At 60.7% G+C, this 55,837-nt stretch carries 52 protein-coding genes and 5 tRNA genes (2 of these 57 cut by a window edge); 33 read left to right on the forward strand and 24 right to left on the reverse strand.

Going from position 1 to position 55,837, the window contains the following annotated elements; all coding sequences use genetic code 11:
- A protein-coding gene (locus JFU57_RS17880) for a heavy metal sensor histidine kinase (protein ID WP_274609825.1) crosses the window boundary here: on the reverse strand, positions 1 to 765 show its 5' portion. The gene continues 597 nt to the left of window position 1, outside the view; the window shows 765 of its 1,362 coding nt (coding positions 1–765); the start codon lies at positions 763 to 765; the stop codon falls past the left edge of the window.
- Positions 765 to 1,445: a heavy metal response regulator transcription factor gene (locus tag JFU57_RS17885; RefSeq protein ID WP_078471229.1), complete on the reverse strand. Its 681-nt coding sequence runs from the start codon at positions 1,443 to 1,445 to the stop codon at positions 765 to 767. Before JFU57_RS17885 ends, JFU57_RS17880 begins: the two co-directional genes overlap by 1 nt.
- Positions 1,446 to 1,600: 155 nt before the next feature.
- Here JFU57_RS17885 and copI point away from each other — a divergent pair, with 155 nt between their 5' ends.
- Positions 1,601 to 2,173 (forward strand): copper-resistant cuproprotein CopI, encoded by a 573-nt coding sequence (gene copI, locus JFU57_RS17890; RefSeq protein ID WP_201130243.1) that lies wholly within the window; start codon positions 1,601 to 1,603, stop codon positions 2,171 to 2,173.
- A 67-nt stretch (positions 2,174 to 2,240) separates the two neighbouring features.
- Positions 2,241 to 3,071: an NADPH-dependent 7-cyano-7-deazaguanine reductase QueF gene (gene queF, locus JFU57_RS17895; protein ID WP_201130245.1), complete on the forward strand. Its 831-nt coding sequence runs from the start codon at positions 2,241 to 2,243 to the stop codon at positions 3,069 to 3,071.
- Between the two features lie 45 nt (positions 3,072 to 3,116).
- Here the strand turns inward: queF and JFU57_RS17900 are convergent, their stop codons facing one another.
- Both JFU57_RS17900 and JFU57_RS17905 read right to left on the reverse strand, forming a co-directional pair.
- Positions 3,117 to 3,380 (reverse strand): DUF4404 family protein, encoded by a 264-nt coding sequence (locus tag JFU57_RS17900; RefSeq protein ID WP_078471232.1) that lies wholly within the window; start codon positions 3,378 to 3,380, stop codon positions 3,117 to 3,119.
- Between the two features lie 123 nt (positions 3,381 to 3,503).
- Complete coding sequence (locus JFU57_RS17905) at positions 3,504 to 4,112, reverse strand: HAD family phosphatase (RefSeq protein WP_201130246.1); 609 nt, start codon at positions 4,110 to 4,112, stop codon at positions 3,504 to 3,506.
- Between the two features lie 244 nt (positions 4,113 to 4,356).
- On the opposite strand from JFU57_RS17905, the gene JFU57_RS17910 reads away from it, so the two are divergent.
- Entirely contained in the window at positions 4,357 to 4,995 is a 639-nt protein-coding gene (locus tag JFU57_RS17910; protein ID WP_446739674.1) for an MlaA family lipoprotein, read from the forward strand.
- A gap of 58 nt (positions 4,996 to 5,053) precedes the next feature.
- On the opposite strand, the gene JFU57_RS17915 is transcribed toward JFU57_RS17910, so the two are convergent.
- The gene (locus JFU57_RS17915) at positions 5,054 to 5,353 is read right to left on the reverse strand and encodes a PilZ domain-containing protein (RefSeq protein ID WP_078471235.1); all 300 of its coding nucleotides are present in this window, start codon (positions 5,351 to 5,353) and stop codon (positions 5,054 to 5,056) included.
- 275 nt (positions 5,354 to 5,628) lie between these two features.
- On the opposite strand from JFU57_RS17915, the gene rssB reads away from it, so the two are divergent.
- On the forward strand, positions 5,629 to 6,810 hold the full coding sequence (gene rssB / locus JFU57_RS17920; RefSeq protein ID WP_078471236.1) for a two-component system response regulator RssB: 1,182 nt from the start codon (positions 5,629 to 5,631) through the stop codon (positions 6,808 to 6,810).
- On the forward strand, positions 6,810 to 7,292 hold the full coding sequence (gene rssC / locus JFU57_RS17925) for an anti-sigma factor antagonist RssC (protein ID WP_068587814.1): 483 nt from the start codon (positions 6,810 to 6,812) through the stop codon (positions 7,290 to 7,292). The genes rssB and rssC overlap by 1 nt, the downstream gene beginning before the upstream one ends.
- 76 nt (positions 7,293 to 7,368) lie before the next feature.
- Here rssC and tal read toward each other — a convergent pair whose 3' ends face one another.
- The 6 genes from tal to JFU57_RS17955 form a co-directional block, all read right to left on the reverse strand.
- Positions 7,369 to 8,295, reverse strand: a complete 927-nt coding sequence (gene tal / locus JFU57_RS17930; RefSeq protein ID WP_201130250.1) for a transaldolase — start codon at positions 8,293 to 8,295, stop codon at positions 7,369 to 7,371.
- 226 nt (positions 8,296 to 8,521) lie between these two features.
- Positions 8,522 to 9,022 (reverse strand): RES family NAD+ phosphorylase, encoded by a 501-nt coding sequence (locus JFU57_RS17935; protein WP_201130252.1) that lies wholly within the window; start codon positions 9,020 to 9,022, stop codon positions 8,522 to 8,524.
- Positions 9,019 to 9,489: a type II RES/Xre toxin-antitoxin system antitoxin gene (gene parS / locus JFU57_RS17940; RefSeq protein WP_078471239.1), complete on the reverse strand. Its 471-nt coding sequence runs from the start codon at positions 9,487 to 9,489 to the stop codon at positions 9,019 to 9,021. Before parS ends, JFU57_RS17935 begins: the two co-directional genes overlap by 4 nt.
- Positions 9,490 to 9,617: 128 nt before the next feature.
- The gene (dusA, locus tag JFU57_RS17945; RefSeq protein ID WP_201130254.1) at positions 9,618 to 10,628 is read right to left on the reverse strand and encodes a tRNA dihydrouridine(20/20a) synthase DusA; all 1,011 of its coding nucleotides are present in this window, start codon (positions 10,626 to 10,628) and stop codon (positions 9,618 to 9,620) included.
- 489 nt (positions 10,629 to 11,117) lie between these two features.
- Positions 11,118 to 11,945: a 2OG-Fe(II) oxygenase gene (locus tag JFU57_RS17950; RefSeq protein WP_201130256.1), complete on the reverse strand. Its 828-nt coding sequence runs from the start codon at positions 11,943 to 11,945 to the stop codon at positions 11,118 to 11,120.
- A 264-nt stretch (positions 11,946 to 12,209) separates the two neighbouring features.
- Positions 12,210 to 12,698, reverse strand: a complete 489-nt coding sequence (locus tag JFU57_RS17955; protein WP_201130258.1) for a hypothetical protein — start codon at positions 12,696 to 12,698, stop codon at positions 12,210 to 12,212.
- Positions 12,699 to 12,889: 191 nt separating this feature from the next.
- Between JFU57_RS17955 and JFU57_RS17960 the strand changes: the two genes are divergently transcribed.
- Positions 12,890 to 14,461 (forward strand): sensor domain-containing diguanylate cyclase, encoded by a 1,572-nt coding sequence (locus JFU57_RS17960; RefSeq protein WP_201130260.1) that lies wholly within the window; start codon positions 12,890 to 12,892, stop codon positions 14,459 to 14,461.
- On the opposite strand, the gene JFU57_RS17965 is transcribed toward JFU57_RS17960, so the two are convergent.
- Entirely contained in the window at positions 14,458 to 15,048 is a 591-nt protein-coding gene (locus JFU57_RS17965) for a GNAT family N-acetyltransferase (RefSeq protein ID WP_201130262.1), read from the reverse strand. The genes JFU57_RS17960 and JFU57_RS17965 overlap by 4 nt on opposite strands.
- 204 nt (positions 15,049 to 15,252) lie before the next feature.
- On the opposite strand from JFU57_RS17965, the gene JFU57_RS17970 reads away from it, so the two are divergent.
- Entirely contained in the window at positions 15,253 to 16,089 is an 837-nt protein-coding gene (locus tag JFU57_RS17970; protein ID WP_078471244.1) for an arylamine N-acetyltransferase family protein, read from the forward strand.
- 40 nt (positions 16,090 to 16,129) lie between these two features.
- Here JFU57_RS17970 and JFU57_RS17975 read toward each other — a convergent pair whose 3' ends face one another.
- Both JFU57_RS17975 and JFU57_RS17980 read right to left on the reverse strand, forming a co-directional pair.
- Entirely contained in the window at positions 16,130 to 16,555 is a 426-nt protein-coding gene (locus tag JFU57_RS17975) for a DUF4952 domain-containing protein (protein ID WP_201130264.1), read from the reverse strand.
- Positions 16,556 to 16,580: 25 nt separating this feature from the next.
- The gene (locus JFU57_RS17980) at positions 16,581 to 17,033 is read right to left on the reverse strand and encodes a hypothetical protein (RefSeq protein ID WP_201130265.1); all 453 of its coding nucleotides are present in this window, start codon (positions 17,031 to 17,033) and stop codon (positions 16,581 to 16,583) included.
- 239 nt (positions 17,034 to 17,272) lie between these two features.
- Between JFU57_RS17980 and JFU57_RS17985 the strand changes: the two genes are divergently transcribed.
- Positions 17,273 to 18,817 (forward strand): nucleobase:cation symporter-2 family protein, encoded by a 1,545-nt coding sequence (locus JFU57_RS17985; protein WP_242487476.1) that lies wholly within the window; start codon positions 17,273 to 17,275, stop codon positions 18,815 to 18,817.
- 61 nt (positions 18,818 to 18,878) lie between these two features.
- Here the strand turns inward: JFU57_RS17985 and JFU57_RS17990 are convergent, their stop codons facing one another.
- Both JFU57_RS17990 and JFU57_RS17995 read right to left on the reverse strand, forming a co-directional pair.
- Positions 18,879 to 19,295, reverse strand: a complete 417-nt coding sequence (locus JFU57_RS17990; RefSeq protein ID WP_201130266.1) for an SH3 domain-containing protein — start codon at positions 19,293 to 19,295, stop codon at positions 18,879 to 18,881.
- 95 nt (positions 19,296 to 19,390) lie between these two features.
- Entirely contained in the window at positions 19,391 to 20,548 is a 1,158-nt protein-coding gene (locus JFU57_RS17995; protein WP_201130267.1) for an MFS transporter, read from the reverse strand.
- 535 nt (positions 20,549 to 21,083) lie between these two features.
- Between JFU57_RS17995 and JFU57_RS18000 the strand changes: the two genes are divergently transcribed.
- The 3 genes from JFU57_RS18000 (at position 21,084) to JFU57_RS18010 (ending at position 25,187) form a co-directional block, all read left to right on the forward strand.
- Positions 21,084 to 21,620, forward strand: coding sequence for a sigma-70 family RNA polymerase sigma factor (locus JFU57_RS18000; protein WP_201130268.1), 537 nt, complete (start codon positions 21,084 to 21,086; stop codon positions 21,618 to 21,620).
- Positions 21,617 to 22,564, forward strand: coding sequence for a FecR domain-containing protein (locus JFU57_RS18005; protein ID WP_201130269.1), 948 nt, complete (start codon positions 21,617 to 21,619; stop codon positions 22,562 to 22,564). The genes JFU57_RS18000 and JFU57_RS18005 overlap by 4 nt, the downstream gene beginning before the upstream one ends.
- Positions 22,565 to 22,661: 97 nt before the next feature.
- Complete coding sequence (locus JFU57_RS18010) at positions 22,662 to 25,187, forward strand: TonB-dependent siderophore receptor (protein WP_201130270.1); 2,526 nt, start codon at positions 22,662 to 22,664, stop codon at positions 25,185 to 25,187.
- A 191-nt stretch (positions 25,188 to 25,378) separates the two neighbouring features.
- Here JFU57_RS18010 and JFU57_RS18015 read toward each other — a convergent pair.
- A tRNA-Asn gene (locus tag JFU57_RS18015) sits at positions 25,379 to 25,454 on the reverse strand.
- 267 nt (positions 25,455 to 25,721) lie between these two features.
- Between JFU57_RS18015 and JFU57_RS18020 the strand changes: the two genes are divergently transcribed.
- Complete coding sequence (locus JFU57_RS18020; protein WP_078471253.1) at positions 25,722 to 25,955, forward strand: hypothetical protein; 234 nt, start codon at positions 25,722 to 25,724, stop codon at positions 25,953 to 25,955.
- Between the two features lie 5 nt (positions 25,956 to 25,960).
- On the opposite strand, the gene JFU57_RS18025 is transcribed toward JFU57_RS18020, so the two are convergent.
- On the reverse strand, positions 25,961 to 26,158 hold the full coding sequence (locus tag JFU57_RS18025; RefSeq protein ID WP_078471254.1) for a hypothetical protein: 198 nt from the start codon (positions 26,156 to 26,158) through the stop codon (positions 25,961 to 25,963).
- A gap of 122 nt (positions 26,159 to 26,280) precedes the next feature.
- Positions 26,281 to 27,477, reverse strand: a complete 1,197-nt coding sequence (locus tag JFU57_RS18030; RefSeq protein ID WP_078471255.1) for an amino acid aminotransferase — start codon at positions 27,475 to 27,477, stop codon at positions 26,281 to 26,283.
- A 337-nt stretch (positions 27,478 to 27,814) separates the two neighbouring features.
- Here JFU57_RS18030 and uvrB point away from each other — a divergent pair, with 337 nt between their 5' ends.
- Positions 27,815 to 29,830 carry an excinuclease ABC subunit UvrB gene (gene uvrB / locus JFU57_RS18035; protein ID WP_078471256.1) on the forward strand — a complete coding sequence of 672 codons (2,016 nt, stop codon included), beginning with the start codon at positions 27,815 to 27,817 and terminating at the stop codon, positions 29,828 to 29,830.
- A gap of 66 nt (positions 29,831 to 29,896) precedes the next feature.
- Here the strand turns inward: uvrB and JFU57_RS18040 are convergent, their stop codons facing one another.
- Positions 29,897 to 31,447 carry an MDR family MFS transporter gene (locus JFU57_RS18040; protein WP_078471257.1) on the reverse strand — a complete coding sequence of 517 codons (1,551 nt, stop codon included), beginning with the start codon at positions 31,445 to 31,447 and terminating at the stop codon, positions 29,897 to 29,899.
- On the reverse strand, positions 31,437 to 32,483 hold the full coding sequence (locus JFU57_RS18045; protein ID WP_078471258.1) for an HlyD family secretion protein: 1,047 nt from the start codon (positions 32,481 to 32,483) through the stop codon (positions 31,437 to 31,439). The genes JFU57_RS18040 and JFU57_RS18045 overlap by 11 nt, the downstream gene beginning before the upstream one ends.
- 230 nt (positions 32,484 to 32,713) lie before the next feature.
- On the opposite strand from JFU57_RS18045, the gene gltX reads away from it, so the two are divergent.
- From gltX to JFU57_RS18095, 10 genes are all read left to right on the forward strand, one after another.
- Complete coding sequence (gene gltX / locus JFU57_RS18050; protein ID WP_167662435.1) at positions 32,714 to 34,195, forward strand: glutamate--tRNA ligase; 1,482 nt, start codon at positions 32,714 to 32,716, stop codon at positions 34,193 to 34,195.
- A gap of 147 nt (positions 34,196 to 34,342) precedes the next feature.
- A tRNA-Ala gene (locus JFU57_RS18055) sits at positions 34,343 to 34,418 on the forward strand.
- Positions 34,419 to 34,497: 79 nt separating this feature from the next.
- A tRNA-Glu gene (locus JFU57_RS18060) sits at positions 34,498 to 34,573 on the forward strand.
- 53 nt (positions 34,574 to 34,626) lie between these two features.
- Positions 34,627 to 34,702 (forward strand) — tRNA-Ala (locus tag JFU57_RS18065).
- An 80-nt stretch (positions 34,703 to 34,782) separates the two neighbouring features.
- A tRNA-Glu gene (locus tag JFU57_RS18070) sits at positions 34,783 to 34,858 on the forward strand.
- A 182-nt stretch (positions 34,859 to 35,040) separates the two neighbouring features.
- Positions 35,041 to 35,580 (forward strand): TetR/AcrR family transcriptional regulator, encoded by a 540-nt coding sequence (locus JFU57_RS18075; protein ID WP_078471260.1) that lies wholly within the window; start codon positions 35,041 to 35,043, stop codon positions 35,578 to 35,580.
- A 31-nt stretch (positions 35,581 to 35,611) separates the two neighbouring features.
- On the forward strand, positions 35,612 to 36,445 hold the full coding sequence (locus tag JFU57_RS18080) for an alpha/beta fold hydrolase (RefSeq protein WP_201130272.1): 834 nt from the start codon (positions 35,612 to 35,614) through the stop codon (positions 36,443 to 36,445).
- Positions 36,446 to 36,492: 47 nt separating this feature from the next.
- A complete protein-coding gene (locus JFU57_RS18085; protein ID WP_020297820.1) occupies positions 36,493 to 36,927 on the forward strand; it encodes an acyl-CoA thioesterase in 435 nt (144 codons plus the stop codon).
- 97 nt (positions 36,928 to 37,024) lie between these two features.
- Positions 37,025 to 37,984: a tRNA dihydrouridine synthase gene (locus JFU57_RS18090; RefSeq protein WP_201130273.1), complete on the forward strand. Its 960-nt coding sequence runs from the start codon at positions 37,025 to 37,027 to the stop codon at positions 37,982 to 37,984.
- Positions 37,985 to 38,100: 116 nt separating this feature from the next.
- A complete protein-coding gene (locus JFU57_RS18095) occupies positions 38,101 to 38,547 on the forward strand; it encodes an Hsp20 family protein (RefSeq protein WP_020297822.1) in 447 nt (148 codons plus the stop codon).
- 220 nt (positions 38,548 to 38,767) lie between these two features.
- On the opposite strand, the gene JFU57_RS18100 is transcribed toward JFU57_RS18095, so the two are convergent.
- Together JFU57_RS18100 and JFU57_RS18105 are read right to left on the reverse strand one after the other, a co-directional pair.
- Complete coding sequence (locus tag JFU57_RS18100) at positions 38,768 to 42,046, reverse strand: sensor domain-containing protein (protein WP_078471263.1); 3,279 nt, start codon at positions 42,044 to 42,046, stop codon at positions 38,768 to 38,770.
- 70 nt (positions 42,047 to 42,116) lie between these two features.
- Positions 42,117 to 43,022 (reverse strand): LysR family transcriptional regulator, encoded by a 906-nt coding sequence (locus tag JFU57_RS18105; protein ID WP_078471264.1) that lies wholly within the window; start codon positions 43,020 to 43,022, stop codon positions 42,117 to 42,119.
- A gap of 153 nt (positions 43,023 to 43,175) precedes the next feature.
- On the opposite strand from JFU57_RS18105, the gene leuC reads away from it, so the two are divergent.
- The 7 genes from leuC to JFU57_RS18140 all read left to right on the forward strand — a co-directional run bounded on the left by leuC (position 43,176) and on the right by JFU57_RS18140 (position 52,454).
- Positions 43,176 to 44,606, forward strand: coding sequence for a 3-isopropylmalate dehydratase large subunit (leuC, locus tag JFU57_RS18110; protein ID WP_020297825.1), 1,431 nt, complete (start codon positions 43,176 to 43,178; stop codon positions 44,604 to 44,606).
- 2 nt (positions 44,607 to 44,608) lie between these two features.
- The gene (gene leuD / locus JFU57_RS18115; protein WP_020297826.1) at positions 44,609 to 45,253 is read left to right on the forward strand and encodes a 3-isopropylmalate dehydratase small subunit; all 645 of its coding nucleotides are present in this window, start codon (positions 44,609 to 44,611) and stop codon (positions 45,251 to 45,253) included.
- Between the two features lie 132 nt (positions 45,254 to 45,385).
- Positions 45,386 to 46,150: a class I SAM-dependent methyltransferase gene (locus JFU57_RS18120; RefSeq protein ID WP_078471265.1), complete on the forward strand. Its 765-nt coding sequence runs from the start codon at positions 45,386 to 45,388 to the stop codon at positions 46,148 to 46,150.
- Positions 46,151 to 46,201: 51 nt separating this feature from the next.
- Positions 46,202 to 47,284, forward strand: a complete 1,083-nt coding sequence (gene leuB, locus JFU57_RS18125; RefSeq protein WP_078471266.1) for a 3-isopropylmalate dehydrogenase — start codon at positions 46,202 to 46,204, stop codon at positions 47,282 to 47,284.
- Between the two features lie 54 nt (positions 47,285 to 47,338).
- Positions 47,339 to 48,451: an aspartate-semialdehyde dehydrogenase gene (gene asd / locus JFU57_RS18130; protein WP_020297829.1), complete on the forward strand. Its 1,113-nt coding sequence runs from the start codon at positions 47,339 to 47,341 to the stop codon at positions 48,449 to 48,451.
- Positions 48,452 to 48,630: 179 nt separating this feature from the next.
- Entirely contained in the window at positions 48,631 to 49,641 is a 1,011-nt protein-coding gene (locus tag JFU57_RS18135; RefSeq protein WP_078471267.1) for an aspartate-semialdehyde dehydrogenase, read from the forward strand.
- A gap of 206 nt (positions 49,642 to 49,847) precedes the next feature.
- Positions 49,848 to 52,454 carry a FimV family protein gene (locus JFU57_RS18140; RefSeq protein WP_201130274.1) on the forward strand — a complete coding sequence of 869 codons (2,607 nt, stop codon included), beginning with the start codon at positions 49,848 to 49,850 and terminating at the stop codon, positions 52,452 to 52,454.
- Positions 52,455 to 52,574: 120 nt separating this feature from the next.
- On the opposite strand, the gene JFU57_RS18145 is transcribed toward JFU57_RS18140, so the two are convergent.
- A complete protein-coding gene (locus tag JFU57_RS18145; protein ID WP_201130275.1) occupies positions 52,575 to 53,234 on the reverse strand; it encodes a M24 family metallopeptidase in 660 nt (219 codons plus the stop codon).
- Between the two features lie 230 nt (positions 53,235 to 53,464).
- On the opposite strand from JFU57_RS18145, the gene truA reads away from it, so the two are divergent.
- The 3 genes from truA to accD all read left to right on the forward strand — a co-directional run.
- Positions 53,465 to 54,289, forward strand: a complete 825-nt coding sequence (gene truA / locus JFU57_RS18150; protein WP_201132144.1) for a tRNA pseudouridine(38-40) synthase TruA — start codon at positions 53,465 to 53,467, stop codon at positions 54,287 to 54,289.
- Positions 54,290 to 54,352: 63 nt separating this feature from the next.
- Entirely contained in the window at positions 54,353 to 54,985 is a 633-nt protein-coding gene (locus JFU57_RS18155) for a phosphoribosylanthranilate isomerase (RefSeq protein WP_201130276.1), read from the forward strand.
- 259 nt (positions 54,986 to 55,244) lie between these two features.
- Positions 55,245 to 55,837, forward strand: the 5' portion of a protein-coding gene (gene accD / locus JFU57_RS18160; protein ID WP_078474017.1) for an acetyl-CoA carboxylase, carboxyltransferase subunit beta. The gene runs 328 nt beyond the window's last position; the window shows 593 of its 921 coding nt (coding positions 1–593); it begins with the start codon at positions 55,245 to 55,247; its stop codon lies beyond the right edge, outside the window.

Below are 55,837 nucleotides of genomic sequence, written 5' to 3' on the forward strand. Positions count from 1 at the left end.
GGTGTGGGTCAGCAGGTTGGACAGCGGCGTGCGCAGCTCATGGGCAATGTCGGCAGAAAAGGCCGATAGTCGCTGAAATGAATCATCCAGGCGCCCGAGCATGTCATTGAAGGTGCGCGCCAGATTGGCCAGTTCGGCGGGCATCTGGTCCTGGGGCAGGCGTTGGGTCAGCGAGCTGGCAGACACCCCGGCGGCGACTTCACTCATACGCCGCAATGGGCGCAGGCCGCTGCGGGCAGCCCAGGCGCCGAGCACCGCAGTGGCCAGCGCCGAGAGGCCCACGGTCAGCCAGATCAGGTGTTGCATGCGCTGCAGGAAATGCTGGTGATGGGTGATGTCGAGCATCAGGGTCAATGTGGCCGAGTGCGGATTGTCCGGTTCTAGCGCGACGCTGTACACGCGGTAGGCGTTGTCTGCGTCATGCAGGCTGTGCAAGTTGCCGTCCATCGGCGCGGGCATGCTCAGGTTCGCGGCGCTGTCGAACCAGGTTTGCCCGTCCGGACCCTGGACGCGCAGCGCCAGGTCTGGCTGATGGTTGAGCTCAGCCTGCAACTGATGCTTGCGCTCGGCAAACCGCTGGATGTCGCTGGCGCCTTGCAGTGCGCTGCGCAAGGTCATCAGCTTGCTGTCCAGTAATTGCTGGTCGAGTTCGATGAAGTGGGCTTCACTGGCGCGGCTGAACAGCACCCCGGCGAGCAGCGAAACCACGGCGGTGCACGCTGCAAACAGCAGCGCCAGGCGGCCACTCAACGACAGCCGGCGCATCAGGCCTGGCGCTCTTCAAGCACATAGCCCATGCCTCGCACGGTGTGGATCAGCTTGTTGGGGTAGTCGTCATCGATCTTCAGGCGCAGGCGCCGAATCGCGACTTCGATGACGTTGGTGTCGCTGTCGAAATTCATGTCCCAGACCTGGGAGGCGATCAGCGATTTGGGCAACACCTCGCCCTGGCGTCGCAGGAGCATTTCCAGCAGGGAGAATTCTTTGGCGGTCAGGTCGATGCGCTGGCCGTCGCGTTCGACCCTGCGGCGGATCAGGTCCAGGCGCAGGTCGGCCAGTTGCAGGCTGGTTTCCTGCGGGGCGGCGCTGCCACGGCGCAGCAGGCTGCGGACCCGGGCCAGCAGTTCAGAGAAGGCAAAGGGTTTGACCAGGTAGTCGTCGGCCCCCAGTTCCAGGCCGTGGACCCGGTCTTGCACGGCATCGCGGGCGGTGAGGAACAGCACCGGGGTGTCGAGCCCGGCGGCGCGCACGGCCTGGAGAATCTGCCAGCCGTCGCGCCCCGGCAGCATCACGTCAAGGATCAACAGTGCGTAATCGCCGGTCAGCGCCAGATGTTGGCCGCTGGTGCCGTCGGCCACCAGCTCGGTACAGAAGCCGGCCTCGCTCAGGCCCTGGCGCAGGTAATGGCCGGTTTTCGGTTGGTCTTCGACGATCAGCAGTTTCATGGGCGACTCGTGGCAAACGTAACGGCTGCTTTATACCTTGGGTGGTTGCAAGGTGGCGCAAGCTGACAAAGTTGTAATCTAGCAGTCAGCTGGCTGGCAGCGGCGCGGCGTTAGAGTTTCCCACAAGCTGAATGTAATCGTGTTGGAGTGTGACTATGGCGTTGGCAAGAAAGCACCTTTTAACCCCGCTGCTAGTGGCCGGCTGTTTGCTGGTCTTGAGTGGCCCGGCACCGGCTTCGCCGGCCCAGGGCTATGATTTCGGCCAGCCGGCCGCTGCATCCAAGGCTACACGCACGGTGGAAGTGGTGATGGGGGATATGTCGTTCGATCCCAAGGCGCTGCAGATCAAGGCCGGTGAGACCGTGCGTTTTGTGCTGATCAACAAGGGGCAGTTGCTGCACGAGTTCAACCTGGGCAATGCGGCGATGCACGCCGAACACCAGCAGGAAATGCTCAAGATGCAGCAGAGCGGAATGCTCACCCCTACGGCCATGAACAGCATGCCCGCCGGGGCCATGGACCATTCAGCCATGGGCCATGGTTCGATGCCGGGCATGGATCATCAGGCCGTGATGAAACACGACGACCCCAACAGCGTGCTGGTGGAGCCGGGCAAGACGGCGGAATTGACCTGGATCTTCAGCAAGGCCGGCAGCCTGGAGTTCGCCTGCAATATCCCGGGGCATTATCAGGCCGGCATGGTCGGCAAGCTGACCGTCAGCCAGTAAGCGCCGGGGGCTCAAGGCGCGAGCAAAGGCTGGTAGAATCGCCTGATTCTTCAGTCAGGTTTCCGCCATGCATCCCGCAGCCGAACATTCGCCGCTGGGCAAGTCCAGTGAATACGTCTCTACCTACACCCCGTCCTTGCTGTTCCCGATTCCACGGGCGGCCAAGTGGGCCGAGCTGGGCCTGAGCGCCGAAACCCTGCCTTATAAGGGCGTGGACTTCTGGAATTGCTTCGAGTTGTCCTGGTTGCTGCCTTCTGGCAAGCCCGTGGTGGCGATCGGCGAGTTCAGCATTCCCGCGGACTCGCCGAATATCATCGAATCCAAGTCGTTCAAGCTCTACCTCAATTCGCTGAACCAGACGTCGTTCGCCGATCGCCAGAGCCTTGAGGAAACCCTGCGCCGCGATTTATCGGACGCTGCCGGCAAGCCGGTGGGGGTGCGTGTTCGCAGCTTGGGCGAGGTCGAGGCCGAAGGCGTGGTGGCGTTACCCGGGACCTGCATCGACGAGTTGGATATCAGTGTCAGCAGTTATGAGCATCCGCGTCCGGAGCTGCTGCGCTGCGATCCGTCGCGTGTCATTGAAGAGAGCGTGCACAGCCATCTGCTGAAATCCAACTGCCCGGTCACCAGCCAACCGGACTGGGGCAGTGTGGTGGTGGAGTACCGCGGTGCGGCGCTGGATCACGCGAGTTTGCTGGCGTACCTGGTGAGCTTCCGCCAGCACTCGGATTTCCACGAGCAGTGCGTGGAGCGGATCTTCCTTGACCTGCAGCGCCTGTTGCAACCGGAGAAGCTGACGGTCTATGCGCGCTACGTGCGCCGTGGCGGGCTGGATATCAACCCGTACCGCAGCACCGAAACGGCGCAATTCCCCAACTTCAGGCTGGTGCGTCAGTAATAAAAAGCCCCGCTTATTGAGCGGGGCTTTTTTGTTTGATGCCGTTCAGATTCCGATGTTGCCGAGGGTCTGCACAATGTTGCGCAAGGTTCCGGCAATGGCGGGGTGTTCAAGCTCGAAGCGTTCGACGGCAAGGTTGACGCCGTCGGCGAGGCTGGAGTCCTGGGTGGCATTCTCGAGTTTGATTTCCAGTTCGATCTGTTGCATCAGATCTTGCAGATTGTCGCGCTCGGCTTGCGAAAGCGGAGGGTTCTGCTCCAATTGCTCGCGCAGGGTATCGAGTTGTTCTTGCAGTTCGCGGGCAGGCATGGCGTTCTCCCTTTATTGATAGGCACAGGCATGGACCGCGGCACTGAGCTAAAGGTCCATGGCCAGGCTGTTAGAGTAATCCACTCCCACGTGTGCTGCATGATCTCGATCAACGAGGGTATGTCAGGGTTTTTCGCCCTTTTTCCGGCGCAAGCCGATGTCTGCCAGGCAGGTGGAAAGCTCCCCCAGATGGTCGATCACCGAATGCACGCCGAGGCCGAACAACTGCATGGTTGCCCTGCCGCGCTTGAGTTCGCGTTCCTGCTGGCTCAAGGCCTGCCACTCGGCCGGAGCCAGGCCGCATAGCGAGCCGCAGGATGCCAGACCGATGGTCCAGAGACCGGCGTTCAAACCGGATTGCAGGAGTCGCGGTTCGCCGCTGACCAGCACGCAGCCGTCCAGCCGAGTGACATTCAGCGCCATCAGCGCCTGCCAGCAGGCATCCGGGGCGGGCCATTGGGTGGGGTTGGCGATAGTCGGTTGGATCCATGGCGGCAGCGCCGCCGCCAATTGCTGACTGACATCGCCAGGCAGTTCATCGAGCCAGGCGCAGGGGATCCCTTGATGCTTGAGGTTGCCCAGGGCCTCCAGTGCGCCGGGCGTGGCGTGGCTGTGGGCGCGTTCGGGCGCGCGATGGGTCTGGGCGCCAAAGTCCACCAGGCAACCGCTAAGGCCGAACAACACGGCGGTCAAAGTGGGAGAGGGCAGGGGTAAGGCGTCAGCGTTCGGCATATCAACGTCCTTGAAATAGCCGCAAGGCTAGCGGGCCCTGATGACGGTTGGGTGACAGCCCGGTGAATGGCAAGTCATGCTTGAGGCATCAACTTGGCGTGCGCAATGCTGCCTAAACGTCGCCATCCGTTTTATACTGAGCCGCTTAACGCCAGGGCATAGCCCCCGCGACAGAACAATCCAAGGAGTTTCTGCTATGCGCTGGAGCAGTCATCTAGTTCAGCTATGCGTGTGTGCCGGTGTGATGTTGGTGCCGTTTGCGGCCCAGGCCGCTGAAGATGATCCATGGGAAAGCATCAACCGCCCGATCTTCACCTTCAACGATAAACTCGACACCTATGCCCTCAAGCCACTGGCTCAAGGCTACCAGGCGATTACCCCGCAGTTTCTGGAAGATGGTATTCACAACTTCTTCCGCAATATCGGTGACGTAGGCAACCTGGCCAACGACCTCCTTCAGGTCAAGCCGCGCGCGGCCGGCGTCGACACCGCACGCCTGCTGATGAACACCACCTTGGGTCTGGCCGGGTTTTTCGATGTCGGCACCAAGATGGGCCTGCAGCGCAACGACGAAGACTTCGGCCAGACCCTTGGTTACTGGGGCATGCCTAGCGGCCCATACGTGATGCTGCCGTTCTTCGGGCCCAGCACTGTGCGTGATGCGCCGGCCAAGTATGTGGACAGCTACACCGAACCCTACCGCTACATGAATGACATCCCGGCGCGCAATATGACGATCGGCCTGGATATCATCGATACGCGCGCCAGCCTGCTGTCGGCCGAGAAGCTGATCAACGGCGACAAGTACACCTTTATTCGCAATGCCTACCTGCAGAACCGCGAATTCAAGGTCAAGGATGGCCAGGTTGAAGACGACTTCTAATCTTTGGCGTTAAATGAAAAAAGGCGGCCATTGGGCCGCCTTTTTCGTGGGCGAGGGTTCAGTTCATCTTAAGGATTGTAAGGCCAAGTTTCTGAGTGTGGTCCTGAAGCTCGGTGACCCAGACCACTTCGGTCTCTGCTTCCAGCCCTCTGAGCGCCGTATGCTCGGAGTCGATACGCACGCTGAGCCGATCACCGACCTTGAACGATCGTGTCGCCTGGACCTGCATCCCACTGCTGGAAAGGTCGATACAGACGGCTGGAATCACTTGCCCCTGATGAATCAGCGTGACCTCTGCATCCACGCGCATGCGAATGTAATCGCGCTTTTCACTGTAGTCCCGTTCGTTTTGGCTCATGGGTTCCGTCCTGCGATTACGTTGCGGTTTTGCCTGTTCTTATAACTCCCGGTGATTTGCGGTGTAAAGACGCCAGGCGACCATCGGCGTGAGCTTGAAACGCCCCGCGGATGGGAGTACCGTCTGCGCCTTAGAAGGGCACCTCTGTTGGACGAGCGTGCAGGGCTCCGGGCCTTGGCTCCAACTCCAGAGTGGCTAGAAAGCGAATCCAGTAGTGTGCGCCGGGTCTCAGCCTCGCCGCCTACGCCAACCTAATTCTGGCGCCGTTTGCCCACATGCAAAAAACCAGTGCCACGCTGCTGATAATCGATGACGACGAAGTAGTGCGCGCGAGCCTCGCGGCCTATTTGGAAGACAGTGGCTTCAGCGTCCTTCAGGCCGGCAACGGCCAGCAGGGTCTTCAGGTATTCGAGCAAGAGAAGCCCGACTTGGTGATCTGCGATCTGCGCATGCCGCAGATGGGCGGCCTCGAACTTATCCGTCAGGTAACCGACATCGCACCGCAAACCCCGGTGATCGTGGTATCGGGTGCGGGCGTAATGAATGACGCGGTCGAAGCATTGCGTCTTGGTGCGGCGGATTACCTGATCAAACCGTTGGAAGATCTGGCGGTGCTCGAGCACTCGGTGCGTCGGGCCCTGGATCGTGCGCGGTTGCTGCTTGAAAACCAGCGTTACCGCGAGAAGCTTGAAGCCGCCAACCGCGAGCTTGAAGCCAGCCTGAATCTGTTGCAGGAAGACCAGAATGCCGGGCGCCAGGTGCAGATGAATATGCTGCCGGTCAGCCCCTGGTCGATTGATGAGTTCAACTTCGCCCATCAGATCATCCCGTCGTTGTACCTGTCGGGGGATTTTGTCGACTACTTCAGGGTCGACGAGCGCCGGGTTGCTTTCTATCTGGCGGACGTTTCCGGTCATGGCGCCTCGTCAGCATTCGTTACTGTCCTGTTGAAGTTCATGACCACGCGCTTGTTGTTCGAGTCCAAGCGCAATGGCACATTGCCAGAATTCAAGCCTTCGGAAGTCCTTGGCCATATCAACCGTGGCCTGATCAGCTGTAAGCTGGGTAAACACGTCACTATGGTCGGTGGAGTCATCGACGAGGAGACCGGTTTGTTGACCTATAGCATTGGCGGACACCTGCCATTGCCTGTGTTGTACACGCCAAGCAGTGTGCGTTACCTGGAAGGGCGCGGTCTGCCGGTGGGCTTGTTCACTGAAGCCACCTATGAAGACCACATCCTGGAATTGCCGCCGACCTTCAGCCTGACGCTGATGTCTGATGGCATTCTGGACCTTTTGCCAGAACCCACACTCAAAGAGAAAGAAGCCGCCTTGCCTGAAAGGGTAAGAACGGCAGGCGGCAGCCTGGATGGTCTGCGGCAGGTTTTTGGATTGGCCACGCTAGGGGAGATGCCGGATGATATCGCCCTGTTGGTGTTGAGCAGGAATCTTTAATGAGTACCGGTAGAATCCAGTTCGCCGAGCAGGACGGCACCTTTGTCCTGAAGTTCGTCGGTGAAGTACGCCTGACCCTGTGTTCGGCGTTGGATGCGACTATTGAGCGGATTTTCACGGCGCTGAACTTCTCGGCCATCGTGATCGATCTGACCGAAACCCGCAGCATCGACAGCACCACCCTTGGCCTGCTGGCCAAATTGTCGATCCTGTCGCGGCAGAAGGTCGGTCTGTTGCCCACGGTCGTCACCACCCACGAAGACATCACCCGTCTGTTGCAGTCGATGGGCTTCGATCAGGTGTTCAACATCGTTGATCGTCCGATTCCCTGCCCGGAATGCCTGACTGACCTGCCGTCTCAGGATCAGTCGGAAGAAGTGGTGCGGATCAAGGTGCTGGAAGCGCACAAGATCCTCATGGGGCTCAACGACTCCAACCGAGAAGCCTTTCACGACCTGGTGAATGCGTTGGAGCGTCACTGATCGATTAAGGCGCCAGGCGCATAAAAAAGGGCGAACCCTCACGGGTTCGCCCTTTTTTGCTTGGGCGTGGATCAGTTCACAGCTTGGCGGCCAGCAGGGCTTCCAGTTTCTCCTGGTCGCGGGCGAACTGGCGAATGCCTTCGGCGAGTTTCTCGGTAGCCATGGCATCCTCGTTCGAGGCCCAGCGGAACTGCGACTCAGTCAAGCTCTGGCGGGCTTCGCCTGCTGCGCCCGGGGCCAGCTTGCGTTCCAGCTTGCCGTTGTCGGCAGCCAGTTTCTCGATCAGGTCCGGGCTGATGGTCAGGCGATCACAGCCGGCCAGTTGCTCGATCTGGTTCAGGTTGCGGAAGCTGGCGCCCATGACCACGGTCTTGTAATCGTTGGCTTTGTAGTAGTTGTAGATACGGGTTACCGACTGCACACCCGGATCGTCGGAACCGCTGTAGTCGGTGCCGTTGGCTTTCTTGTACCAGTCGTAGATGCGGCCTACGAAGGGGGAAATCAGGAACACCCCGGCTTCGGCGCAGGCGACGGCCTGGGCGAAGGAGAACAGCAGGGTCAAGTTGGTCTGGATACCTTCGCGCTCCAGCTTCTCGGCGGCGCGGATACCTTCCCAGGTGGAGGCGATCTTGATCAGCACCCGATCGCGGCCAATCCCGGCTTTTTCATACAGCCCGATCAGGCGATGGGCGCGTTCCAGCATGGCATCAGTGTCGAACGACAGGCGTGCGTCCACTTCGGTAGAAATCCGCCCCGGAATCACTTTCAGGATTTCCTGGCCGACAGCAACGGCAAAGCGGTCGCTGGCCAGGCCCACATCGCCCTTGCAGTCGCTGACGCAGGCGTTGAGCAGTTCGGCATAACCTGGGATGGCCGCAGCCTTGAGCAGCAGCGAAGGGTTGGTGGTGGCATCCACCGGCTTGACCCGGGCAATGGCTTCGAAGTCGCCGGTATCGGCAACGACGGTAGTGATCTGTTTGAGTTGTTCCAGCTTGGAAGTCATGGGCGTGCTCTGTCCTGTGGGTCTGGTGACATTACCCGAGCGCTGACAGCGGCTCAAGGGCGCATAGGCGTATCGTCGGCTGCAGGGGCAACTCCCTGAGAACAGGCGTTTGAATGCGCAGGCGCTATGCGCTAACTACGATGCCAAAATAGCCGACAGGTTCCGGGTAATTGATCGAAGGCGGTCGCGTGGAGTGACGGCGGCCGTTCTGCTCGGGCGCAAATGGTCAGTGGGGCGGTGGATTGAGGCGGGTATCCAGGGCAAAGCGTTCTTGCTGGACCACTTCGTACAGCCCCTGGGCCAGTTGCGGGTTCATGACGATGTTCCAGCTGTGTCGGGACACCGTCGAAGGAATCAGGATAAAAGCATGGCGCTCCAGCAGTTCGTCACCAAACTTCTGTTGTCCCAGGCTGGGAGTTCCGGGTATCAGCCAATTGGGGTTGGCAATCTGGCTTGGCACAATCCGTGGGACTCGGGAAGGATCGAGGATACGCGCTGCGGTCAGCACATGGGGGACACAATCAAGGGCGCGAAAGCCTTTATGCACGGCCACTTCGAGGATGGCGGTGGAAGGATCGGCAGAGCCATACACCGCTTTGACCCCTTTGGAGTTCCAGCGACCGCCGCCCAGCTCCGCACCGATACCGCTGAACCAGGTGGCGGCGTGTTCCGAGCGGTCGAGTCGCCAGAAGTACAGTTCGGTCGGCGCGAGTGAGGTAGGACTCAAGAATAAACCCCGTAGTCCATGCGGGTCAGGAAATCATCGACCAGCTCGAAGCCGACTTGGGTGGTCAGCAAATCGATGGGCGCACGGTTTTCCAGGCCAAGTGCGGGTGTGACCATCCAGTTCGCCGCCTCCTGAAGGTCGCCCAGCACACCCTCGGCCTTGCTCAACACCTTGGCCAGGCGCCAGGCACTGCTGCTTTGTTCCGAAGTGAGAGGCTCTGGATTCTTGATCCGCCGCTGCACGGTTCGCTCTGACAGGCCGATGATTTTGCCGAACACCTGCTTGTCCTTGAAGCGCGTGACCGACTGCACAAAGTTGATCACCGCGTCCGACGGAAAGCCTTTTTCAATCAGCTCATGCACCTCAAAGGCGTCATGGGCGCGAGGAGGTCGGTTGCCGAACAGCAGTTGCAGGGGCTTGGTCGGGTCTTGGGACTGGTAGTGATGGGTTTCGCTTTGAGCGGCCATGGAATCACCTCGTTTTGCCATCTGGCGAAAGTATACTGCCAAGTGGCGAAGCTGGCGAATGCTCGCCCAGGCTTTACGCCGAACGGAAAAAGCACCAGGCGCCTGGCCTGGCGGTATTAGCGTCTGGCTCAACGCCCTTCCAGCAACAACCCTGCCTGATCCAGCAACGCCAAAGGGTCTTTGGCCTTGTGGATATCCACCGACAACAACTGGCGGAATTTACGCGCCCCCGGAAACCCGGTACCCAAGCCCAGCACATGCCGGGTGATATGGTGCATCGCGCCGCCCGCAGCCAGGTGTTCGGCTATGTAGGGGCGAAGTTGGGCCAGCGCCTCGGCGCGGGAAATCACCGGCTCTGTGCTGGCAAACAACTGCTGGTCCACTTCGGCCAGCAGGTAGGGGTTGTGATAGGCCTCACGCCCCAGCATCACCCCATCGAAGGTCTGCAAATGCTCGTGACAGGCCTCGAGGGTCTTGATTCCGCCATTGAGGATAATCTCCAGCTCCGGGAAATCCTCCTTCAACCGTGCGGCAACGTCATAGCGCAGCGGCGGAATATCGCGATTCTCTTTGGGCGACAGCCCTTCCAGAATCGCAATCCGGGCATGCACGGTAAAACTGGTGCAACCCGCATCCCGCACCTGGCCAACGAAATCACACAGCTCTTCATAACTGTCACGACCATTGATCCCGATGCGGTGCTTCACCGTCACCGGAATCGTCACCGCATCGCGCATTGCCTTCACGCAGTCAGCCACCAGTCTCGGATGCGCCATCAGGCACGCACCGATCATATTGTTCTGCACCCGATCACTGGGGCAGCCCACATTCAAATTCACCTCGTCGTAACCATGCTCCTGCGCCATCCGCGCGCAAGCCGCCAAATCCGCCGGTGTACTGCCACCCAGCTGCAAGGCCAAGGGATGCTCGGACGGGTTATGCCGCAAAAACCGCTCGTGATCGCCATTGAGCAGCGCACCGGTGGTGACCATCTCGGTGTAGAGCAGGGCATGTTTGGACAGAATGCGCAGGAAGTAGCGGCAGTGGCGGTCGGTCCAATCCATCATCGGCGCCACAGAAAAGCGGCGGAATAGTGTTTGGCTTGGACTCTCTTGAGTTGACACTTGATCTTGTTCCATTTCGCTCGGCGAGTATTAGGCTGTTTTTAGGTGCTTTCTGAACCTGTCGTTCAATACATCATCCAAAGCCTATCTGGCTGATTTTAGCTGAGGTGAATATCAACATTAGGGCTTACGTCAAAGGTATACAGGTGTACGGTTTGTATCGGATTTTTATGTTGTTTTGCTTAAGTATACCAAAAAAAGACATTGTTTTACATTGGAATAACCAGTGTGGAATTTATTGGTGGGTAGGCGGTGCGGAGTTCGTTTGTCGCGATTCAGGGCTCAAACCATGAGCGTCCGAAGAGGATTGATGCTTAAAAAATGATTTAAATATAAGTGTTGTTTTTAGTTTTGCGGTAAGTTTTTTGGATTGGTAGGGCTTGATTTTGATTGTTGGAGGGCGTGTTAAGGTGTATTTGCCATCACTCGAAAAACAAGCCGTATTCAGTTTTTTGAAATTAACTGGCCTGGTTGAGTTTCGAGTGGTGACAAGCTCGATGAATTTTATTTTTCGGGTTTTTTTGAAGTGTTGGCCAGCTTTTTTCCGCGACCCAGTCGAAGAAGCTTTGAAGCTATATTTCTTGCGGTGTTGTCGAAAGTGCTAATAATTCTACGGCCGACTTCTTCTGGCCTACCGTTAAAGGAGGTGACGTGAAAATAGTCGTGATTGTCAGGTGAGGTTTTTGAAAAATAATAGTTTGAAACGCAGCATCGTGGAAGTTCGACTTTGACTGGGCTTACAGAGTGCCAAGAGTTTTTGTTTGTCTCCATTACAACAAGGCGGTTGAATTTTGATGTTATGGTTTTTTGTATTTTTACCTTTTCGTCCCATAACTCAAAGTTTCCGCCGTTTTCCAAGGCCCAATCTGGCGAAACGTAATATAGCATATTCAGTCGGCGGTAGAGGTTCCTTGCCCCATCGTGGCTATTGTCAATATGAGGGTTAAGGAAGTCATCTTTAAACATCATCGAGAGTCCGCCAGCATAAAGCGTTGGATCTGGAATGATGTCCTTAAATCCAAGAAGAGACGCTACTTTGTTTACAACGGAGGGGTGTTGCATGCCATAAGTAATTGTACTGAGTATTTCGGGTCTGTCGTCAAGAGTAGCTAAGGTTTTTTTCTTTTCCCGAAATGTATTTTTATCAAAAAATCCATCTGCATTACGCGGGAACGCATCATAAATGGCAGTGGCGAAATCATTGGGAAGAAAATTGTCAATGATTAGATGGCGAGTCTTGGTTCCTTCCGGGTTGTTCCATTTTTTGGTAATTTCTTCACTAAGCTCATCTAGGCGATCAACTATGAGAGAAGCAACGCGCTGGGTATCCATCATTGTCCTTTTAATCGAGGGTTGAAAATATTTCTCTATTTTCTATGAGGTAGTAAAAGTTACAAGAAAATTAGTAGTTCGGTATAAAAATTCAACAGGGGCTCCTGAGCAACAGGGCGCTCAGATTTTGCTTGCATCTAGCGTACTGATTATAGAGCTTCCATGAGAAGGGGAGAAGTCAGGGCTGCGGAAACTCAGGCTCCTTTTCAGAACTGCTTCGTGGCTCGCTATCAGTGGCCCCAAGCTCCCCTCGATCCGTCTGCTCTAAAGCCCCAACCCTTCCTCAACTACCGTCAGCAAGTTGTCTTCATTGAACTCCACCGGCTCCTGCCGTGGCCGCCCCGTTTGCGGAGTCGAGTGAATCATCCAATGCCCTTCGCCATGATCGCTGGCGGTGCGCAGCAGGTATTTTTCCTGGCCTTTGGCATGGATGTCGATGCGTCCGGTGGCACCCGGGATGAAGCGTGCGATGGGGTCGAAGGTGATGCTGGTGTGGTTGCCTTCGAGCACCAGTTGATCGATGGCGTAGTTGAAGGTGGCGCCGGAAGGCGTGCTCTCGAAGACCCGGGTGGCGTTGCGGCGGATGCCCAGGCCGGCCTCGGACACGGGCGTCAGCCAGGTTTCGATCTGCTGGTACAACTCGTTGACCTGGACGGGCCAGAGTTCGATGGTTTTGTCTGCGCTGGCCTCCTTGTCGGCGCGGCCTTGTTGTTTTTGCTTTAGCTTGGCAGCGAGCTCATCAGCCTTACTCATTCCGATTTCCTATCGTGTGGTGAGTGTGGGGTAGCGCCTCAAGTTACTGCACCTTGGCCTGCGCTGGCCAGTCCGCCAAGCCGACTGTTGACCGCCGGGGTTCATTTGCCCGCTATCGGCCCTTACGCTAAGCTCACCGACATCAAGGGATTTGGGCGCTGGCTCATGCCTTCCCCTTCAGGATGATGCTTTTGCCTATCCCCATTCATGACCCGCACTCCACCTCCGATGGCTCGCTGAAACGCCTCCCTCTGCTCAAGGCTGCGGTGGCATTTATCGCGACGGTTTGCCTGTGCCTGTGTGGTCTGTTGTACCTGCAGTTGGAACAGTCGCGGCGCCATGATCTGGCGATGGCGGAGGTGGTGTCGATCAACCTGACGCGCGCCATGGCGCAGCAGGCGGAAGACACCTTTATGGAGGCCGAGTTGGTGCTGACCAGCCTGGCCGAGTGGGTCCAGGCTGATGGCTATGAAGGGGCGGCCGCCGCACGATTGCACAGTACCTTTTCCCGGCGAGTGCAGGCGCTGCAACAACTGAGCGGGCTGTTCATGTTCGACAAGCATGGGCAGTGGGTGGTGACATCCTTCGATGATCTGCCGCGTGGGGAAGGGGTAGCGGACCGTGATTATTTCCGCTTTCACCAGCAGAATGCCTCGTTGCTGGTGCATATCGGCCCGGCGATTCGCAGTCGGGAAAACGGCGAGTGGATCATTCCCCTGTCGCGCCGGATCAACGATAAGCAGGGCAACTTCCAGGGCGTGCTGATGGCCGGGATCAAGTTGGCTTACTTCGATCAGTTCTTCAAAAGTTTCAATATCGATGACGACGGCACGATGTTCCTGGCCTTGTCCGATGGCACCTTGTTGACGCGTCGGCCTTTTGAAGAGCGGCAGATCGGTGCTTCGCTGAGCCGTGGCGAAATTTTCCAGAAGTATTTGCCCAACTCGCTCTACGGCAACGCGATGATCACCTCGGTGGTGGATGGCGTGGTCAGGTTGTATGGCTATCGGCAGCTGGAGGCCTACCCGCTGGTGGTGGCCGCCGCAACGTCAAGGGACGCGATCCTCAAGGGCTGGTACGCCACGGCTTATCAGTCCAGCGTGATTGTGGCCCTGGTGGTGCTCGGTATCGGCTTGTTCGGCTGGGTGTTTGTGCATCAGGTGCGTGACGGCCAGCGTATCGAGGCTGACCTGCGCAAGGCTCAGGAGGCGCTGGAGGTGATTGCCACCCATGACAGCCTGACCGGGCTGGCCAACCGGCGGCTGTTCGAGCGGGCCCTGGAAATCGAGTTCGGGCGCGGAGCGCGCCAGTCAAGCCCGCTGAGCCTGATCATGCTCGATATCGATTACTTCAAAAGCTACAACGACACCTACGGCCACGTCGCGGGAGACCATTGCCTGACCGAAGTGGCGCAGGTCTTGAAAAACTGCTGCCAGCGCAAGGCCGACCTGGCGGTGCGCTACGGTGGCGAAGAATTCGCGGTGCTGTTGCCGGACACTGATATCCAGGGCGCCCTGACCATCGCCGAGCAGATTCGCCACCGGGTCATGGAGCAAAATATCGAGCACGGTGGTTCTCCCACGGGTCGCCTGACGGTGAGCCTGGGCTGCTACGCCTTTGTGCCTCGAGGGGCGGACAGTATCGAGGCCTTTATCCAGCGCGCGGACGCAGCGCTGTATCAGGCCAAGAAGGGAGGGCGCAACCGGGTGGAGGTGCTGTCCATGGAAGAGGCGGCCGCGCCACTGCTGCGTTCTGATCGCTAGCCCTGTCCCTCCACCTGCTGCGCGAGTCTGCTTTCCAGTTGCCGGCGTACTGCGGGCCATTCATCGTCAATGATGCTGAAACGCACCGAGTTGCGCTTGCGGCCGTCGGGCATGATCCGCTCATGGCGCACGATGCCTTCCTGTTGGGCCCCGAGGCGCAGGATGGCCTGGCGCGATTTCTGGTTGATTTCGTCAGTGGTGAATTGCACCCGTACGCAGTCCAGGGATTCGAAGGCGTAGCGCAGCATCAGGTACTTGGCCTCGGTGTTGACGAAGGTTCGCTGCCAGCGGCTGGCGATCCAGGTACTGCCGATTTCCAGCTTGCGGTGCTGGCGGTCGACCTTCCAGAAACGCGTGCAGCCGATCACCTGACCGGTGGTTTTCAGCACCGTGACGTAGGGCAGTACCGTTCCGGCATCCCGCCCGCTCAAGGCCTGTGCGATGTAGGGGTGGACCGTATCCCGCGAAGGCACCACGGTGAATGGCAGGTTCCACAGCTCGCCATCTTGCGCGGCGTCGACCAGGGCCTCGGCGTCGCTGGGCAGCAGCGGGCGCAGGATGATTCGCGGGCCTTCCAGGGTTTGCATGCGGGGCCTTCTCATTCGGGGGCGGGCAGACGGTATTACAGGCAAGCGCGGTGGCCTTGGCAAGATCCAATCCAGGGCCAATGCCATAAAACTGATTGGCTAAATCAATTGTCGAGCCGTGCCCGTTATGACTTATACATAGCCCGCGATTCCCAAGACTGGCCCGCCATACCTTCGTAATACCTTGTGGACAAGGACCGCACTATGAGCCAACCCGCTGTGATGGACTTCGACCTCTACCTGCACCAGCTCGGCTTCGATGCCGCACCCGCGCCGACCCTGGACACCTTGCGCCGGCTGCAACTGCGCCACACCAGCACCTTTGCCTTCGAAAGCCTGTCGACCCTGCTGCGGCTGCCGGTGCCCATCGATTTGCCGACGGTCGAGAAAAAAATCCTGCATGACGGCCGTGGCGGCTATTGCTACGAGCTCAATCAGATGTACCTGGCACTGCTGCAGCATCTCGGGTTCCAGGCCCGGGGCATTACCGGGCGCGTGGTGCTGGGCGGGCCGGAAGATGCCCTGACTTCGCGCACCCATCGCCTGGCGCTGGTGACCCTCGACGACGTGCAGTATTCGGTGGATGTCGGGTTTGGCGGCATGGTGCCAACTGCTCCGCTGCGCCTGGACACCGATGCGGAGCAGGCCACGCCCCACGAGCCGTACTGCATCGTCCGGCGCGATAGCGGTTATGCATTGCGCGCCAAGGTCATGGGCGAGTGGCGACCCATGTATGTGTTCGATCTGCAGGTGCAGGGCGACGCCGACTACGAGATGGGCAACTGGTACGTCTCGACCCACAGCCGCTCGCCATTTCTCGGGCAATTGAAAGCCGCGCTGACCGGTGACGGCTGGCGCCGGACGCTCAACAACGGCAGTTATGCCCTGCACCGCATGGGCCAGCCCAGCGAGCGGCGACAGATCAGCGATGCGGATGAACTGCTCGACCTGCTGCAGCGCGAGTTTCGGATCCGCTTGCCGCAGCACCCGGCGTTGCGCGAGGTGGTTGCGCAACTGATCAGCGAACCCGCGGCGGTGTGACTGACACTGGGCAGGCGGACGCCTCCAGTCGCTCTCGGCCCTAAGGGTCTTCAGCGTAGGCGTCGACGCGCAGGTAGATAAAGTCGATGTCCTGCAATGATTCACGACGGTTGACCGGGGTTTCTCCTGAGCCCATGAAGACCGAGTAACCGATTTCGGTATGCGGATCGCGGAAGAAGCCCGGGGGCGCATCCCAGATGCAGCAGGAGCGGCGCAGCGGCTTCATGGAGAAGCGTTCGGCGGCATAGCGCTCAGCGTTGTACACCTCGCGCCCCGGCAGGCGGTAGGTGGCCCGGAACGGGGCGCCCTGGAGCTCGGGCTCCTGATGACACTCGAGAAACTCCAGGTAGGCAGGCTTGCCGCCAGCATTCGCCAGAAAGTCATCGCAGCTCAGTTCTGCGTGGGCGCTACTGATCAGCAGCAGGAGCGCCACCGGCAGCCAGCGGGTCCATCTACGTCGGTTCAATGTGGGGTTTCCTGGGCCGGGGCCCTTACCAGGGGTCGAATGTCCATTTCCCGCTTTTACGGTCCAGGCGCCGGCAGCGCATGCCCAATCGCGGGCTGACCAGGGGCCAGTGCCGGGGGCGCAGGGTGAAATAAAAGCGGTAGTGCTCAAGTCCTTCGATGGTCAGGTAAAAGTGCCGATCATCCTGCCACTCCACCTCTTCCAGGTAATACGAGCTGTACCAGCGTGTCAGCGTGCGGTGGGCCAATACCCGTTGCAAGTCGAGGCTGACCAGCACCACCAGGACAGCTTCTTCGACCCAGTAGTCGAGCTCGGTAATCAGCACATAGCCCAGTGCGGTCAGGTACTGACGCCGCAGAAGCCGGCCCGGAATACGCAGCGCGGACACTTGCCCGTCGACGATCAGGAGCGCATCGGCGGGGTCGGTCTGCGGCGAGCCTTGGTGGGGCTGCAGGGCGAATCGTTCGATCGTTTGCATGAGTCGAGGCGAAGAGGGCGAGGCGGCATTCTAGCAGGGCTCAGCAGCCAGTGATTTATATCCTGGGCCCGGATCGTTGCTCGTCCGGAGCCACTTGGACGGGAGTAGCGAAGCATCAGTGGGGTGTTATGGCACAAAAGCCGTCCTGTATTGTCCGACAAACTGTATACAATTGTATGGACAGTTGTCTTGGATGTTGAATACAGTGTGCCCATAACAAAAACAGGGAACCCCAAACCATGACTACCCCCCTCGATTCACAGCCGCGCCCGGAAGATGAAAACCTGGGTCTGGGCGCCAACATGGCCTACGGCCTGCAACACGTGCTGACCATGTACGGTGGCATCGTTGCGGTACCGCTGATTGTCGGCCAGGCGGCCGGGCTGTCTGCGGCGGAAATCGGTCTGCTGATCGCTGCGTCGTTGTTCGCAGGGGGGCTGGCAACCTTGCTGCAAACCCTGGGCATTCCATTCTTTGGCTGCCGTTTGCCGCTGGTTCAGGGGGTGTCCTTCGCCGGCGTCTCGACCATGGTGGCGATTGTCAGCAGTGGCGGCGAAGGTGGTTTTCAGTCGGTGTTGGGGGCGGTGATCGCCGCTTCGTTGATCGGGCTGCTGATTACTCCGGTGTTCTCGCGTATCACCAAGTTTTTCCCACCGTTGGTGACCGGCATTGTCATCACCACCATCGGCCTGACGCTGATGCCGGTGGCCGCGCGCTGGGCCATGGGCGGCAACAGCCGGGCGGCGGATTTCGGCAGCATGTCCAATATCGGTCTGGCGGCAATCACCCTGGTGCTGGTGCTGCTGTTGAGCAAAATCGGCAGTGCGACCATTTCTCGCCTGTCGATCCTGCTGGCGATGGTGTTTGGCACGTTGATCGCGGTAATGGTCGGCATGGCGGACTTTTCCGGCGTGACCCAGGGGCCGATGTTCGGCTTGCCAACCCCCTTCCACTTCGGCGTGCCCACCTTCCATCTGGCGGCGATTCTGTCGATGTGCATCGTGGTGATGGTGACGCTGGTGGAGACCTCGGCCGATATTCTCGCGGTCGGTGAAATCATCAATACCAAGGTCGATTCCAAGCGCCTGGGCAACGGCCTGCGGGCCGACATGCTGTCGAGCGTGCTGGCACCGATCTTCGGTTCCTTTACCCAGAGCGCCTTTGCGCAGAACGTCGGGCTGGTGGCGGTCACCGGGGTCAAGAGCCGCTTCGTGGTGGCCACCGGCGGGGTGTTCCTGGTGATCCTCGGCCTGCTGCCATTCATGGGGCGGGTGATCGCTGCCGTACCGACCTCGGTACTCGGTGGCGCCGGTATCGTATTATTCGGCACCGTGGCGGCCAGCGGCATTCGCACCTTGTCCAAGGTCGACTACCGCAACAACGTGAACCTGATCATCGTTGCCACCTCCATTGGCTTCGGCATGATTCCGATCGCGGCACCCAACTTCTACGATCATTTCCCCAGCTGGTTCGCGACTATCTTCCATTCCGGCATCAGTTCGTCGGCGATCATGGCGATTATCCTCAACCTGACCTTCAACCATTTCACCACCGGCAACTCGGATCAGCAGTCAGTATTTGCCGCGGGCACCGAACGCACCCTGCGCTTCCAGGATCTGGCGGCGCTGCGCGAGGGCGATTACTTCAGCGATGGCAAGTTGCACGATGCCGAAGGCAATGAAGTGCCGGTGGTGGTCGAGCCGGTTGGCAAGGCGGGCGCACATGGGGCGGAAGGGCCGGCGGTCGGCCATGCCAGAAGCGCAGCCGAGACCAGCAAGGTCTAGGTGCGTCCGACAGCAGTGAAGCCTGAGCAAACCGGCGCCCCCAAGGGCGTCGGTTTTTTGTTCATGGGGTTGCAGGCGCTTGCTGCTCGGGCGCGGGTTCGGCGTCGTCAGCATCGTTGCCACCGTAGTGGTCGCCCAGTTTCAGGCGTTTTTCTTCGACCCAGCCGCTGTAGTCCTGACCGTCCTTGGCGATGTACATCACCTGCGCCCAGCCGCTTTGGCTGGAGGCATATACCGTCAGGCTGTCACCCGGGATGACAAACAGCTTCTTGTTGATGCAGACCGGGCTGGGAGCACTGTGGAAATACAGTCGGCCCTGGTCGATGACGGTGGCCTCCAGGGGCGGACGATAGCTGCCAGCCTCCAGGGACGCGTTGTCGCCCAGGGTGTCGCAATCAATGGTTTCGGCCTGGGCGACAGCCAGGGGCAGCAGGCTGAGCAGCAGGCAGGACGGCAGCAGGCGCAGGGATCGGTCCATCGGTATGGGTCCAGGGCGAGGGGGCGGGTGGCGCGATAGTAGTGACAAAAGCCGAGGCTGCCCACCCCGGCCACATGCCCTTTGGCTGGCGCGTATTACTCCGTGATCTGTTGCGCCTGGTGTTGCCTGAGCAGCGAGCAGGCAAACAGCACCACCACTGCTGCGGCAGCCGCGAGGGTCAATGGCAAACCATGGGAGCCGCCGCTCATGGCGGCGCCGCTGAGCAGCGGCCCGAGCAGGCTGCCGATGCCCCATAGCAGGCCGGCACTGGCATTGGCCGTGACCAGGTCCGGGCCGCTGAATTTTTGCCCGATCAGGATGATTGCCAGGGTATACACCCCGCCGGCCGCAGCCCCGAGTACCACCAGGCTGGGCCAGAGCAGTGCCGGATAGCCGATCAGCAGCGGCAGGCCCAAGCCGATCAGCAGTGACACCAACCCGCAGCCGAGGTAGATGGCGGCGCGGCCGGTCTTGTCCGATAGCCAGCCCAGGGGAAACTGAAACACCGCGTCGCCGAGCAGAATGATGCTGACCATCAAGGCTGCGAGCTTGATGCTGTAGCCGTGGCCTGCGGCATAGACCGGGAACAGCGAGAGAATCACCGTATCGAAGAACGCGAAGAACAGGATGCCCACGCACAGGGCCGGCGCTACACGGATGAAGCCGAGCACCGAAAAGGTCTTGCTCTGGGTGTGATCGGCCAGGATGTGCTGATGGGGCAGGGTCAGCCAGATCACCGCGATGGCCAGTACATAGCCGGCGAGAACGATGGCCAGCACCTGGGGGCCGTCGGTACCCAGCAGGGCGACCAGGCCGGGACCGATCAATTGGAACACCGTGAAGCAGGTGGTGTAGACCGCGATGATGCGCCCGCGGGTGGCCTCTTCGGCCATTTCATTGACCCAGGTTTCCCCGAGGATGATGATCAGACCGGCGCCGAGGCCCATGACAATGCGCGCCATGCCCAAGCCATAGAGGCCGACGCCGGGAATCTCCAGCAGGGCGATGCTCAAGGCGCACAGGCTGAAGCACAGCAGGTAGATCTGCCGCCGACTGAGTTTCAGGCACAGCCAGTCCACCAGGAAGGCCGAGAGCATCATCCCGGCGGCCGGCAGTGCCGACATGATGCCGATCTGTGCATTGGAGGCGCCGGCCTGGTACAGGCGTAGCGCAATCACCGGTACTGTCGAGCCGATGCTGAGGCCGACGATCGAGATGCCGAGAATAAGTGCTGCTAATAGTTTGCTGTTCATAAAAAGTGCCTGTGCCTGGGTTATCAGGCATCGAGGTTGTTCCATGGTCTGGCCGCAAGGGCCGGGCCTGTACATGACTGCCGGGCAAGGCGCTTTTCTGGACGCAGCACGAGGTTCCGAAGCGCGGGGGCGCTAGCGGTTTCGGGTTCTGCGGTGAAAGGCGTCAACAGCTTTGATCCGTGGCATCAGGGCCGCCGGGTATCAAAGTCGCGCGGGGTTCAGTCGCAACCGTGGGTGGCGTGGTGCGGCGAGAAGGTGAAGGCGAACAGCACGCTGCGGCGCCGGCGATTGATCGCGCAGTCGTGTCGGGTAACGGCGAGGATGTCCGTTGGGCTCATTGAGGTAAAAGCGCAAGCGGATAGGGCAGGGACATACATCGGATTGGTCGGGTCGGATTAAAAGAGTCGCACAGCCTACGCCAGGCCTGGATGGCAAAGCAATTGCGGGTATCGAGAGCACGGTGGTCTACGTGTAATTGCCATCAGAATGCCTTTTCGGTTAAATTGAGATTGGTTCTCAACTGCGTATCATTACCATGTCCTCCGGTGCCTCTCCACCCGAAGCTCCTCAGTCCATCACCAGCCTGTACTGTGACCACCATGGTTGGTTGGTGCGCTGGTTGCGGATGCGCCTGGGATGTTCTCATCAGGCGGCAGATATGGCCCAGGACACCTTTGTGCGGTTGCTGCTCAGTGAACGCAAAGGCCCGGCCACTCCTCTGCTGCAAAAGCCTCGCTACTACCTGGCGACTATCGCACGGCGAGTGATGGTCGACAGTTTCCGCCGCAGAGCGCTGGAGCAGGCTTATCTGCAAGCGCTGGCCCAGCAGCCGGAGGCCTATGCGTTGTCACCTGAAGACAAGCTGCTGATGGTCGAAGCGCTGCATGCGGTGGATGCCATGCTCGACGGCTTGGGGCGCAAGGTGAAACAGGCGTTTCTCCTCTCGCAATTGCAAGGCATGGGCTACAAGGAAATCGCCGCCAGACTGGGAGTATCGGTCAGTTCAATTACCCAGTATGTGGCCAAGGCTTCCGAGCATTGCCTGTTGTTCGCCCTGGAATCCGAGCTGTGACTGCCGACGAAAAACGTCAGGCATTGCGCGCTGCAGCACAATGGTTAGCCCGCCGCTCGGGGGCGCCAGACGATACGGCGCTGCAAGACGCCTGGCGCCGCTGGTGCATGGAAACCCCGACCAACCACTGGGCCTGGCAGCGAGTTGAGCGACTGCAACTGCAATTGGGCAAACTGCCGAGTGCCATGGCGTACGAGGTGCTCGATCACGCGCCTGTCGCGCTGGCGCAGCTGAACCGTCGTTCACTGCTCAAAGGAATCATCGTGATCGGTGGTGTCAGCGGTCTGGGGTGGTCCGGCTACCGGCAGGCGCCCCTGTGGATGGCTGATCAGCGCACCGCGATCGGCGAGCGGCGCAGCCTGCAATTGGCCGATGGCACCCGGCTGACCCTCAACACCTCGACCGCTGTGGATATCCAGTTCGACGCCCAAGTGCGCTTGATCAAGCTGCGGGCCGGGGAAATCCAGGTCCAGACCGGCAAAGACCCGCGGCCCTTTATCGTGCGTAGCGCCCAGGGTGATATGCAGGCGTTGGGCACCCGGTTTGACGTGCGGCAGCATGCCGGCACTACCACGTTGAGCGTGTCGGAACATGCGGTGCAGGTCCGCCTGGGTAACGGTCGGACTCAAAGGGTCGACGCCGGGCAGACGATGAGTTTCAGTCGCGACGATTTCGGCCCACTGCAAGCGGCGGCGCCGGGCAGTGACAGTTGGGTGGAGGGCTTGTTGCGGGTTGACGACTGGCCCTTGCAGCGTCTGCTTGGCGAGTTGAGCCGCTATCGTCCGGGCTACCTGGGCTGCTCGGACGACGCAGGCAGCCTGGTCCTGTCGGGTGTGTTCCCGCTGGACAACACCGAGCTGGCCCTGGCCGCCATCGCTCGTGCACTTCCGGTGCAGGTGCTCCAGCGCACCCGCTACTGGACCCGTGTGCTGAAGAAAACCTGATCGGCAAAAAAATCACTCGGGTCTCTGTAGAAAGGCCCGAGCCTGTTCGACCTACTCCTGAACTTATAAAACTCTGCCAAACATTTCAGGAGCTTTCATGTCCCCCCGGCAAATCAACTACCTTGATGATCGCCCCTATCGGGCTCGCAAATCGCCGCTGGCCAAGGCCATTCTCTGCGCAAGCCTGGCCTTGCCGTGCATGCTCCTGACGCCCATGGTCGTCAACGCCGGGCAGGCTCAGCCCAGTACCGAACAGCGAAGCTTCGGGATCCCGGCAGGCCCGGTGGGGGCGGCGATTACCCGCTTCTCCGCAGAGGCCGGGGTGGTGGTGTCGTTCGATGCCAGCTTGGCCGCCGGGCGCAAGACTTCCGGGTTGAATGGCGCCTACAGCATCGAGCAGGGGTTCGCCGTATTGCTCGAAGGCAGCGGTCTGCGGGCACAGAAGATTGATGCAAGAACCTATCTGGTCTCCCGCCTGGAGCCTAACGGAGCATTGGATCTTGGCGCCGTCCGCATCGATGCCCAGGAAATGGAGGGCACGACTGAGGGGACGGGCTCGTACACCACGGGTGTGACCAGCACCGCGACCAAACTGAACCTGTCACTGCGCGAAACGCCGCAGTCGGTCAGCGTTATGACCCGCCAGCGCATCGACGACCAGAACTTGCGCAGTATCGGGCAGGTGCTGGAACAGACGCCCGGAATCAACGTGCAAAGCCCGGGCAGTGACCGGCTGTATGTTTTCTCCCGGGGTCTGGCCATTGATAACTATCAATATGACGGCATGCCCACCACGTCCTTTGCCTTCACCCAGGCCTTGCCGCAATCGCTGTCCGACATGGCGATCTATGACCGGGTCGAGGTGCTGCGCGGGGCTTCCGGGTTGCTGTCCGGCGCCGGTGATCCTTCCGGCACGATCAACCTGATTCGCAAAAAACCGACCTCGACGTTTCAGGGGTACATCAGTGCCGGCCTGGGCTCCTGGAACCTGTATCGCAGCGAAGTGGATGTGTCCGGCCCACTCACCGAGAACGGTGCTTTGCGCGGGCGTGCAGTGGCGGCCTATCAGCAGGGCAACAGTTTTACCGATCATCTGCAGCAGGAAAAAACCATCCTCTATGCAGTGATGGAAGCTGATGTGAGCGACAGCACGCTGCTGACCCTGGGTGTCGAGTACCTCGACAATGACCCGCGTGGGTTCTCCACCACCGGGTTGCCGTTGCTCGACAGCAGGGGCAATCGCCTGCACACCTCGCGCAGCGATAACCCTGCCAGCCGCGACAGCAGCAATCGCCAGGAATCGGTGAACACCTTCGCCTCGATCGAGCACAAGCTGGCGTATGACTGGACCTTGAAAGTCTCCGCCAACGCCATGTATGGCACTCGGGATTACGACTCGATCATCGTCGGTACCACCACCGGTTTCGTTAACGCGCAGACCGGCAGCGGCCTGAGCTACACCGCAACCAAGGGTGACAACACCCAGGAACAAAAAGGCCTGGATATCATGTTCTCGGGCCCGTTCCAGTTCATGGGGCGCGAGCATGAGTTGGTGTTTGGCTTCAACTTCCAGGACTACGAAAACCGCCGCAACGGCTTTGGCAACCTGCTGGCCAATGGCACCAGCAACAACGGCGTCAGTGGCAAACCGGTGAATATCTACAGCTGGGACAACTACGCGCCCCGCGCTGCCTACAATTTCAAACGCGAAGACGACAACATCGACCAATGGCAGAATGGCGCCTACCTGGCGACTCGTCTCAAGCCCACCGATGAGCTATCGCTGATCCTCGGGGCACGGGTAAGCAACTACCGCTACGATGCCTCGCTGCACTACAACGTGGCCAACATGGTGGCCTATAACACCGACGATACATTGCGGGTCAACAGCGAGGTTACGCCCTATGCCGGCGTGGTTTACGACCTGACTCCCAACCACTCGGTCTATGCCAGCTACACCAGCATCTTCAAGCCGCAGCCGTACCGCACCAGCGCGGGAAAGATGCTGGATCCCCGGGAAGGCAACAACTACGAGATCGGCCTCAAAAGTGATTACTACGACGGTCGGCTGAACACATCCATCGCGTTGTTCGAAGTCGATCTGGAGAATGATGCCGTGGCCGATGGCATGGTCGCTGGCAGCGATACATTGACGGCCTATGTGGCGAAAAAGACCAGGACCCGGGGCGTCGATCTGGAAGCCAGCGGCGAGTTGCTACCGGACTGGAACCTGGCTGCCAGTTACAGCCACAGCGTGGTCAAGGACGATGACCACGAGCGGATCAAAACCACGATCCCTGCCGATCTGCTGAAAATCTGGACCACCTACCGCCTGCCCGGCGAGTTGGATCGCCTGACCATAGGCGGGGGTGTGAACTGGCAAAGCGGGATCCACATGACGATCGATAGCGGGCGCCTGCCTGCCCCGACACAGGTCAAGCAGGGCGACTACGCCACCGTGAACCTGATGACCCGCTATCAACTGACGCGCCGGTGGTCGGCTACGGCCACGGTCAACAACCTGTTTGACAAGAAGTACATCAGTTCCCTGGATAGCAACTTCTACAGCGGCTCATACGGCGAGCCGCGCAACTTGATGGTGAGCACCAAATACAGCTTCTAGGCCGGTAGCCGCTTCGTGGGCGAGGGGTAACCTCCCTCGTCTGCGATGGCCCGTGACCGGTTTGGGCTCATTCAGCGCAACGCTGTTTAAAGCGGCGAGCAACCAGCGCCAGGCCGAAACGAAAAAAACCGCCAGAAGGCGGGTTTTTTGGTGGTTTCAGAGCTTTTGAAAGCCTTCTCTGCAACCTTGTATGGCTCCACGACCTGGACTCGAACCAGGGACCCAGTGATTAACAGTCACTTGCTCTACCAACTGAGCTATCGCGGAATGCGCCGTATCTTACTGATTGGAAAAGAGAAGTCAAGCGCGAGAAGCGATTTTGTCGGTGCTAGGGGTGTCAACCGTCGCGCGCGCGGCGGTTAAGGGTCAATCGGCAGTTGGCGGTTACCAGAACGGCGGTAGCGGTCTACCATGGCGCCCCGGAAGTGGTTTCACGCGCTGCCGGCCTCAAGCCGCAAAGGTACGCTTTATGACCCGCTTCATGGTTTCACCCGTTGCACCTGCCATTTCCAGCGCCCTGTGGGAGGTGTTCGCATGAGCATCGACCAGATCAGTCTGCCCAAAGGCGTAGGTCCACAGGCCAGCAAGTTGTGGGACGCCATTACCCAGGCCGGCACCGCCGAGGATCTGAATCGCGCCGGGGGCAAGGCCGAGGGTTTTGTCCTGGGCCTGGAAAGCGCCAAGGCGATCAAGAGCCAGGTTGCCGAATCCTTGTATGTCGCCTTTGACGACGCTGCCAGCCAGCGTGCCGCCGAGCTGGCTGGCTGAGTTTCTCAGCCGCCGAAGGTGAGGGTGCCCAGCATGAACTTGGCGGCCAGTGTGGTGGCAGCCAATTGCACCAGCCACAGCGCCAGGCCGCCGAGAAACACCCCCAGGGCAACTTGCAGTACCAGGCTTTTTTCACGCTTTTGCTGGCGTGGGATGAAATGGTCAAGCTCGTCGCGGTCTGCCCGCAAGTCATCGTTTTTCATAGGCATTCTCGACAGGGAGAGGAGGCGGATCGTGGTAGAAGCCGGCTTCTACAGGTGAGCGTAGTGTGGACTAAAAAGGGGAAGCCGATTGGCTTCCCCTTTTTGGTGTTGCCGGGTTGGACTCAGATCACCTGCACGATGGCCTTGGTCACGGCTTCGATGTTGTTCTGGTTCAGCGCGGCGACGCAGATGCGGCCGGTGTCCAGGGCATAGATGCCGAACTCGCTGCGCAGACGCGTCACTTGTTCAACGGTCAGGCCGGAGTAGGAGAACATGCCGCGCTGGCGACCGACGAAGCTGAAGTCGCGCTGCGGCGCGGCCTTGGCCAGCATGTCGACCATTTGCATGCGCATGCCACGAATGCGCAGGCGCATTTCTGCCAGTTCCTGCTCCCACTGGGCGCGCAGTTCCGGGCTGTTGAGGACCGCGGCGACGATGCTGGCGCCGTGGGTCGGCGGGTTGGAGTAGTTGGTGCGGATCACGCGTTTGACTTGCGACAGTACGCGGGCACTTTCTTCCTTCGACTCGCTGACGATCGACAGCGCGCCAACACGTTCGCCATACAGCGAGAACGATTTGGAGAACGAGCTGGAAACAAAGAAGTTCAGGCCCGATTCGGCGAACAGGCGCACGGCGGCGGCGTCTTCGTCGATGCCATCGCCAAAGCCCTGGTAGGCCATGTCGAGGAACGGCACCAGGTTTTTCGCCTTGACCACTTCCAGCACGTCTTTCCAGTCGGCCGGGCTCAGGTCGACGCCGGTCGGGTTATGGCAGCAGGCGTGCAGCACCACGATGGACTGGGCGGGCAGGGCGTTGAGGTCTTCCAGTAGGCCGGCACGGTTAACGTCGTGGGTGGCGGCGTCGTAGTAGCGGTAGTTCTGCACCGGGAAACCGGCGGTTTCGAACAGCGCGCGGTGGTTTTCCCAGCTTGGATCGCTGATGGCGACTACGGCATTGGGCAGCAGCTGCTTGAGGAAGTCAGCGCCGATTTTCAGGGCACCCGTGCCACCAACGGCCTGGGTAGTGATGACTCGACCAGCGCTGATCAGCGGCGAATCGTTACCGAACAGCAGTTTTTGCACGGCTTGGTCGTAGGCAGCGATACCGTCGATCGGCAGGTAGCCCCGGGAAGCATGTTGGGCTACGCGAATCGTCTCGGCTTCGACAACGGCGCGCAGGAGTGGAATTCGCCCCTCCTCGTTGCAGTAAACACCGACCCCCAGGTTGACCTTGTTGGTACGGGTGTCAGCGTTGAATGCTTCGTTGAGGCCCAGGATTGGATCGCGTGGTGCCATTTCGACAGCGGAGAACAGGCTCATTTTTACGGCGGCTCTGAATGGAGTGTGGAGGGACGTGTCGCGCTCCAGCCGAATGCACTAGAGCGGTGCACAAACGGGGAGCTAGTATAGAGGCCATCACTGCGGGCGGCGACAGGCGATTGAGCTTTTGCCGCAAGTTTTTCGGTTTATTTTTCGACCGTTAGTCTTATTGCAACGTCAAAGGCGTTAAGGGGTGTAGGACCTTTGCCTTGAAAGCGGTGGTATTTGCCACCACATCTAGGACAATCCCCGTTTCCCCGGCGACAGTCGTCGTTCGCGGTCTTTCTCATTCCTGCCTGGCCACCCCCCGGCCCAGGAGTGAATCCAGAGGTATGTTATGTCCGACTTCCAGCTAGTCACCCGCTTCGAGCCCGCCGGCGATCAGCCGGAAGCCATTCGCTTGATGGTCGAGGGCATCGAGGCCGGGCTGGCGCACCAGACGCTGCTGGGTGTGACCGGCTCGGGCAAGACCTTCAGCATTGCCAACGTGATTGCCCAGATCAACCGCCCAACCCTGGTGCTGGCGCCGAACAAGACCCTGGCCGCGCAGCTGTATGGCGAGTTCAAGGCGTTCTTCCCGAATAACGCGGTGGAGTACTTCGTTTCCTATTACGACTACTACCAGCCCGAAGCCTATGTGCCATCGTCCGACACCTTTATCGAGAAAGACGCCTCGATCAACGACCACATCGAGCAGATGCGCCTGTCCGCGACCAAGGCGCTGCTGGAGCGCAAGGACGCGATCATCGTCACCACCGTGTCCTGTATCTACGGCCTGGGGAGTCCGGAAACCTACCTGAAAATGGTCCTGCACGTGGACCGCGGCGACAAACTCGACCAGCGCGCCCTGCTGCGCCGCCTGGCCGACCTGCAATACACCCGCAATGACATGGACTTCGCCCGTGCGACCTTTCGTGTGCGCGGCGATGTGATCGACATCTACCCGGCGGAATCCGATCTGGAAGCGATCCGCATCGAACTGTTCGATGACGAGGTCGAGAGCCTGTCGGCCTTCGACCCGCTGACCGGTGAGGTCATTCGCAAACTGCCGCGCTTCACCTTCTACCCCAAGAGCCACTACGTGACGCCGCGGGAAACCCTGCTCGACGCCATCGAGGGGATCAAGGTCGAGTTGCAGGAGCGCCTGGAGTACCTGCGTTCCAACAACAAGCTGGTGGAAGCCCAGCGTCTGGAGCAGCGCACCCGTTTCGATCTGGAGATGATCCTCGAGCTGGGTTACTGCAACGGCATCGAAAACTATTCGCGCTACCTCTCGGGCCGCCCCTCGGGTGCCGCGCCGCCGACCTTGTATGACTACCTGCCGGCCGATGCCTTGCTGGTCATCGATGAGTCCCACGTCAGCGTGCCCCAGGTCGGCGCGATGTATAAGGGCGACCGTTCGCGCAAGGAAACCCTTGTGGAGTACGGCTTCCGCTTGCCGTCGGCACTGGACAACCGGCCAATGCGCTTTGACGAGTGGGAAAGCGTCAGCCCGCAAACCATCTTTGTCTCGGCCACCCCGGGCAACTATGAGGCCGAACATGCCGGCCGCGTGATCGAGCAGTTGGTACGGCCCACCGGTCTGGTGGACCCGCAGATTGAAATTCGCCCGGCCCTGACCCAGGTCGACGACCTGCTGTCGGAGATCACCAAACGCGTGGCCCTGGAGGAGCGCGTGCTGGTCACCACCCTGACCAAGCGTATGTCCGAGGATTTGACCGACTACCTGGCCGACCACGGCGTCAGAGTGCGTTACCTGCACTCGGATATCGATACCGTGGAGCGGGTCGAGATCATTCGCGATCTGCGCCTGGGCACCTTTGATGTGCTGGTGGGGATCAACCTGCTGCGTGAGGGCCTGGACATGCCCGAGGTGTCGCTGGTGGCGATTCTGGATGCGGACAAGGAGGGTTTCCTGCGCTCCGAGCGCTCGCTGATCCAGACCATCGGCCGCGCTGCGCGCAACCTCAATGGCCGGGCGATTCTCTATGCCGACCGGATCACCGGTTCCATGGAGCGGGCGATTGGCGAAACCGATCGTCGCCGGGAAAAGCAGATCGCCTTCAACCTGGCCAATGGCATTACCCCCAAGGGCGTGTTCAAGGATGTCGCCGACATCATGGAAGGCGCCACCGTGCCAGGTTCGCGCAGCAAGAAGCGCAAGGGCATGGCCAAGGCGGCCGAGGAAAACGCCAAGTACGAAAACGAACTGCGTTCGCCGAGCGAGATCACCAAGCGCATCCGCCAGCTGGAAGAGAAGATGTACCAGTTGGCCCGCGACCTGGAGTTCGAGGCCGCCGCGCAGATGCGCGATGAAATCGGCAAGCTGCGTGAGCGTCTGCTCGCCGTTTGATTGGTTGTGGGGCAGGGCTCCCGTGGCAAGGGAGCGTGCTCGCGCCAGGCTGCAGTGCAGTCCTGTCTAGTGCGCTTCCCCCGCCTTCACGCCCGCCGGCAAGGCCTTGGTCAGCAACACCGCGAGCATGCTGATGCCCAGGGCAATCCCGACAAAATGAAAGGCGTCGTTGTAGGCCATGATCTGCGCCTGCTGGTGGGTGATTTCGCTGAGTTTGCCCAGCGCTGCGTTGTCACTGCCGAACTTCTCGGCCAGGCTCGCCAGGCGCTCGGCCACTTGCGGGTTGCTCGGGACAATGGCTTCGCGCAGGTAGTCGAAGTAGGTCTTGGTTCGCGCATCCAGCAGGGTGGCCAGCAGGGCAATCCCGATCGCGCCGCCCAGGTTGCGCAGGATATTGAACAGGCTCGACGCCGACCCTGCGTCCTGTGGCTGTATGTAGGCGGTGGCAATCAGCGAGATGGTGACCATGATCAGCGGCTGGCCCAGGGCGCGGATGATCTGGATCTGGTTGAACTGCGGCCCGGCGAAGTCCGGGTTCAGCACCCCGGAGGAGAAACTCGCCAGGCCGAACAGGCCGAAGCCCAGGGTGCATAGCCATTTCGGCGAAATGTACTTCATCAGCTTGGGCACCAGCGGAATCAGGAACAGCTGGGGAATGCCCATCCACATGATCACCTGGCCGATCTGCAGGGCGTTGTAATTCTGAATCTGCGCCAGGTACAGCGGCAGCAGGTAAATCGAACCATAGAGGCCGACCCCCATTCCCAGGCTGGAAATGCTCGCCAGGCCGAAATTGCGGTTGCGCAGGATGCCGAGGTTGATCAGCGGGTTGGGCTTGGACACCTGGACGATGACAAAGGTGATCAGACTGAGCAGCGCGATGCTGCCCAGGGCTACGATCAGGTTCGATTCGAGCCAGTCCTTGCGGTGGCCTTCCTCGAGAAACACCTGCAGGCATCCCAGCCCCACCCCCAGGGTGAAAATGCCGGTGTAGTCGGTGCTTTTCAGCAGTTCCCAGTGCGCGGCTTTCTTCTCCAGGCCATACAGCAGGCCGGCGATCATGATCAGGCCCGGCGGGATGTTGATATAGAAGATGTACTCCCAGCCCCAGTTTTCCGTGAGCCAGCCGCCGATGGTGGGGCCGATGGAGGGGGCGAAGGTGGCAGTCATGGCGAACATCGCCATGCCTTTGGCGCGGTGATGTTCGGGGAGCTTGATCAGGGTCAGGGTGAACGCCAGCGGGATCAGCGCGCCACCAGTAAAACCCTGCAGGGCGCGGAACACGATCATGCTCTCCAGGCTCCAGGCCATGGAGCACAGCAGCGACGCCAGGAGGAACCCCACCGAGACCCAGACCGCCAGCCGGCGTGCCGACAACAGCTGCACCAGCCAGGCGGTGAGGGGGATCATGATGATCTCCGCCACCAGGTAGGAAGTGGAAATCCACGAGCCTTCCTCCAAGGTGGCGGACAGCGCGCCCTGGATGTCCTTGAGCGAAGAGTTGGTGATCTGGATGTCGAGCACCGCCATAAAGGCGCCGAGCATCACGCTCATGACGGCAATCCAGTCGCGCCGAGTCGGTTCGCCGACCGGGCGCAGCAGTTGGTCACCGGCCATCGACAGGGTCTTTGATATTCACATTGACGGTGACCGACATGCCCGGGCGGATCTTGCCGTGCAGCGGGTTGTCGGCGGCGAAGGTCAGCTTCACCGGAATGCGTTGCACCACCTTGGTGAAGTTGCCGGTGGCGTTGTCCGGTGGCAGCAGGCTGAACTGCGCGCCGGAGGCGGCGAACAGGCTCTCGACCCGGCCCTCGATCGGTGTGTCGCTGTAGGCGTCGAAGATCAGCTCGGCTTTCTGCCCGGGCTGCATATGGCCGATCTGGGTTTCCTTGAAGTTGGCCTGAATCCAGATGTCCTGGTCCGGGACGATCGACAGCAGGTAGGCGCCGGCCTGGACGAACTGGCCGTTGCGGGCGGCGCGCTGGCCGATCAGGCCGCTGATCGGGGCGTGGATTTCGCTCCGGGTCAGGTTCAGTTCGGCCTGGGCCAGGTCGGTGCGGGCGTTGGCGATCTGCGCGTCGAGGCGCTTGATCTCGGCGTTCAGCGCATTGACCTGCTGGCGCTGGCCTTGCAGGTCGGCCTGGGCCTTGGCCACTTGCGAACGGGCAATATGGCTGTCGGCGGAGAGGGTGGTGACCCGCTCTTCCGAGACGTACCCGGGCTTGCGCAAGGTCTGTGCGCGGGACAGGTCGATTTGCGAGCGGCCAAGGCTGGCCTGGCTCGACTCTACCTGGGCTTCACCGGCGGCGATCAGGCTGGCTTGCTGGGTCAGTTTGCTCATGGCTTGCAGGCGCTCGGCTTCGCGAGTGGCCAGCGCGGCATTGGCGCGGTCGACGGCGAGGTGGAAGTCATCGCCTTCGAGGCGGACCAGTAATTGGCCTTTTTCCACGTGCTGGTTGTCCTGCACCAGCACCTGCTCGATACGTGCCCCCAATTGGCTGGAGACGCGGGTGATCTCGCCCTGGACGTAGGCGTTATCGGTGCTCTCATAAAAGCGCCCCTTGAACCACCAATGGGCGAAAAAGCCGAGGACGATGATCACGACCAGAAACAGGAAAACAAACAGGCGACGCTTGAGTTGGGCAGGCATGGGCAGGCTGGATTCAAAAAGTGTAAGGAGATATATCCGTGGGCGAATTTGGCATATAGCCACCTAGGGGTAAATGCCACAGCAAGATAATCGCCGTTGCAACGGGGCTACAGTGGTTTGTAGGCGCAACCTTGGCTTAAATGCCCTCCTGACTGGAGCCGGGTCGGCATCGCCTGTTACCATTCGCCCCCTGTTTGATCTCCGCTTTTATATCCTTTCCGAGACATGCCATGACCACCGTCCGCACGCGCATCGCGCCATCGCCCACTGGGGATCCCCACGTCGGCACCGCTTACATCGCTTTGTTCAACTATTGCTTTGCCAAGCAGCATGGCGGTGAGTTCATCCTGCGTATCGAAGACACCGACCAGTTGCGTTCGACCCGCGAGTCCGAGCAGCAGATTTTCGATGCCTTGCGCTGGCTGGGCATCACCTGGGCCGAAGGTCCGGACGTTGGCGGCCCCCACGGCCCGTACCGCCAGAGCGAACGCAGCGACATCTACAAAAAGTACACCCAGCAGTTGGTGGACATGGGCCACGCCTTCCCGTGCTTCTGCACCGCTGAAGAGCTGGACCAGATGCGCGCCGAACAACAGGCCCGGGGCGAAACCCCGCGCTATGACGGCCGTGCACTGTTGCTGTCCAAGGAAGAAGTGGCCCAGCGCCTGGCCGCCGGCGAGCCCCATGTCATCCGCATGAAAGTACCGAGCGAAGGCGTATGCGTGGTGCCGGACATGCTGCGCGGCGATGTCGAGATCCCGTGGGATCGCATGGACATGCAAGTGCTGATGAAGACCGACGGCTTGCCGACCTACTTCCTGGCCAACGTGGTCGACGACCACCTGATGGGCATCACCCACGTCCTGCGTGGCGAAGAGTGGCTGCCATCGGCGCCGAAACTGATCTTGCTCTACGAGTACTTCGGCTGGGAACAACCGCAGCTGTGCTACATGCCGCTGCTGCGTAACCCGGACAAGAGCAAGCTGTCCAAGCGCAAGAATCCGACCTCGGTGACCTTCTACGAGCGCATGGGCTTTATGCCTGAGGCGATGCTCAACTACCTGGGTCGCATGGGCTGGTCGATGCCGGACGAGCGCGAGAAGTTCTCACTGCAGGAAATGGTCGACAATTTCGACCTGTCCCGTGTCTCCCTGGGTGGGCCGATCTTCGATATCGAGAAGTTGTCGTGGCTCAACGGCCAATGGCTGCGTGACCTGCCGGTGGAGGAGTTCGCCAGCCGTGTGCAGCAGTGGGCGCTGAACCCCGAATACATGATGAAGATCGCGCCGCTGGTGCAGGGCAGGGTGGAGACCTTCAGTCAGGTCGCGCCCCTGGCCAGCTTCTTCTTTGCCGGTGGCGTGAACCCGGACGTGAAGCTGTTTGAGTCGAAGAAACTCTCGGGTGACCAGGTGCGGCAGTTGATGCAGTTGATCCTGTGGAAGCTCGAAAGCCTGCGCCAGTGGGAGAAGGATGCAATCACTGCGACTATCCAGGCCGTGGTTGAATCCCTGGAATTGAAACTGCGCGATGCGATGCCACTGATGTTCGCCGCCATCACCGGCCAGGCGAGTTCGGTCTCGGTGCTCGATGCCATGGAGATCCTCGGTCCGGACCTGACCCGTTTCCGTCTGCGCCAAGCCCTTGATTTGCTTGGTGGTGTGTCGAAGAAAGAAAACAAGGAATGGGAAAAGCTGCTGGGCGCTATCGCTTAACCCGGCTGTTGTAACGGCCAAACCCCGGTTTTCCGGGGTTTGCTCGGTAAGTGATTGTTATCTCGGCAAAAAATTTTGAAAATTGTTGAAAATAAATTTGACAGGTTTCAAATACGCCATTAAGATTCGCCCCGTCCTCACCGACGAGGGGCTATAGCTCAGCTGGGAGAGCGCTTGCATGGCATGCAAGAGGTCAACGGTTCGATCCCGTTTAGCTCCACCAATTTACAGGTTCAAGGTCTGGCCACACCGTCCTTGAATTCGATCAGACTCAGCCTGATCACGTTGTATAGAAGGTTTGTGTCCCCTTCGTCTAGTGGCCTAGGACACCGCCCTTTCACGGCGGTAACAGGGGTTCGAGTCCCCTAGGGGACGCCAGTTTTACAGAAGTGATGTTGCAAGATGTCACTCCGCCGCGAGGCGAAAAATCTGGGGCTATAGCTCAGCTGGGAGAGCGCTTGCATGGCATGCAAGAGGTCGACGGTTCGATCCCGTCTAGCTCCACCAATTTTACAGTTCAAGGTCTGGCCACACCGGCCTTGAATCGATCAGCACTCAGCACTGATCAGTTGTATAGAAGGGTTTGTGTCCCCTTCGTCTAGTGGCCTAGGACACCGCCCTTTCACGGCGGTAACAGGGGTTCGAGTCCCCTAGGGGACGCCAAGTTTACCCGCTCTGCGGGATTTTTAAGGGTCATTCAATTATTGAATGGCCCTTTTGTTTGTCTGGCGTTTGGCCAATCCTCTTTTCTTTCCTGAAAATCCCTTCTGACCAGCGGTCACAATCGCGACTTGCGAAAATTTATTATGAGAATAATATTCTGTTCGTAATATTCGGAGGCAACGATGAACGATAAAAAAGCTCAAACCCGAGAACGCATTCTCCAGGCCGCCAGTTCGGCGTTGATCCAGCGCGGCCCGGCCGAACCGAGCGTGGGCGAAGTCATGGGCGCTGCCGGGCTGACGGTGGGTGGTTTCTACGCCCATTTCGAAAGCAAGGACGCGCTGATGCTCGAAGCCTTCACCCAGTTGCTGGCCCAGCGTCGGGGACTGATTGCCGATATGGACAGCGAACTGACCGGTGAGGAACGGCGTGCCCTGGTCGCAGCGTTTTACCTGTCGCGCAAGCACCGCGATTCCACCGAGCAGGCCTGCCCGATCCCGGCTTCGATCGGTGAGCTGGGGCGCCTGCCTGATGAATTCCGCAAGGCCCTCAATGAGCATGTGGAGTTGATGGTCGCGCAGCTGGCGTCCAGCCCTGAAGACACGGATAAGGCTCTGGCGGATATGGCCCTGATGATTGGCGGCCTGGCCATGGCGCGGGCCCTGGGCCCGGGTGAGTTGTCGGATCGATTGCTGCGCGCCGCCAAATCGGCGGTGCTCTGACCCGGGCCGTCCTGGCCTGAGGAGATGAACCATGAGCGGGTTGGGCTGGATTCGAAGCGTTAATGGCACCTTGGGGCATGTGGCCCCGCAATTGATTGCCAGGAAGATGCGGCAGGTGTTCATGACGCCCCGCGAGCGCCCGCCACGGGCCTGGGAGTTGCCGTTGCTGGCGCGGGCCGAGCGCATCACCCTGCGTTTCGGGCTTTCGGCGTTGCGCTGGGGTGAAGGCCCGACGGTGTTGCTGATGCACGGTTGGGAAGGGCGGCCGACGCAATTTGCCAGCTTGATCGAGGCCCTGGTGGCTGCAGGCTATACGGTGGTGGCGCTGGACGGCCCGGCCCATGGTCGCTCCCCGGGGAACGAAGCGCACGTCGTGCTGTTCGCCCGCGCCATGCTCGAGGCCGCGGCGGAGTTGCCGCCCCTGCGGGCCGTTATCGGTCATTCCATGGGCGGTGCCAGTGCCATGCTCGCGGTGCAATTGGGCCTGCGTACCGAGACCCTGGTCAGCATTTCGGCGCCCGCGCGTATTCTCGACCTGCTGCGCGGGTTTGCACGCTACATGGGTATGCCGCCACGGGCGCGCTCGGCGTTTATCCATGAAGTCGAGCAGAAGGTGGGCATGCGCGCCGCCGCCCTCGATGTGGCGCACTACCAATTGGACATGCCCGGGCTGATCGTGCACGCCGAGGATGATCACTTCGTTGCGGTGCAGGAGTCGGAGCTGATCCATCAAGCCTGGTTTGACAGCCGCCTGCTGCGCCTGGAAGAGGGTGGTCATCAGCGGGTACTGGCCGACCCGCGGGTGATCGATGGCGTGCTGTCGCTGGTCACCGGTCGTCGCCTGCCGGCGCGGCAATCCGCCTGAGCATCCGGTACACTGCCCCGGTCAAAAAAACTGACCGGGAGTGAGGCATGGGCTGGGATCTGGCAACGCCATTTATCATTGATCTGCAGGTGGATGCACAAGACATCGACGGCTTGGGCCACGCCAATAATGCGGTGTATGTCAGTTGGCTGGAGCGTTGCGCCTGGCGCCACTCCCAGCGCCTGGGCCTGGACCTGGTCGAGTACCGGCGGCTGGACCGGGCCATGGCCGTGGTCCGGCATGAAATCGATTACCTGGCCGCCGCCTACGAAGGCGACGAGCTGCAATTGGCGACCTGGATCGTCGATTGGGACCAGCGCCTGAAAATGACCCGTCGCTTCCAGCTGATCCGCCCCAGCGACAACACCACCTTGTTGCGCGCCCAGACCACCTTTGTCTGCATCGAGCTTTCCAGCGGCAAGCCAAAGCGCATGCCAGCGGAGTTTCTCGAAGGCTACGGGCCGGCCTTGCAGGCGGGTTGAGAGCGGAGCGTTCTGTCAGCCCAAACACCTGCTGGTGTGCGAAACCCAGTAAACTGCCGCACGTTTTTTTGCCCGTGTTTTTCGTTGAGTGTGATTCATGCAAATTGCTTTGGCGCCCATGGAGGGGTTGGTCGACAACATCCTGCGCGATGTACTGACCCGAGTCGGCGGTATCGACTGGTGCGTGACCGAGTTCATCCGGGTCAATGATCGCCTGCTGACCCCGGCCTATTTCCACAAACTCGCGCCTGAATTGCTGCACGGTGCCCGTACCGCTGCGGGGGTGCCGTTGCGTGTGCAATTGCTCGGCTCCGATCCGGTGTGCCTGGCGGAAAACGCGGCGTTGGCCTGTGAGTTGGGTTCCGAGGTCATCGACCTCAACTTCGGCTGCCCGGCCAAGACCGTGAACAAGTCCCGGGGCGGCGCGGTGCTGCTCAAGGAGCCCGAGTTGCTCAATGAAATCGTCGAGCATGTACGGCGTGCCGTGCCGGCCCATATCCCGGTTACCGCCAAGATGCGCCTGGGTTTCGACAGCCCGGACGGTGCCCTGGTCTGCGCCACGGCCCTGGCCGAAGGCGGTGCGGCGCATATCGTGGTGCACGCGCGGACCAAGGCTGACGGCTACAAGCCGCCCGCGCACTGGGAGTGGATCCCGCGGGTGCAGGAAGTGGTCAAGGTGCCGGTGTTCGCCAATGGTGATATCTGGAGCGTCGAAGACTGGCGGCGTTGCCGCGAAATCAGCGGCGTCGAGGACATCATGCTCGGCCGTGGCCTGGTCTCGCGCCCTGACCTGGCCCGGCAGATCGCCGCAGCGCGGGCTGGAGAAGAGGTGGTGGAAATGTCCTGGGCCGAGTTGCAGCCACTGCTCCAGGATTTCTGGGCCCAGGCCGTGGCGCAACTGACCCCGCGCTCGGCGCCGGGGCGTCTGAAGCAATGGCTGGCGATGCTCACGCGCAATTATCCGGAGGCGGTCGAGCTGTTCACGGCCATGCGCCGGGAAACCGATCTGGATCAGGTCGGGCGTCTGCTGGGTGTCCAGGGCAGCGCCGCCGCCTGAAAATTTTTTCAAGAAAAACCTCTTGAAATGCCTGCCTCCATCCCTATCTCTTGGGTACGCGATGCCGAATTCGGGTCGCGGAGATAACCACTCGCTGAACTAATCAGGAGATACCCATGAGTACTGCATTTTCTTTGGCTCCACTGTTCCGTTCCTCTGTTGGCTTCGACCGTTTCAATGACCTGTTCGAGTCGGCGTTGCGCAACGAGCCGGGCAGCAGCTACCCGCCCTACAACGTCGAGAAACGTGCGGATGACCAGTACCGTATCGTGATCGCGGCGGCCGGTTTCCAGGAAGAAGACCTGGAGCTGCAAGTTGAAAAAGGCGTGTTGACCGTAAGCGGTGGCAAGCGTGATGCCGATGACAGTGTCACCTACCTGCATCAGGGCATTGCCCAGCGGGCGTTCAAGTTGTCGTTCCGCCTGGCCGACCACATCGAGGTCAAGGCTGCCGGCCTGAGCAACGGCTTGTTGAATATCGACCTGCTGCGCACCGTGCCGGAAGAGGCCAAGCCAAAACGCATCCCGATCAATGGGGTACAGCAAGCAGCCCTGCAAAACTGAGGCGGCGAGCTGGGAGGGGGCGCGTCGCCGTCACTTAAACGCTGATCCAACACGCCCCTTCGACAAAAAAGGCTCCGACTTGTTCGGGGCCTTTTTTATGGCTTTGGTGTTCTGTTTGAAGGGGATTGTCCGCACCAGCAGGCGATTGCCGTGCAAGGTCAGTGGGGCGGTTCTAGCGCGATCTGGGCACCGCAGGCGGCTGAGGCGCTGCTTGGAAGGCCTAGCGCAGCATCAGCCGCAGGTCCTTGAGCGGCAGCGGCCGACTGTGCAGGTAGCCCTGGTACAGATGGCAGTCGAGGCCCTGGAGGAATTCCAGTTGTTGTGGGGTTTCCACGCCCTCGGCGATCACCTTGAGTTGCAGGCTGCGGGCCATGGCCACGATGGCGCGGATGATTTCCGCGTCGTTCGGGTCGTGGGTGGCGTCGCGGACGAAGGATTGGTCGATCTTCAGCGTGTCCACCGGCAGGCGCTTGAGGTAGGTCAGGGAGGAGTAGCCGGTGCCGAAGTCATCCATCGCGAAGCTGATGCCGAGTTTTTTCAGGCGGCGCATCTTGCTGATGGTGTCTTCCAGGTTCTGGATCACGATGCCTTCGGTGATTTCCAGTTTCAGCAGCGAAGCGGGCAACTGGTAGTGGGCCAGGCAGTACTCGATGCGCTCGACAAAGTCGTTCTGGCGAAACTGCCGGGGGCTGATGTTCACGCACAGGCTGAAATCCAGCGGGTCGATCAGCCCTTCGTTGATCAACTGGCTGAAGGCCAGGCAGGCTTCGTCGAGAATCCAGGTGCCGACTTCAAGGATCAGCCCGCTGTCTTCCAGGACCTTGATGAATTCCGTGGGCGATTGGGCACCCAATTCCGGGTGCTGCCAGCGCACCAGGGCTTCGGCGCCGACAATCCGGTTGTCGCGGGCATCCACCTGGGGCTGGAAGTGCACACTGAACTCCCCCCGTGACAGGGCCAGGCGCAGGTCGGTTTCCATGCGCAGCCGCTCGCTGGCCGCCTTTTGCATGGTGTTGTGGAACATCTGGGTGGTGTTGCGCCCCGAATCCTTGGCTCGGTACAGGGCGATGTCGGCGCGCTTGAGCAGGTCGGTAGGGGTCGAGCCGTGGTCGGGAATCAGCGCAATGCCAATGCTCGGCGTGACTTGCAGGCGCTGGCCGTCGAGGAACATCGGCTCGGACAGCAGCTCGCGCAAGGTATCGGCCAGCTCGCGGACCTGTTCGGTGACGGCGCTGCGGGTGCCGTCCAGGCCACTGAGCAGCACCACGAACTCGTCGCCGCCCAGGCGCGCCACGGTGTCCTCCATGCGCACGCTGGCCTCAAGGCGTGCAGTGATGATCTTCAGCACGGTGTCGCCCACCGGGTGGCCGAGGGAGTCATTGATGTGCTTGAAGTGGTCGAGGTCGAGAAACAGCAGCGCACCGCGCAGGTTGTGGCGCTTGAGCAGGGCGATCTGCTGGCTCAGGCGATCCATCAGCAGGGCGCGGTTGGGCAGGTTGGTCAGCGGGTCGTGGTAGGCCAGGTGGCGGATCTGCGCCTGGGCATTCTTCAGCAGGCTGACATCCCGTGCCGTCAGCAGCAGGCAATCGGTTTCATTGAGGGTGATGGGTTCGACCGACACTTCCAGGGTGATGATTTCCCCGCGTTTGTTGCGTCCGAGCATTTCCAGATGGTGCACCCGGCCCTTGAGTTGCAACTCGGCCATCAGCATCGCCAACTGCCCGCCGTCGGCCCAGATCGCGACTTGATACAGGGTGTGGCCGAGTACCTCCTCCGTGCGGTAGCCGGTCAGGCGGCAGAAGCCGTCGTTGACCTCCAGGTACCGCCCGCTCTCGCGCTCGCAGATGATGATGGCGTCGGGGCTGGAGTGGAACGCCTTGGCGAATTTCTCTTCACTGGCCTTGAGGGCCGCCTCCGAGCGCTGCTGCTGGGTGATGTCGCGCAGGGTGGTGACGATGCAGGGCTGCTTGTCGACGGTGATCTGGCGGCTGGAAATGATGCAGGTCAGGGACTGGCCGTTCTTGTGCCGCACCACCACTGCAACGTTGTTCAATGCCTGTTCGCGGATGACTTGTTCGACCCGTTGCAGGCGTTGTGCGGAATCTTCCCAGAGGCCTATCTGCTCGGCGCTGCGGCCGATCACTTCGTCGACGGTCCAGCCGAAGGCCTGGGTGAAGCTGGAATTGATCTCGATGAATTGCCCGGTGGCCAGCAAGGTCACGCAGATCGGGTCGGGGCTGACCTGAAACAGGCTGGCGAACTTCTCTTCCGAGGTCACCAGGCGCTGCTCGCGCTCGACCTGTTCGGTGATGTCGAGCAGGGTCCCGGCCATGCGCAACGGGTTGCCCGCATCATCACGGTAGAGGCGCGCGCGGCTTTCGAGGTAGCGCGAGCTGCCGTCCTCCAGTTGCACCCGGTAGGTCAGCTGATAATTGCCGGCCGGGCCTTCGCGCAGGCTGCGATAGGCGTTGCGCATGCTGTCGCGCTCTTCGTCGGGCACGCCTTCGAAAAACGCGTCGAATGACTCGTGAAAGGGCGCGGGGTCCAGGCCGTGCAACTGGGCGGCCCGCGCCGAACCGTAGAGCATGCCGCTGGGAATGTGCCAGTCCCAGGTGCCGAGCTGGGCCGAATCCAGGGCCAGGTCCAGGCGTTCCTGGCTGTCCTTGAGGGCCTGTTCGGCGCGTTTGCGCTCGCTGGTGTCGAGGAAAGTGCTGAGCAGATAGGCCTGCCCCTCCAGCTCGACCTTCTGTGCGCTGAGAATGCCATCGTGAATCTGCCCGTTGCTGGCGCACAACTGGACTTCAAGGCTCGCGGCCCGGCCCTTTTTCAACACGGCCTTGATCAGTTGCACCCGCTGCTCGGGGTTGACCCATAGGCCGATTTCCACGGTGGTGCGACCAATCACGGTGTGCGCCGGCCAGCCGAACAGGCTTTCGAAGTATTGATTGGCCTCGCTGATCAGGCCGTCTTCCAGGCGGGTCAGCAGCACCATGTTGGGGCATAGATGAAACAGCGTGGCAAAACGCTTTTCCGAGCTGCTGAGGGCTTGCTCCCGTTGACGCTGGTGGGTGATCTCTCGAATCACCCCGATCATTCGGGGCTTGCCGTTTTTGTCCGGGAGCACGCTGCCGTTGATTTCCAGCCAGTGCAGGCTGCCATCGGGCCAGCGGATGCGGTGGTGCATGGCGTGTTCCAGCGGCGCGCCGGCCAGTACCGAGTGGAAGGCGCGGACGGTCTTGGCGCGATCTTCGGGGGGCAGCAGGTCGAGGTATTCCAGGTCCTTGGGCAGTGGCTGGCGGGGGTCGAAGCCAAACAGCGCCTGGGTGCCCCGCGACCAGCTGATTTGCCCGCTTTCGATGTCCCAATACCAGGCGCCCAGGCGTGCGCCATTGAGTGCAGCCAGCAATTGCGGTGCACTCTCCCAGCTTTGCTCCGACTCACGAGGGTCAAGCGCATGGACACGCGGCATGGGGGGCATACGGTCGGCGGGTTTGGGCATTGGCTGCGGGCCTTGGGCTGAATAGGGCGTTTGGCGCGGGAAGCTCAAAGTATTAAAGGGTAGGCACAGATTATTGCCGGGGTTCTTGTGCCTGACTCCCTGGCCAATCGATTTGTGCATCCAATAAGGCCATGAAAGCCCGCGCAGCGTTCGACAGCGTCCGTTCGGTGTGCAGGATATAGCCTAGCTGGCGAGTGAGCTGTATGCCCGGTAAAGGGATGCGCGCCACCTGATCGTCGAGCATGGTGCGCGGCAGCACGCTCCAGGCCAGGCCGATGGACACCATCATTTTTATAGTTTCCAGATAGTTAGTGCTCATGGCGATGTTCGGCGTCAGCCCCTGGGCTTCGAACAGGCGCTGCACGATATGGTGGGTAAAGGTATTGCCGCCGGGGAAAACCGCCGGGTGCAAGGCAATGTCCGCCAGGCTGACCTGGCCATTACTGACCAGCGGGTGCTCGGGCGCGGCGACGAAATCCAGCGGGTCGTCCCATACCGGCTTGGCCTTGACCAACGCATGGGGCTCGGGGGCCAGGGTGATGACCGCCAGTTCGGCGCGGCCATGGAGGATTTCTTCGTAGGCCACTTCCGAGTCGAGAAACTGGATATCCAGGGCCACGTCCGGGTATTTCCGGGTAAAGGCCCGCAGCAGCGGCGGCAGGCGGTGCAGGCCGATGTGGTGGCTGGTGGCCAGGGTCAGGCGCCCGGTGACTTCGCCGGTAAGGTTGGTCAGCGCCCGGCGCGTGTCATCCAGTACGTTGAGAATCTGATAAGCCCGTGGCAGCAGGGCGCGCCCGGCCTCGGTCAGGCCCACTTCACGACCCAGGCGATCGAACAGCCGGACCTTGAGTTGCTGCTCCAGCCCGGCAATACGTTTGCTGATGGCTGGTTGAGTCAGATGCAGCCGTTCGCCTGCCCCGGAGAAACTGCCGGTCTCGGCGATGGCAATAAAAGCATTGAGGTTGGCCAGGTCCATGTTCGTATTCCAGTTGGTTATCCAAAGCATAAAAAATATGAATTTGAGTTATTTAATGTAACGCCATAGCATCAGCCTCACAAGCCAAGGGGTTATTGATTGGGTGTCAGCAATGACCCGCGGCATAGAAACAAGCTGATGAGGAAACGTCTGATGGCCGGCAAAACGCTCTACGACAAGCTCTGGGATTCGCATTTGGTCAAACAGCGCGACGATGGTTCGGCGCTGATCTATATCGATCGTCACATCATCCACGAAGTGACTTCGCCGCAAGCCTTCGAAGGCCTGCGTCTGGCCGGGCGCAAGCCTTGGCGCATCGATGCCAACATCGCCACCCCGGACCACAACGTACCCACCACGCCTGAGCGCAAAGGCGGGATCGAAGCGATTGCCGACCAGGTCTCGCGCTTGCAGGTTCAGACCCTTGATGACAACTGTGACGAATACGGCATTGTCGAATTCAAGATGAACGACGTGCGCCAGGGCATCGTCCACGTGATCGGCCCGGAGCAGGGTGCAACCTTGCCGGGCATGACCGTGGTCTGCGGCGACTCCCATACCTCGACCCACGGCGCCTTCGGTGCCCTGGCCCACGGTATCGGCACCTCCGAGGTCGAGCATGTGCTCGCCACGCAGTGCCTGGTCGCCAAGAAAATGAAAAACATGCTGGTGTCCGTTGAAGGCACCTTGCCCTTTGGCGTGACCGCCAAGGACATCGTGCTCGCGGTGATCGGCAAGATCGGCACCGCCGGCGGTAACGGCCATGCCATCGAGTTCGCCGGCAGCGCGATCCGTGACCTGTCCGTCGAAGGCCGCATGACCATCTGCAACATGTCCATCGAAGCCGGCGCCCGTGTGGGTCTGGTGGCGGCGGACGAAAAGACCGTGGAATACGTCAAGGGCCGCCCGTTTGCACCCAAGGGCGCCGAATGGGACCTGGCCGTCGAAGCCTGGAAAGACCTGGTGTCCGATGCCGACGCCACCTTCGACACCGTGGTCGAACTCGACGCTGCGCAGATCAAGCCGCAAGTCAGCTGGGGCACTTCCCCGGAAATGGTTCTGGCCGTGGATCAGAACGTGCCGGACCCGGCCAAGGAAATGGACCTGGTCAAGCGCGACTCCATTGTCCGCGCCTTGAAATACATGGGTTTGACCGCCAATCAGGCGATCACCGACATTCAGTTGGACCGTGTATTCATCGGCTCCTGCACCAACTCGCGCATCGAAGACTTGCGCGCCGCCGCCGTGATCGCCAAAGGCCGCAAAGTGGCCTCGACCATCAAGCAAGCCATCGTGGTGCCGGGCTCGGGTCTGGTGAAGGCTCAAGCCGAATCGGAAGGGCTGGACAAGATTTTCCTCGAGGCCGGCTTTGAATGGCGCGAGCCGGGCTGCTCGATGTGCCTGGCAATGAACCCGGACCGTTTGGAGTCGGGCGAGCACTGTGCATCGACCTCCAACCGCAACTTCGAAGGCCGTCAGGGCGCCGGTGGTCGTACCCACCTGGTGAGCCCGGCCATGGCCGCCGCCGCCGCAGTGAACGGTCGCTTCATCGACGTCCGTGAATTGACCCAGGGAGCGCAGTAATCATGAGAGCTTTTACCCAGCACACTGGTCTTGTCGCGCCTTTGGACCGTGCCAACGTCGACACCGACCAGATCATCCCCAAGCAGTTCTTGAAGTCCATCAAGCGCACCGGCTTCGGCCCGAACCTGTTCGATGAGTGGCGTTACCTGGATGTGGGGCAACCGTATCAGGACAACTCCAAGCGTCCCTTGAACAAGGATTTCGTGCTCAACGCCGAGCGATACCAGGGTGCCAGTGTGTTGCTGGCCCGGGAGAACTTCGGCTGCGGCTCGAGCCGCGAGCACGCGCCCTGGGCCCTGGAAGAGTACGGTTTCCGCAGCATCATCGCGCCCAGCTATGCCGACATCTTCTTCAACAACAGCTTCAAGAACGGCTTGCTGCCGATCATCTTGAGCGACGCTGAAGTCGACGAACTGTTCCAGCAAGTGGAGGCCACCCCCGGCTACCAGTTGCAGGTCGACCTGCAAGCCCAGACCGTGACCCGTCCTGACGGCAAGGTCTTGAACTTCGAGATCGATGCGTTCCGCAAGCACTGCCTGCTCAACGGTCTGGACGACATTGGCCTGACCCTGCAGGACGGCGATGCGATTGCGACGTTCGAAGCCAAGCATCGCGCCAGCCAGCCCTGGTTGTTTCGCGACGCCTGAGCCGAACCCCGGTAGTCATCCGTCGAGTACTGTCACGTCGCTGCCTGCGCCCATGCGCAGGCAGCACTGCCACCGGTATCGACCGAAAATTCATAGTCTGAACCCGGCAACATCTTCCCAAAGGACTTCATCATGACCAGCAACGCCCATAGCCAAGTCGTGCAAAAGCAATTCGGTGAACAGGCCTCGGCCTATCTGAGCAGTGCCGTGCACGCTCAAGGCACCGAGTTCGCCCTGCTGCAATCGGCACTGGCGGGGCAGGGCGCTGCGCGCTTGCTGGACCTGGGCTGTGGCGCCGGTCATGTGAGTTTTCATGTGGCGCCGCTGGTCAGGGAAGTGGTGGCCTACGACCTCTCGCAGCAGATGCTGGATGTGGTGGCGGGGGCGGCAGTGGACCGTGGCCTGGGCAATATCAGCACCGTGCGGGGCGCCGCCGAGCGCCTGCCGTTTGCCGATGGCGAGTTCGACTTTGTCTTCAGCCGCTACTCGGCGCACCATTGGAGCGATCTCGGCCTGGCCCTGCGCGAAGTGCGTCGGGTGCTGAAACCCGGTGGCGTCGCGGCCTTTATCGATGTGATGTCGCCGGGCAGCCCGCTGTTCGACACTTACCTGCAAAGCGTCGAAGTGCTGCGCGATACCAGCCATGTGCGCGATTATTCGGCGGGTGAGTGGCTGCACCAGGTCAGCGAGGCGGGGTTGCATACACGCAGTACCACGCGCCAGCGCCTGCGTCTTGAGTACAACTCCTGGGTCGAGCGCATGCGCACGCCGCAGGAGCTGCGGGTTGCCATTCGCCAGTTGCAGCAAGCCATGGGCAACGAAGTGCGCGATTATTTTGAGATTGAGGCCGATGGTTCGTTCAGTACAGATGTACTGGTGCTGTGGGCCGAGCGATAACATTTTCCCGGGTGTGCCCGCGGGCACGCCGACAGAGCAAACGAGGAACGCATGAGCAAGCAGATTCTGATTCTCCCCGGTGACGGTATCGGCCCGGAAATCATGGCCGAGGCGGTCAAGGTCCTGAACCTGGCCAATGACAAGTACAACCTGGGTTTCGAACTGAGCCACGACGTGATCGGCGGCGCGGCCATCGACCAGCATGGCGTACCCCTGGCGGACGAAACCCTGGAGCGTGCCCGCGCTGCGGACGCAGTCCTGCTGGGCGCCGTGGGCGGTCCGAAATGGGACAAGATCGAGCGTGATATCCGCCCTGAGCGCGGCCTGCTGAAAATCCGTGCCCAGCTGGGCCTGTTCGGCAACCTGCGTCCGGCGATCCTCTACCCGCAACTGGCCGATGCGTCGAGCCTGAAGCCGGAGATCGTTTCCGGTCTCGACATTCTCATCGTGCGCGAGCTGACCGGCGGTATCTACTTCGGCGCGCCACGGGGCACGCGCACGCTGGAAAACGGCGAGCGTCAGTCCTACGACACTCTGCCGTACAGCGAGAGTGAAATCCGCCGTATCGCCCGGGTCGGTTTCGACATGGCCCGTGTGCGCGGCAAGAAGCTGTGCTCGGTGGACAAGGCCAACGTCCTGGCATCCAGCCAGCTGTGGCGTGAAGTGGTCGAGCAAGTGGCCAAGGATTACCCGGACGTCGAACTGAGCCACATGTACGTGGACAACGCGGCCATGCAACTGGTGCGCGCGCCGAAGCAATTCGACGTGATCGTCACCGACAACATGTTCGGCGACATCCTGTCCGACGAAGCGTCGATGCTCACCGGTTCCATCGGCATGCTGCCGTCGGCATCCCTGGATGCCAATAACAAGGGCATGTACGAGCCATGCCACGGTTCGGCGCCGGATATCGCCGGGCAGGGCATTGCCAACCCGTTGGCGACCATTCTGTCGGTGTCGATGATGCTGCGTTACAGCTTCAATCTGCACGACGCGGCGGCTGCCATCGAGCAGGCCGTGAGCCTGGTGCTGGATCAAGGTTTGCGCACCGGTGACATCTGGTCTGCCGGTTGCGAGAAGGTAGGTACGCAGGAAATGGGCGATGCAGTAGTCGCCGCGCTGCGGAATCTGTAATCTTTCGGGCCCACCGCTCAGACGGTGGCCCACTTTTGTATAGGTGTAGTTGCGATGAAACGTGTAGGTCTGATCGGTTGGCGCGGTATGGTCGGTTCCGTGCTCATGCAGCGGATGCTGGAAGAGCAAGACTTCGACCTTATTGAGCCGGTGTTTTTCACCACCTCCAATGTCGGCGGCCAAGGCCCGTCCGTGGGCAAGGACATTGCCCCGCTCAAGGACGCGTACAGCATTGAAGAGCTGAAAACCCTCGACGTGATTCTGACCTGCCAGGGTGGCGACTACACCAGCGAAGTATTCCCCAAGCTGCGCGAAGCCGGCTGGCAGGGTTACTGGATCGATGCCGCGTCCAGCCTGCGCATGCAGGATGACGCGGTCATCGTCTTGGATCCGGTCAACCGCCGGGTCATCGACCAGCAGTTGGACGCCGGGACCAAGAACTACATCGGCGGCAACTGCACCGTCAGCCTGATGCTGATGGGCCTGGGCGGCCTGTTCGAAGCCGGCCTGGTGGAGTGGATGAGCGCCATGACCTATCAGGCGGCCTCCGGTGCTGGCGCGCAGAACATGCGTGAGCTGATCAAGCAGATGGGCGCCACCCACGCGGCGGTCGCCGATCAACTGGCCGACCCGGCCAGTGCGATCCTCGACATCGATCGGCGTGTGGCCGAAGCCATGCGCAGCGATGCCTACCCGACCGAGAACTTCGGCGTGCCATTGGCCGGCAGCCTTATCCCGTGGATCGACAAGGAACTGCCGAACGGCCAGAGCCGCGAAGAGTGGAAGGCCCAGGCCGAGACCAACAAGATCCTCGGTCGCTTCAAGAGCCCGATCCCGGTGGACGGCATCTGCGTGCGGATCGGCGCCATGCGCTGCCACAGTCAGGCGCTGACCATCAAACTCAACAAAGACGTACCGATCGCCGATATCGAAGGGCTGATCAGCCAGCACAACCCTTGGGTCAAGCTGGTGCCCAATCAGCGTGATATCAGCATGCAGGAGCTGAGCCCGACCAAGGTCACCGGCACCCTGAACATTCCGGTAGGACGCCTGCGCAAGCTGAACATGGGTTCGCAGTTCCTCGGCGCGTTCACCGTGGGTGACCAACTGCTGTGGGGCGCGGCCGAACCGCTTCGTCGCATGCTGCGGATCCTGCTGGAGCGTTGATCGGCTGATGGTCTGAACGAGCCCGTGCCTTGCAAGAGGTACGGGCTTTTTCTTGGCGCCGACAGTCGGCTTCCTTTCAATAACGCCCAAACCGGGCACGCCGTGGCCCGCGGGCGAATTGCCTCGCCCCCATGCGCCGGGTAAAGTGCCGCTCCCCACGTTTCGCCAGAGGTAGCACCATGAACCAGTCCTTTGATATCGCCGTTGTCGGCGCCACCGGTACTGTCGGCGAAACCCTCGTCCAGATTCTCGAAGAACGCGATTTTCCGGTCGGCAATCTGCACCTGTTGGCCAGCAGCGAGTCCGCCGGGCATTCGGTGCCGTTTCGCGGCAAGAACGTGCGTGTGCGTGAAGTCGACGAGTTTGATTTCAGCAAAGTGCAGATCGTGTTTTTTGCCGCCGGCCCGGCGGTGACCCTGAGCTTCGCCCCGCGCGCCAGTGCGGCCCAGTGCACGGTGATCGACCTGTCCGGTGCGTTGCCGTCGGCCCAGGCGCCGAATGTGGTGCCCGAGGCCAATGCCCAGGTGTTGGCCGGCTTGCAGAAGCCGGTGCAACTGAGCAGCCCGAGCGCTTCGGCGACCTCGCTGGCGGTGGTGCTGGCGCCCCTGGTGGGTTTGCTCGATCTGCAGCGGGTCAACCTGACAGCGAGCCTGGCGGTATCCAGCCAGGGGCGCGAAGCCGTGACGGAGCTGGCACGCCAGACCGCCGAACTGCTCAACGTGCGCCCGCTGGAGCCGCGCTTTTTCGATCGGCAGATGGCCTTCAATCTATTGGCCCAGGTCGGTACGCCTGATGCCCAGGGCCATACCCTGCTGGAAAAACGCCTGGTTCGAGAGCTGCGTGAGGTCCTGGGACAACCTTTGTTAAAGATTTCTGTCACTTGCGTTCAAGCCCCGGTGTTTTTTGGCGATAGCTATAGCGTGACCCTGCAGTCAGGCCGCGCCATCGACCTGGCAGCGGTCAATGCGGCGCTGGAGTCCGCGCCGGGTGTCGAGTTGGTGGAAGCCGGCGATTATCCGACAGCGGTAGGTGATGCGGTCGGACAAGACGTGGTGTATGTCGGCCGGGTGCGTACGGGGGTCGATGACCCAGCGGAACTTAATCTGTGGCTGACGTCAGATAACGTACGCAAAGGCGCTGCGCTCAATGCGGTGCAGTTGGCTGAGTTGTTGATAAAAGACCTTCTGTAAAAGATACTTGGCGACAATTTGCAGAATGAATCTAGCCGGGCGCTATGCTTGGCTGGTTTGCTGGAGGTGAGCTACCGTCAGGTGCTTCCAAGGGCATGAGTAAATAATCGCGCGCAATGGCTATTCAAGGCCGCGCGCAGTGCCTTACGGCAGTTGCTACAACACCTTCTCGCTGGCCGAGGAATGTTCAGACAAAGGAAGAGGCTATGGTTCAAGTTCGCAAACTGGTGTTAGCAATAGCGGCCGCATCGGCGCTGTCCTCCGGTATGGCGCATGCGCTTGGGCTCGGGGAGCTGACGCTGAAGTCGACTCTGAACCAGCCTTTGGTAGCAGAAATCGAACTGCTGGATGTCAAGGATCTCACCGCGGCCGAAGTGGTCCCCAGCCTGGGTTCGGCAGATGATTTCGCCAAGGCCGGTGTCGACCGCCAGGCCTTCCTCAACGATCTGAGTTTTACCCCGGTCATCAATGCCAGCGGCAAAAGTGTCTTGCGCGTCACGTCGAGCAAGCCGCTGTCCGAGCCGATGGTCAAGTTTCTGGTGCAGGTGATGTGGCCCAACGGTCGCCTGCTGCGGGATTACAGCGTGTTGCTGGATCCGTCGAAATTCTCCGCACAAACCGCCGAAGCCGCCGCCAAGCCTGCTCCTGCAGTGGCTGCGGTGCGGGCGCCGGTCACTGCGGCCAGCAAGCCTGCGCAATACACCACCTCGGCCCGCGATACCCTGTGGGAAATCGCTGCCAAGGCCCGCAACGGCGGTTCGGTGCAGCAGACCATGCTGGCGATCCAGGCGCTGAACCCGGACGCCTTTATCGATGGCAACATCAATCGCCTGAAAACCGGCAAGGTCCTGCGCCTGCCTGATCCGGTGCAGAGCACCAGCTTGCCGCAGCCCCAGGCGATCGCCGAAGTGGCCGCGCAAAATGCTGCCTGGCGCCAGGGCCGTCGCTCCGCGACACGTGGACAGCAGCAACTGGATGCCACTCGTCGTGGCGGCGGCGACAAGGTGGCCGGGCAGGGGCCAGCCAAAGACAGCCTGAGCCTGGTCTCTGCCGACTCCGCCAAGGGGCGTGGCAAAGGCGCGGCCGGGGACAGCAAGGATTTGAGCAACAAACTGGCGGTCACCCAGGAAAGCCTGGATACCACCCGCCGCGACAATGCCGAGCTGAAAAGCCGCATGACCGATCTGCAAAGCCAGCTGGATAAGCTGCAACGCCTGATCGAGTTGAAAAACAATCAATTGGCCAAACTCGAAGCTGAAGGCGCAGCCAAGCCTGCAGCCGCTGCGGCAGTGCCGCCGGCCATGCCCGCAGAATTGGTGGCCAAGCCTGAAGCTCCAGCAGTTGCTGCAACCCCGGTGACCGATCCGGCCCCGGTTGTCGCCGCCGCTGCCGCTCCCGACGCTACCCCGGTGGTGGCTCAGGAGCCCAAGTCCGATGACGCCACGTTCAACGAGCTGCTGACCAATCCGATCCTGCTGGGTCTGGTAGGGGGCGGCGCGGTTCTGGTCCTGCTGTTGCTGTTGCTTCTGGCGCGCCGTCGCAAGGCCCAGCAGGAAGCGGAAAAGCATTTGCGCATGGCCCGGGCCTTGTCTGAAGAGAATGACATCACCACCGAGGAGCTGGATCTGCCGGAAAGCAGCTTCGAAGGCCTGGAAGTGCCTGCGCCGAGCGTCAAGCTGGCGGTCGCCCCAGTACCTGCTCCGGCGCCTGCGCCAGTTGTGGCGCCGGTCGCAGTGGTAGCCCCTGTGGTGGCTGCTGCGGTTGAACATCCGACCGATGTGCTGGAGCAGGCGCAGAACCATATCAATGCCGGACGCCTGAATCAGGCCGCTGAGCTGCTTGAAGAAGCGGTCAAGCTGGAGCCGCAGCGCAGCGAATTGCGTCTGAAACTGATGGAGGTCTACGGCCTCCAGGGCGATCGGAGTGCCTTTGTTGCTCAAGAGCGGCAGTTGGTGGCCAATGGCAAGAACCACGCGGAAGTCGAGCAACTCAAGAGCCGTTTCCCGGCGATGGTGGTTGCGGCAGCAGCGGCTGCGGGCCTGGGCGCGGCGGCAGTGGCTGCGGAGTTGGATGCCGAATACGTCAAGGAGCTGTTGCAGGATGAGCCTCCGGCGCCGATTGCCGAGCTGCCAATCGAAGGTTTTGATGCTGATTTCGATCTGAGCCTGGACGATCTGGAAGCGGCCTCGCCGGCTGTGGTTGCGGCAGAGCCGGTCCTGGACGAGTTCCCGCTGGATGATGACCTGAGTTTCGAATCGGTGCTGCAACAGCAGACCGAGGCCAAGGAAAGCCTGGACGATCTGTCGGACTTCGACCTGGACCTGGGCGAAGACTTGCCGGCGACGGCTCAGAGTGACGAGGATTTCCTGTTGAGCCTGGAGGACGATCTCAAGGATCTGCCGCTGGGTGAGGTGCCTACGATCACCGAAGCACCACTGGATGATCTGGATCTGCCGGCCGACTTCGATCTGTCGCTGGCCGACGAGATGGATGCCCAGCCCGAGCCCAAGGATGCATTCGCTTCCGAGCTGGACGATGTCAACGCCGAGTTGGATCGTTTGTCTCAGAGCCTGGAGCAGCCGGCCGTAGCCGAGCCTACTTTTACGGCTGAAGACGCGGCGGTCGGCATGGACGAGGGCGATTTCGATTTCCTCTCCGGCACCGACGAAGTAGCCACCAAGCTGGACCTGGCCCAGGCCTACATCGATATGGGTGATAACGACGGCGCCCGGGATATTCTCGGCGAAGTGATCACCGAAGGCAGCGATGGCCAGAAAAACGAAGCCAAGGAAATGCTGACGCGTCTGGCTTGATCGACGCTGAGGTCCAAATAAAACGGCAGCCCTTGAGGCTGCCGTTTTCGTTTGTGCTTCGGCTTGGGCGCTTGCCTGCAATGGCCATCTGGCCGGTGCAAGGCGTTGCTTGCAGCGGTTTCAGGTAAGCAGGTCTTCGTAGAATGCGCCGAAGGGCCGGGTAGGGTGGGCGATCTGGATCTCCAGGATCCACAGGCCGACGTTCGGGCACTCGTCGAAATCTCCCAGATCGCCCGCGCGGTAGATCGCGTGGGGAAAGTCGCTGACGCGATGGCCCTTGATGTCCAGGTTCAGCACCCAGCCCATGGCGCTCGCCTGCTCTTCGGCGTAGCGGTAGAGTTCGGGGCCGGCCAACTGGTGGTTCTTCCAGTGGTCGTGCACGCGGTCGAACAGGGTTTTGGCCGCCGCCGCGCAGGCCTGCATCTCGGGGTCGTTGCCGGTGGTAAAGGTGGCACCGGAGTCGCCCTCGTGGCGATCCCAGACTACCCCCAGGTCAATAAAGAAAATATCGTTCTGCCCCAGCCTGGGATCGCCTTCGGAGCGTTGCTTGAAGGTCTTCAGGGTGTTTTCGCCAAAGCGAATCAGCAGCGGGTGCCAGATCCGCTCCATGCTCAGGTCCTTGAGAATCGCCAGTCCCAGCTCCCGGGCCTCTGATTCGAGCATGCCCGGCGTGATGCGCCTGGCCATCTCGGCTATCGCTTCCCAGGTCATGCGTTTGGCGTGGAGCATGCCTTCAAGGCTGTACGCCAGGCCCACGGCTTCTTTGCTTGTGGCGGTCATTCATCAGGTCTCGGTCGGGTGGGTCTTTTATAATTCGTTATATATTTATCTATATAGCGATTACCTGGGTGGCGATGCAATCCCATTAGGTGTGGCCTGGGCGGAAGATCGATCTGCAACTAAAAGCCGGTGGCGCATGGCGTCTGCTTCCGGCGGCCTTATAATGGCCGCCTTTGCGTACATCAGCGGGCTGTAAGTTCTTGGCAAATATAGATAACGCGGCCGCCGAAATGGCGGCCGCAGGCTTTTTCAGAATCGCCCTGGGTGTTGAATACAAGGGTTCGCGCTATCGCGGCTGGCAGCGGCAGTCGTCCGGCGTGCCCACCGTGCAGGAAACCCTGGAGAAGGCCCTGTCCAAGGTGGCCGACTCCCCGGTAGTGCTGTCCTGCGCCGGACGTACCGATGCGGGCGTGCATGCCTGCGGGCAGGTGGTGCATTTCGACACCCAGGCCGAGCGCTCGCTCAAGGCATGGGTCATGGGCGCTAACATCAATTTGCCCCATGACGTCAGCGTCAGTTGGGCCCAGGTCATGCCGGCGCATTTTCATGCGCGCTTCAAGGCCATTGCCCGGCGTTATCGCTATGTGATCTACAACGATCAGATCCGCCCGGCCCACCTCAACGAAGAAGTCACCTGGAACCACCGCCCGTTGGATGTCGAACGCATGGCCGAGGCTGCGCGCTACCTGGTGGGCACCCATGACTTCAGCGCCTTCCGTGCCGGACAGTGCCAGGCCAAGTCGCCGATCAAGGAAATTCACCATCTGCGGGTTACCCGGCACGGCAAGATGATCGTCCTGGATATCCGTGCCAGCGCCTTTCTGCATCATATGGTGCGCAATATTGCCGGCGTGTTGATGACCATTGGCGCGGGTGAGCGTCCCGTGGAGTGGGCCGGGGAGGTGCTGGAGAGCCGCATTCGGCGTACTGGCGGGGTTACGGCGCACCCGTTCGGGCTGTATCTGGTGCAGGTCGAGTACCGGGATGAGTTCAAACTGCCGGAGCGATACATCGGGCCACATTTCCTCACCGGTTTCACCGAACTTGACGGCTGACGCTGGGAAAAGCATTTGCTACCATCCAGAACTTTTACGGATTTGCCCCGGGGTTTAAACAACATGACAGCCGTTCGCAGCAAAATTTGTGGGATTACCCGCATAGAGGATGCGCTGGCGGCGGTCGAAGCCGGGGCTGATGCCATCGGCCTGGTGTTTTACGCCAAGAGCCCAAGGGCGGTCACGGTGCAGCAGGCGCGGTCGATCATTGCCGCGTTGCCGCCGTTTGTGACCACTGTTGGGCTGTTCGTCAACGCCAGCCGTTGCGAGCTGGGGGAGATTCTCGATGCGGTGCCCCTGGATCTGCTGCAGTTTCATGGCGATGAGTCGCCGGCCGATTGTGATGGCTACCATCGGCCCTACATCAAGGCGCTGCGGGTCAAGGCCGGGGATGATATCGCCGGCCTTTGCGCGACCTATGCAAAGGCCAGCGGGATTTTGCTGGACACCTATGTCGAGGGCGTACCCGGTGGAACCGGTGAAGCCTTCGACTGGTCACTCGTACCGCAGGGCCTGAGCAAACCGATCATCCTTGCTGGCGGTTTGACTGCGCAGAATGTGGCCCGGGCGATTGCCCAGGTGCGCCCCTACGCGGTGGATGTCAGTGGTGGGGTGGAGCAGGGCAAGGGCATCAAGGACCAGGCAAAGATTCGCGCATTTATGCAGGCCGTGCGCGGCAGCAGTGAGTCGATGTGACGGCTGGCAGTCTGCCGCCGTCCATAACTCCACTGTACAAAACAGGTGGGCACTGTCTTCGGACAGGCCGAAGTCGAAGTGGCAACCGCTCTGTTGCGGGCTGTCGGGATGGCTGAGGAGCAGTTCGCTACAGGCAGGTCGAGCCTCGTGCTGACCGCGGTAGCGCACCGATCATCGCCGCACACATGAATTTAGCTCAAGGGCATACGCGGGGCTGCGAACCAGAGCGTTCGGGCCGCCGGTACTGGAGAAAGAAAGCATGAGCAACTGGTTAGTAGACAAACTGATCCCTTCGATCATGCGTTCCGAGGTGAAGAAAAGCTCGGTGCCTGAAGGTCTTTGGCACAAGTGCCCGTCCTGCGAGGCGGTGCTGTATCGGCCGGAGCTGGAAAAAACCCTGGATGTTTGCCCTAAGTGCAATCACCACATGCGTATCGGTGCTCGCGCCCGTATCGACATTTTCCTCGATGCCGAAGGCCGTGCCGAACTGGGCGCCGACCTGGAGCCGGTGGATCGCCTGAAGTTTCGCGATGGCAAGAAGTACAAGGATCGCCTGACTGCTGCACAGAAGCAGACCGGCGAGAAGGACGCGCTGATCTCCATGAGCGGCACCCTGCTGGGCATCCCGGTGGTGGTTTCGGCCTTTGAGTTCTCCTTCATGGGCGGCTCCATGGGTGCCATCGTCGGTGAGCGTTTTGTTCGTGCCGCCAACTACGCCCTGGAAAACAAATGCCCGATGATCTGCTTCGCCGCCTCCGGTGGTGCGCGGATGCAGGAAGCGCTGATCTCCCTGATGCAAATGGCCAAGACCTCTGCGGTACTGGCGCGTCTGCGCGAAGAAGGTATCCCGTT

This window comes from Pseudomonas sp. TH07 (assembly GCF_016651285.1).
Classification (GTDB): Bacteria; Pseudomonadota; Gammaproteobacteria; order Pseudomonadales; family Pseudomonadaceae; genus Aquipseudomonas.

Excerpts from the sequence above, each read along its gene's own strand:
- JFU57_RS17885 (WP_078471229.1), bottom strand. The coding sequence starts at position 1,445 with ATGAAACTGCTGATCGTCGAAGACCAACCGAAAACCGGCCATTACCTG.
- copI (WP_201130243.1), top strand. The coding sequence starts at position 1,601 with ATGGCGTTGGCAAGAAAGCACCTTTTAACCCCGCTGCTAGTGGCCGGC.
- queF (WP_201130245.1), top strand. The coding sequence starts at position 2,241 with ATGCATCCCGCAGCCGAACATTCGCCGCTGGGCAAGTCCAGTGAATAC.
- JFU57_RS17900 (WP_078471232.1), bottom strand. The coding sequence starts at position 3,380 with ATGCCTGCCCGCGAACTGCAAGAACAACTCGATACCCTGCGCGAGCAA.
- JFU57_RS17905 (WP_201130246.1), bottom strand. The coding sequence starts at position 4,112 with ATGCCGAACGCTGACGCCTTACCCCTGCCCTCTCCCACTTTGACCGCC.
- JFU57_RS17910 (WP_446739674.1), top strand. The coding sequence starts at position 4,357 with ATGTTGGTGCCGTTTGCGGCCCAGGCCGCTGAAGATGATCCATGGGAA.
- JFU57_RS17915 (WP_078471235.1), bottom strand. The coding sequence starts at position 5,353 with ATGAGCCAAAACGAACGGGACTACAGTGAAAAGCGCGATTACATTCGC.
- rssB (WP_078471236.1), top strand. The coding sequence starts at position 5,629 with ATGCAAAAAACCAGTGCCACGCTGCTGATAATCGATGACGACGAAGTA.
- rssC (WP_068587814.1), top strand. The coding sequence starts at position 6,810 with ATGAGTACCGGTAGAATCCAGTTCGCCGAGCAGGACGGCACCTTTGTC.
- tal (WP_201130250.1), bottom strand. The coding sequence starts at position 8,295 with ATGACTTCCAAGCTGGAACAACTCAAACAGATCACTACCGTCGTTGCC.
- parS (WP_078471239.1), bottom strand. The coding sequence starts at position 9,489 with ATGGCCGCTCAAAGCGAAACCCATCACTACCAGTCCCAAGACCCGACC.
- dusA (WP_201130254.1), bottom strand. The coding sequence starts at position 10,628 with ATGGAACAAGATCAAGTGTCAACTCAAGAGAGTCCAAGCCAAACACTA.
- JFU57_RS17950 (WP_201130256.1), bottom strand. The coding sequence starts at position 11,945 with ATGGATACCCAGCGCGTTGCTTCTCTCATAGTTGATCGCCTAGATGAG.
- JFU57_RS17955 (WP_201130258.1), bottom strand. The coding sequence starts at position 12,698 with ATGAGTAAGGCTGATGAGCTCGCTGCCAAGCTAAAGCAAAAACAACAA.
- JFU57_RS17965 (WP_201130262.1), bottom strand. The coding sequence starts at position 15,048 with ATGCAAACCCTGGAAGGCCCGCGAATCATCCTGCGCCCGCTGCTGCCC.
- JFU57_RS17970 (WP_078471244.1), top strand. The coding sequence starts at position 15,253 with ATGAGCCAACCCGCTGTGATGGACTTCGACCTCTACCTGCACCAGCTC.
- JFU57_RS17980 (WP_201130265.1), bottom strand. The coding sequence starts at position 17,033 with ATGCAAACGATCGAACGATTCGCCCTGCAGCCCCACCAAGGCTCGCCG.
- JFU57_RS17985 (WP_242487476.1), top strand. The coding sequence starts at position 17,273 with ATGACTACCCCCCTCGATTCACAGCCGCGCCCGGAAGATGAAAACCTG.
- JFU57_RS17990 (WP_201130266.1), bottom strand. The coding sequence starts at position 19,295 with ATGGACCGATCCCTGCGCCTGCTGCCGTCCTGCCTGCTGCTCAGCCTG.
- JFU57_RS17995 (WP_201130267.1), bottom strand. The coding sequence starts at position 20,548 with ATGAACAGCAAACTATTAGCAGCACTTATTCTCGGCATCTCGATCGTC.
- JFU57_RS18000 (WP_201130268.1), top strand. The coding sequence starts at position 21,084 with ATGTCCTCCGGTGCCTCTCCACCCGAAGCTCCTCAGTCCATCACCAGC.
- JFU57_RS18010 (WP_201130270.1), top strand. The coding sequence starts at position 22,662 with ATGTCCCCCCGGCAAATCAACTACCTTGATGATCGCCCCTATCGGGCT.
- JFU57_RS18020 (WP_078471253.1), top strand. The coding sequence starts at position 25,722 with ATGAGCATCGACCAGATCAGTCTGCCCAAAGGCGTAGGTCCACAGGCC.
- JFU57_RS18025 (WP_078471254.1), bottom strand. The coding sequence starts at position 26,158 with ATGAAAAACGATGACTTGCGGGCAGACCGCGACGAGCTTGACCATTTC.
- JFU57_RS18030 (WP_078471255.1), bottom strand. The coding sequence starts at position 27,477 with ATGAGCCTGTTCTCCGCTGTCGAAATGGCACCACGCGATCCAATCCTG.
- uvrB (WP_078471256.1), top strand. The coding sequence starts at position 27,815 with ATGTCCGACTTCCAGCTAGTCACCCGCTTCGAGCCCGCCGGCGATCAG.
- JFU57_RS18040 (WP_078471257.1), bottom strand. The coding sequence starts at position 31,447 with ATGGCCGGTGACCAACTGCTGCGCCCGGTCGGCGAACCGACTCGGCGC.
- JFU57_RS18045 (WP_078471258.1), bottom strand. The coding sequence starts at position 32,483 with ATGCCTGCCCAACTCAAGCGTCGCCTGTTTGTTTTCCTGTTTCTGGTC.
- gltX (WP_167662435.1), top strand. The coding sequence starts at position 32,714 with ATGACCACCGTCCGCACGCGCATCGCGCCATCGCCCACTGGGGATCCC.
- JFU57_RS18075 (WP_078471260.1), top strand. The coding sequence starts at position 35,041 with ATGAACGATAAAAAAGCTCAAACCCGAGAACGCATTCTCCAGGCCGCC.
- JFU57_RS18080 (WP_201130272.1), top strand. The coding sequence starts at position 35,612 with ATGAGCGGGTTGGGCTGGATTCGAAGCGTTAATGGCACCTTGGGGCAT.
- JFU57_RS18085 (WP_020297820.1), top strand. The coding sequence starts at position 36,493 with ATGGGCTGGGATCTGGCAACGCCATTTATCATTGATCTGCAGGTGGAT.
- JFU57_RS18090 (WP_201130273.1), top strand. The coding sequence starts at position 37,025 with ATGCAAATTGCTTTGGCGCCCATGGAGGGGTTGGTCGACAACATCCTG.
- JFU57_RS18095 (WP_020297822.1), top strand. The coding sequence starts at position 38,101 with ATGAGTACTGCATTTTCTTTGGCTCCACTGTTCCGTTCCTCTGTTGGC.
- JFU57_RS18100 (WP_078471263.1), bottom strand. The coding sequence starts at position 42,046 with ATGCCCAAACCCGCCGACCGTATGCCCCCCATGCCGCGTGTCCATGCG.
- JFU57_RS18105 (WP_078471264.1), bottom strand. The coding sequence starts at position 43,022 with ATGGACCTGGCCAACCTCAATGCTTTTATTGCCATCGCCGAGACCGGC.
- leuC (WP_020297825.1), top strand. The coding sequence starts at position 43,176 with ATGGCCGGCAAAACGCTCTACGACAAGCTCTGGGATTCGCATTTGGTC.
- leuD (WP_020297826.1), top strand. The coding sequence starts at position 44,609 with ATGAGAGCTTTTACCCAGCACACTGGTCTTGTCGCGCCTTTGGACCGT.
- JFU57_RS18120 (WP_078471265.1), top strand. The coding sequence starts at position 45,386 with ATGACCAGCAACGCCCATAGCCAAGTCGTGCAAAAGCAATTCGGTGAA.
- leuB (WP_078471266.1), top strand. The coding sequence starts at position 46,202 with ATGAGCAAGCAGATTCTGATTCTCCCCGGTGACGGTATCGGCCCGGAA.
- asd (WP_020297829.1), top strand. The coding sequence starts at position 47,339 with ATGAAACGTGTAGGTCTGATCGGTTGGCGCGGTATGGTCGGTTCCGTG.
- JFU57_RS18135 (WP_078471267.1), top strand. The coding sequence starts at position 48,631 with ATGAACCAGTCCTTTGATATCGCCGTTGTCGGCGCCACCGGTACTGTC.
- JFU57_RS18140 (WP_201130274.1), top strand. The coding sequence starts at position 49,848 with ATGGTTCAAGTTCGCAAACTGGTGTTAGCAATAGCGGCCGCATCGGCG.
- JFU57_RS18145 (WP_201130275.1), bottom strand. The coding sequence starts at position 53,234 with ATGACCGCCACAAGCAAAGAAGCCGTGGGCCTGGCGTACAGCCTTGAA.
- truA (WP_201132144.1), top strand. The coding sequence starts at position 53,465 with ATGGCGGCCGCAGGCTTTTTCAGAATCGCCCTGGGTGTTGAATACAAG.
- JFU57_RS18155 (WP_201130276.1), top strand. The coding sequence starts at position 54,353 with ATGACAGCCGTTCGCAGCAAAATTTGTGGGATTACCCGCATAGAGGAT.